The sequence below is a fragment of the Microcoleus sp. AT3-A2 genome (assembly GCF_036705685.1).
Lineage (GTDB): Bacteria > Cyanobacteriota > Cyanobacteriia > Cyanobacteriales > Microcoleaceae > Microcoleus.
This window is the reverse complement of sequence record NZ_JAUBVF010000036.1, coordinates 1-57671: the sequence shown is the minus strand read 5'-3', so window position 1 is coordinate 57671 and position 57671 is coordinate 1. Positions and strand designations below refer to the sequence as shown.

41 protein-coding genes, 1 other RNA gene and 4 pseudogenes are annotated in these 57671 nt (G+C 45.9%); 27 read left to right on the top strand and 19 right to left on the bottom strand.

The genetic code is table 11. The features are described from left to right. Window positions 1-78 precede the first annotated feature (78 nt). The 5 genes from QUB37_RS19355 (at window position 79) to moeB (ending at window position 4346) form a co-directional block, all read left to right on the top strand. The gene (locus QUB37_RS19355; RefSeq protein WP_333165036.1) at window positions 79-1314 is read left to right on the top strand and encodes an ATP phosphoribosyltransferase regulatory subunit; all 1236 of its coding nucleotides are present in this window, start codon (window positions 79-81) and stop codon (window positions 1312-1314) included. Window positions 1315-1458: 144 nt separating this feature from the next. After that, complete coding sequence (locus tag QUB37_RS19350) at window positions 1459-1686, top strand: indolepyruvate ferredoxin oxidoreductase subunit alpha (protein WP_015174956.1); 228 nt, start codon at window positions 1459-1461, stop codon at window positions 1684-1686. A 180-nt stretch (window positions 1687-1866) separates the two neighbouring features. Beyond that, on the top strand, window positions 1867-2478 hold the full coding sequence (locus QUB37_RS19345) for a Uma2 family endonuclease (RefSeq protein ID WP_333165034.1): 612 nt from the start codon (window positions 1867-1869) through the stop codon (window positions 2476-2478). Window positions 2479-2614: 136 nt separating this feature from the next. After that, the gene (locus tag QUB37_RS19340; protein WP_333165032.1) at window positions 2615-3094 is read left to right on the top strand and encodes a M67 family metallopeptidase; all 480 of its coding nucleotides are present in this window, start codon (window positions 2615-2617) and stop codon (window positions 3092-3094) included. A gap of 79 nt (window positions 3095-3173) precedes the next feature. Next, window positions 3174-4346 (top strand): molybdopterin-synthase adenylyltransferase MoeB, encoded by a 1173-nt coding sequence (gene moeB / locus QUB37_RS19335; protein WP_333165029.1) that lies wholly within the window; start codon window positions 3174-3176, stop codon window positions 4344-4346. A gap of 163 nt (window positions 4347-4509) precedes the next feature. On the opposite strand, the gene QUB37_RS19330 is transcribed toward moeB, so the two are convergent. The 4 genes from QUB37_RS19330 to alaS all read right to left on the bottom strand — a co-directional run bounded on the left by QUB37_RS19330 (window position 4510) and on the right by alaS (window position 13123). Further along, window positions 4510-6108: a hypothetical protein gene (locus tag QUB37_RS19330; protein ID WP_333165026.1), complete on the bottom strand. Its 1599-nt coding sequence runs from the start codon at window positions 6106-6108 to the stop codon at window positions 4510-4512. Continuing rightward, entirely contained in the window at window positions 6095-6487 is a 393-nt protein-coding gene (locus QUB37_RS19325; protein WP_333165024.1) for a hypothetical protein, read from the bottom strand. Before QUB37_RS19325 ends, QUB37_RS19330 begins: the two co-directional genes overlap by 14 nt. 198 nt (window positions 6488-6685) lie before the next feature. Continuing rightward, window positions 6686-10153: a CHAT domain-containing tetratricopeptide repeat protein gene (locus QUB37_RS19320; protein WP_333165021.1), complete on the bottom strand. Its 3468-nt coding sequence runs from the start codon at window positions 10151-10153 to the stop codon at window positions 6686-6688. Between the two features lie 318 nt (window positions 10154-10471). Continuing rightward, complete coding sequence (gene alaS / locus QUB37_RS19315; RefSeq protein WP_333165018.1) at window positions 10472-13123, bottom strand: alanine--tRNA ligase; 2652 nt, start codon at window positions 13121-13123, stop codon at window positions 10472-10474. A 751-nt stretch (window positions 13124-13874) separates the two neighbouring features. On the opposite strand from alaS, the gene QUB37_RS19310 reads away from it, so the two are divergent. The 8 genes from QUB37_RS19310 to QUB37_RS19275 all read left to right on the top strand — a co-directional run bounded on the left by QUB37_RS19310 (window position 13875) and on the right by QUB37_RS19275 (window position 27434). Next, window positions 13875-14087 carry a hypothetical protein gene (locus tag QUB37_RS19310; RefSeq protein ID WP_333165016.1) on the top strand — a complete coding sequence of 71 codons (213 nt, stop codon included), beginning with the start codon at window positions 13875-13877 and terminating at the stop codon, window positions 14085-14087. A 170-nt stretch (window positions 14088-14257) separates the two neighbouring features. Then, window positions 14258-14866, top strand: a complete 609-nt coding sequence (locus QUB37_RS19305; RefSeq protein WP_333165013.1) for a hypothetical protein — start codon at window positions 14258-14260, stop codon at window positions 14864-14866. Between the two features lie 6 nt (window positions 14867-14872). Continuing rightward, the gene (locus tag QUB37_RS19300) at window positions 14873-17572 is read left to right on the top strand and encodes an OmpA family protein (RefSeq protein ID WP_333165010.1); all 2700 of its coding nucleotides are present in this window, start codon (window positions 14873-14875) and stop codon (window positions 17570-17572) included. A 2-nt stretch (window positions 17573-17574) separates the two neighbouring features. Next, on the top strand, window positions 17575-18111 hold the full coding sequence (locus tag QUB37_RS19295) for a Rab family GTPase (RefSeq protein WP_333165008.1): 537 nt from the start codon (window positions 17575-17577) through the stop codon (window positions 18109-18111). Next, window positions 18108-19673: a PAS domain-containing sensor histidine kinase gene (locus tag QUB37_RS19290; RefSeq protein WP_333165006.1), complete on the top strand. Its 1566-nt coding sequence runs from the start codon at window positions 18108-18110 to the stop codon at window positions 19671-19673. The genes QUB37_RS19295 and QUB37_RS19290 overlap by 4 nt, the downstream gene beginning before the upstream one ends. Window positions 19674-19733: 60 nt before the next feature. Then, window positions 19734-22559 carry an adenylate/guanylate cyclase domain-containing protein gene (locus tag QUB37_RS19285; protein ID WP_333165004.1) on the top strand — a complete coding sequence of 942 codons (2826 nt, stop codon included), beginning with the start codon at window positions 19734-19736 and terminating at the stop codon, window positions 22557-22559. A 44-nt stretch (window positions 22560-22603) separates the two neighbouring features. Next, a complete protein-coding gene (locus tag QUB37_RS19280) occupies window positions 22604-26311 on the top strand; it encodes a PAS domain S-box protein (RefSeq protein WP_333165001.1) in 3708 nt (1235 codons plus the stop codon). Between the two features lie 4 nt (window positions 26312-26315). Further along, window positions 26316-27434, top strand: a complete 1119-nt coding sequence (locus QUB37_RS19275; protein WP_333164999.1) for an ATP-binding protein — start codon at window positions 26316-26318, stop codon at window positions 27432-27434. Window positions 27435-27483: 49 nt separating this feature from the next. Here the strand turns inward: QUB37_RS19275 and QUB37_RS19270 are convergent, their stop codons facing one another. Next, on the bottom strand, window positions 27484-28779 hold the full coding sequence (locus QUB37_RS19270) for an FAD-binding oxidoreductase (protein ID WP_333164997.1): 1296 nt from the start codon (window positions 28777-28779) through the stop codon (window positions 27484-27486). Between the two features lie 216 nt (window positions 28780-28995). Between QUB37_RS19270 and QUB37_RS19265 the strand changes: the two genes are divergently transcribed. Both QUB37_RS19265 and QUB37_RS19260 read left to right on the top strand, forming a co-directional pair. After that, window positions 28996-29280 (top strand): hypothetical protein, encoded by a 285-nt coding sequence (locus tag QUB37_RS19265; RefSeq protein WP_333164995.1) that lies wholly within the window; start codon window positions 28996-28998, stop codon window positions 29278-29280. 51 nt (window positions 29281-29331) lie between these two features. Beyond that, window positions 29332-29871: a DUF2231 domain-containing protein gene (locus QUB37_RS19260; RefSeq protein WP_333164992.1), complete on the top strand. Its 540-nt coding sequence runs from the start codon at window positions 29332-29334 to the stop codon at window positions 29869-29871. A gap of 67 nt (window positions 29872-29938) precedes the next feature. Here the strand turns inward: QUB37_RS19260 and cutA are convergent, their stop codons facing one another. From cutA to rpmI, 8 genes and pseudogenes are all read right to left on the bottom strand, one after another. Continuing rightward, window positions 29939-30199, bottom strand: a complete 261-nt coding sequence (gene cutA, locus QUB37_RS19255) for a divalent-cation tolerance protein CutA (protein WP_333165043.1) — start codon at window positions 30197-30199, stop codon at window positions 29939-29941. 58 nt (window positions 30200-30257) lie between these two features. Further along, a pseudogene (locus QUB37_RS19250) lies at window positions 30258-31705 on the bottom strand (IS5 family transposase). Window positions 31706-32104: 399 nt separating this feature from the next. Then, entirely contained in the window at window positions 32105-34300 is a 2196-nt protein-coding gene (locus QUB37_RS19245; protein ID WP_333164989.1) for a diguanylate cyclase domain-containing protein, read from the bottom strand. After that, window positions 34297-34905 (bottom strand): chemotaxis protein CheC, encoded by a 609-nt coding sequence (locus QUB37_RS19240; protein ID WP_333164986.1) that lies wholly within the window; start codon window positions 34903-34905, stop codon window positions 34297-34299. The genes QUB37_RS19245 and QUB37_RS19240 overlap by 4 nt, the downstream gene beginning before the upstream one ends. Beyond that, window positions 34902-35279, bottom strand: coding sequence for a response regulator (locus QUB37_RS19235; protein ID WP_333164983.1), 378 nt, complete (start codon window positions 35277-35279; stop codon window positions 34902-34904). The genes QUB37_RS19240 and QUB37_RS19235 overlap by 4 nt, the downstream gene beginning before the upstream one ends. 237 nt (window positions 35280-35516) lie before the next feature. Next, entirely contained in the window at window positions 35517-36047 is a 531-nt protein-coding gene (locus tag QUB37_RS19230; RefSeq protein ID WP_333164980.1) for a tetratricopeptide repeat protein, read from the bottom strand. A 272-nt stretch (window positions 36048-36319) separates the two neighbouring features. Beyond that, complete coding sequence (gene rplT / locus QUB37_RS19225; protein ID WP_006634165.1) at window positions 36320-36676, bottom strand: 50S ribosomal protein L20; 357 nt, start codon at window positions 36674-36676, stop codon at window positions 36320-36322. A 19-nt stretch (window positions 36677-36695) separates the two neighbouring features. After that, window positions 36696-36893 (bottom strand): 50S ribosomal protein L35, encoded by a 198-nt coding sequence (rpmI, locus tag QUB37_RS19220; RefSeq protein WP_006634164.1) that lies wholly within the window; start codon window positions 36891-36893, stop codon window positions 36696-36698. Between the two features lie 365 nt (window positions 36894-37258). On the opposite strand from rpmI, the gene QUB37_RS29875 reads away from it, so the two are divergent. Next, window positions 37259-37540, top strand: a complete 282-nt coding sequence (locus QUB37_RS29875; RefSeq protein ID WP_445300041.1) for an MrcB family domain-containing protein — start codon at window positions 37259-37261, stop codon at window positions 37538-37540. A 73-nt stretch (window positions 37541-37613) separates the two neighbouring features. Here the strand turns inward: QUB37_RS29875 and QUB37_RS19215 are convergent, their stop codons facing one another. Beyond that, a complete protein-coding gene (locus QUB37_RS19215; RefSeq protein ID WP_333164977.1) occupies window positions 37614-37886 on the bottom strand; it encodes a hypothetical protein in 273 nt (90 codons plus the stop codon). Window positions 37887-38103: 217 nt separating this feature from the next. After that, window positions 38104-39141, bottom strand: a complete 1038-nt coding sequence (pdhA, locus tag QUB37_RS19210) for a pyruvate dehydrogenase (acetyl-transferring) E1 component subunit alpha (protein WP_333063130.1) — start codon at window positions 39139-39141, stop codon at window positions 38104-38106. 838 nt (window positions 39142-39979) lie between these two features. Here pdhA and QUB37_RS19205 point away from each other — a divergent pair. The 6 genes from QUB37_RS19205 (at window position 39980) to QUB37_RS19180 (ending at window position 48853) form a co-directional block, all read left to right on the top strand. Continuing rightward, window positions 39980-42301 carry an IMS domain-containing protein gene (locus QUB37_RS19205; RefSeq protein ID WP_333164973.1) on the top strand — a complete coding sequence of 774 codons (2322 nt, stop codon included), beginning with the start codon at window positions 39980-39982 and terminating at the stop codon, window positions 42299-42301. A 255-nt stretch (window positions 42302-42556) separates the two neighbouring features. Beyond that, window positions 42557-43759 (top strand): glycosyltransferase family 4 protein, encoded by a 1203-nt coding sequence (locus QUB37_RS19200; protein WP_333164971.1) that lies wholly within the window; start codon window positions 42557-42559, stop codon window positions 43757-43759. 142 nt (window positions 43760-43901) lie between these two features. Further along, entirely contained in the window at window positions 43902-44888 is a 987-nt protein-coding gene (locus QUB37_RS19195) for a leucine-rich repeat protein (protein ID WP_333164969.1), read from the top strand. 170 nt (window positions 44889-45058) lie between these two features. Next, entirely contained in the window at window positions 45059-46348 is a 1290-nt protein-coding gene (locus QUB37_RS19190) for a leucine-rich repeat protein (protein ID WP_333164967.1), read from the top strand. A gap of 751 nt (window positions 46349-47099) precedes the next feature. Then, window positions 47100-47846, top strand: coding sequence for a dienelactone hydrolase family protein (locus QUB37_RS19185; protein ID WP_333164965.1), 747 nt, complete (start codon window positions 47100-47102; stop codon window positions 47844-47846). Window positions 47847-47953: 107 nt separating this feature from the next. Further along, on the top strand, window positions 47954-48853 hold the full coding sequence (locus QUB37_RS19180; protein WP_333164962.1) for a S1 RNA-binding domain-containing protein: 900 nt from the start codon (window positions 47954-47956) through the stop codon (window positions 48851-48853). 202 nt (window positions 48854-49055) lie between these two features. On the opposite strand, the gene QUB37_RS19175 is transcribed toward QUB37_RS19180, so the two are convergent. Then, entirely contained in the window at window positions 49056-51242 is a 2187-nt protein-coding gene (locus QUB37_RS19175) for an ATP-binding protein (RefSeq protein WP_333164960.1), read from the bottom strand. Between the two features lie 170 nt (window positions 51243-51412). Continuing rightward, window positions 51413-52693: a phosphoribosylamine--glycine ligase gene (gene purD / locus QUB37_RS19170; protein WP_333164958.1), complete on the bottom strand. Its 1281-nt coding sequence runs from the start codon at window positions 52691-52693 to the stop codon at window positions 51413-51415. A gap of 338 nt (window positions 52694-53031) precedes the next feature. Here purD and QUB37_RS19165 point away from each other — a divergent pair, with 338 nt between their 5' ends. Together QUB37_RS19165 and ssrS are read left to right on the top strand one after the other, a co-directional pair. Continuing rightward, complete coding sequence (locus QUB37_RS19165) at window positions 53032-54294, top strand: 5-(carboxyamino)imidazole ribonucleotide synthase (RefSeq protein WP_333164955.1); 1263 nt, start codon at window positions 53032-53034, stop codon at window positions 54292-54294. Between the two features lie 50 nt (window positions 54295-54344). Continuing rightward, window positions 54345-54532, top strand: a non-coding RNA gene (ssrS, locus tag QUB37_RS19160) — 6S RNA. A 100-nt stretch (window positions 54533-54632) separates the two neighbouring features. Here the strand turns inward: ssrS and QUB37_RS19155 are convergent. Further along, window positions 54633-54791, bottom strand: a pseudogene (locus tag QUB37_RS19155) (IS630 family transposase); the annotation flags it as partial. Between the two features lie 14 nt (window positions 54792-54805). On the opposite strand from QUB37_RS19155, the pseudogene QUB37_RS19150 reads away from it, so the two are divergent. The 3 genes and pseudogenes from QUB37_RS19150 to QUB37_RS19140 all read left to right on the top strand — a co-directional run. Then, a pseudogene (locus QUB37_RS19150) lies at window positions 54806-55788 on the top strand (transposase); the annotation flags it as partial. A gap of 279 nt (window positions 55789-56067) precedes the next feature. Then, entirely contained in the window at window positions 56068-56292 is a 225-nt protein-coding gene (locus QUB37_RS19145; protein WP_333164953.1) for a type II toxin-antitoxin system HicA family toxin, read from the top strand. After that, window positions 56289-56507: a type II toxin-antitoxin system HicB family antitoxin gene (locus QUB37_RS19140; RefSeq protein WP_333164951.1), complete on the top strand. Its 219-nt coding sequence runs from the start codon at window positions 56289-56291 to the stop codon at window positions 56505-56507. The genes QUB37_RS19145 and QUB37_RS19140 overlap by 4 nt, the downstream gene beginning before the upstream one ends. Window positions 56508-56567: 60 nt before the next feature. Here QUB37_RS19140 and QUB37_RS19135 read toward each other — a convergent pair. After that, window positions 56568-57452, bottom strand: a pseudogene (locus tag QUB37_RS19135) (hypothetical protein); the annotation flags it as partial. Window positions 57453-57671 lie beyond the last annotated feature (219 nt).

Here is a 57671-nt window from a genome sequence, read left to right as displayed (position 1 = left end):
GGTTAGACTTTAACACCGTCCATAAAGCTAAGCTTTTAAGCCCCATCTAAAATCTAAAGTCTAAAATCTAAAATTGATATGGTTCACCAACCCCCATCGGGTGCAAGAGATTTATTGCCCCTTGACGTTGCTCAAAAAATTTCGATCGAACGGCGCTTGCAGCAGGTTTTTCACCGCTGGGGCTATCACCGGATTATTACCTCTACTCTAGAAAGGCTGGAAACTTTGATGGCTGGGGGCGCGATCGACCGATCGACCTTAATTCAATTGCAAGACGCCGAGGATGGAGAACTTGGTTTGCGGCCGGAATTGACAGCATCGATCGCCCGCGCGGCTGCAATGCGGATGGCCGGGACTCGCTGGCAGCCTCAGCGCCTCTACTACAACGCTAACGTGTTCCGCAAAGGCCCAGATACTGGCTCAGGCGGGCAACAGGAGTTCTATCAAGCTGGGGTAGAGCTCCTCGGCGCGGGGGGGGCGGTTGCGGATGCGGAAGTGCTGCTGCTGCTGTCTGAGTGCTTGCAAAGCTTGGAAATTGATGAGTGGCATTTGGTTTTGGGAGAAGCGGGCCTGACTGCAACATTGCTAGAACCGTTTCCGCCAAACGTGCGCCAAAAAGTGCGGGGGGCGATCGCCAATCTCGATCGAATTGCCTTGGAGACTTTGCCGCTGTCAACGGAATTGCGAGAAAGAGCTCTGCTATTATTTGACTTGCGCGGCCGCCCAGAAGAGGTGTTGCCAATTGTTGCCAAGCTGGATTTAGATTTGCCGCAGCAAGCGGCGTTAAATAATCTCAAATCTGCGATCGAATTGCTGCACCAATGCCAATCAAAAATTCCCAATCTCAAATCCCACATTCACCTCGATTTGAGTTTAATTCAAACATTTGACTATTACACTGGAATTGTGTTTGAAGTTGTCAGCAGCAGTAAGACTGGACAGCGAGTTCTAGGACAAGGGGGACGTTACGACCAACTGTTGGGACTGTTTGATCCGCAAGGGCAAAATTCCCCCGGCATCGGGTTTTGTCTGAATATTGAAGAATTGCACCAAGTGTTGCTGACAGAGGGGCAATTGCCCAGCCAGACGCCCGCTAGCGACTGGTTGGTTGTGGCTCAAACTCCTGAAGCTAGTGCCGCCGCGTTTGCTTACGCTCGCAAACTCCGAGACTCTACTCACCTAGTTCGGGTAGAAATAGATTTGGAGAGTCGGGAGACAGCAGAGTCGGCACGGGAATACGCGCGCGATCGACGAATTGCTCAAATTGCTTGGGTAAATGCCGAAGGATTGCCAACAATTGAAACGGTAAATTAGCCTAATTGGTAATTGGTAATTGGTAGTTGGTAATTGGCTAAAAATCACCCGATATGATATTATGTATCCTGCTGATTGAGAGAAGGTTTTGCCAATTGCTAATTGCTAATTCCCTATCTAACTAAAATCTTTTGAGAGAACACTATGGCACACACTATTGTTACGAATATTTGCGAGGGAGTTGCTGATTGCGTTGGCGCTTGTCCGGTTGCTTGTATTCACCCCGGCCCCGGCAAAAATGTCAAGGGTACTGATTGGTTTTGGATTGATTTTGATACCTGTATTGACTGCGGTATTTGTTTGCAGGTGTGTCCTGTCGAAGGTGCGATCGTTCCAGATGAGCGACCTGAGTTGCAGCAAACTCCCTCTTAATTGCAACTGGATTGCAATTGAGGGCTAGATAGCTACATTAACTAAGGGGTAAGGTGCGCGACCGGGCGCACCCTAAATTAACTTTTTTATGAACCGCAGAGGGCGCAGAGGACACAGAGAAGAAGGGTGAGAAATATTGAAAAACTCTAACGTTTAGATATCTAAGTGAGGTAATTAATTATGTTACTTTTAGATCCAAAAACTCTCGTTCCAGCGACTGAACAGCGCATAATTCTCTATGAGGTGACTTGGGAGCAATACGAGCAACTTTCTGATATGTTTGTCGATGAATTCCCCAGGATGACTTACTTGGAAGGAACGTTAGAAATTATTATGACGACTTCGCCAGAACATGAAAGGCTTAAAACAATTATTGCCCGGTTGATAGAAACTTATGCGGTTGAAAGACTAATTAATCTCAACGGTTACGGAAATACTACATTTCGCCGCGAAGCTGTGAGACGGGGTGCGGAACCAGATGAGTGTTACTGTTTAGGTTTACTTGCAGAAGTCCCGGATATTGTGATAGAAATTGCTCTGACTAGCGGCGGTGTTGACAAGCTGGAGGTGTATCGCGGTTTGCAGGTTCCTGAAGTCTGGTTTTGGGCTAACGATCAATTTTCTCTTTACCACTTGCGGGAGTCTGGTTATGAGTTAATTTCCAGCAGTGAATTTTTGCCTGAGTTAGACTTTTCTGTATTGAGTCAATATGTAGGATATGTTAACCAAACAGAAGCTGTTATTGCTTATAGAAGTGTTTTGCAAACAGCTACAGGAATGTCAAATCAATAGACATCTCCAGAAAATCCATTATTGAACAGGCAAGATGCCTGTTCCACAATTAAAAAAAAGCCCGTGAAGCGTAGCTATCCCCCAGGGAGTCGCACTTTACAAAAAAAATCTACACTAAAATCTACAATAAAATCTTATGCAGCCGATCGCACTTTCCGACTCTCACATTTTATCCATGCGAACCCACGCCGAAAGCGCTTATCCTGAAGAATGCTGCGGTTTGTTGCTCGGTCGAGTTACTGGCGATGTTAAAACTTTAGTGGAAGTTTGGCCGACTGAAAATGCTTGGAGTGCGGAAGCTGAGGAGAATTGGCCGGAAGAAAAAGGATTGACAGAACGACGCAGATATGCTATTAAGCCCGAAGATATGTTGCGGGCGATGAAACATGGGCGCGATCGCACTCTGGATATTATCGGTATATATCATTCTCACACGGATTGTCCCGCAGTGCCCTCAGAGTGCGATCGGGCACTGGCGTGGGCCGAATACTCTTATATTATTGTGTCCGTCCGACAAGGCTGTTCAGAAGACGTTCGCAGTTGGAGTCTTGACGGAGAGGGGAACTTTCAAGCAGAGGAAATTCGCCTAGTGGAACAGACTCAGATTAAGAAATAATTAGTAAAAATAACAAACTCGTAAAAATGCGAAAGATTTAGATAGGATATAATTCAAAATCTGCGCTACACACAATATCATGCTAAATCCTAATCTGGACGAGATCCAGCTCAACAAACAAGAATACGAACGCTACTCTCGCCACCTCATCCTCCCAGAAGTTGGATTGGAAGGGCAGAAGCGTCTCAAAGCTGCCAGCGTGCTCTGCATCGGTACGGGAGGCCTCGGTTCGCCGCTGCTGCTGTATTTAGCAGCCGCAGGTGTTGGCCGCATTGGGATTGTAGACTTTGATATTGTTGACCATTCCAACTTGCAGCGGCAAGTAATTCATGGCACTTCTTGGGTTGGGAAACCGAAGATTGAGTCGGCTAAAAATCGGATTTTAGAAATTAATCCTTTTTGCCAAGTTGATTTGTACGAAACTCGCGTTAGTTCCGAAAATGCGATCGACATTGCCACTCCTTACGATATCATTATCGACGGTACGGACAACTTCCCGACTCGCTATTTGATGAACGACGTTTGCGTGCTTTTAAACAAGCCCAACGTCTACGGTTCCATCTTCCGATTTGAAGGGCAAGCAACTGTTTTCAACTACGAAGGCGGCCCGAATTACCGCGACTTGTACCCGGAACCCCCGCCTCCTGGCATGGTTCCTTCTTGTGCAGAAGGCGGCGTTTTAGGGGTTTTGTGCGGAGTTGTCGGTTCTATCCAAGCAACGGAAGCTATCAAGATTATCTTGGGTCAAGGCACTACTTTGAGCGGCAGACTGTTGCTTTACAATGCCTTAGATATGACGTTCCGGCAATTGAAACTGCGGCCTAATCCAGTGCGCCCGGTAATTGAAAAGTTAATCGATTACGAACAATTCTGCGGCATTCCTCAAGCAAAAGCGCAGGAAGCAAGTCAGCAAACGCAAATTCCTGAGATGACTGTCACGGAACTCAAGGAGTTAATGGACAGCGGTGCGAAGGATTTTGTATTGTTAGATGTTCGCAATCCCAATGAGTATCAAATTTGTCAAATTCCTGGGTCGGTTTTGGTTCCTTTGCCGGATATCGAACACGGCGCAGGTGTCGCTAAGGTCAAGGAATTGTTGAACGGCCACCGCTTGATTGCACACTGCAAAATGGGCGGGCGTTCTGCGAAGGCTTTGGGGATTTTGAAAGAAGCTGGAATTGAGGGGATTAATGTTAAGGGCGGAATTACTGCTTGGAGTGAAGAAGTAGACCCGTCTGTACCTCAATATTAAGGCTAATCTTTTTCTGGGGCGGGCGATTTGCCCGCCCGGAACCGGGATGATTACACTTCTTGCACTCATTTCCCAACAATCTCAAAATTATCTGCGTTAATCTGTGTTTATCTGCCTTGAATCTGCGGTTTCCGTATTAATCAAAGATTTATGCAATTCAACTCTATTGCGGCGGCAACTGCTTATTTTTACCGAGTAGATTCTTGAACTTACCTAATAGATTCTTGGAATTTGCACTCAACATAACCATACCCCAAACCACAACCCCCGCACCGATACTAATCAACAATACCAACGCAAAAGAATTAATTTCCCCCTTCAAGAAAGGCAAAGCAACCACCTGATTCGGCGGGTCTTGTTTAATCAAATAAGGAGAACTTCCAGCCACCACCCCGGCTACTCCCAAACCAAAGCCGACAGCTTGAATCGTTACCTCTAGTTTGGCATTCCGATAAGCTTCTTCGATCGCCACAATAGCTCTAATTGCCTCGGTTGCTTGGTCTAGCAAGCCCGAACCGTGTTTGAAATAGCCTAAATCTGCTTGAATCTGCCTTTGAAACTGCGGGCAAGTTTCTTTGCTGAATGTTTCGAGGAAACTTAAATCGGCATCACTATCATTGTACTTTTTAGCTGCTTTGATGTCAAGACTTATTTGATTTAATTTATCTTGGTAATTTTGGGCGTTAATTGCGATCGTATTTTGGCGAAATTCCAAATCAATCAGCATTCGGGCATATTTCACAGCGCGGGGCGGCATCTCAATCATCTGAGTTTCCAGATATTGTAATTCCTCCTCCTTTAAACCCGCACCTTTCGATTGCCTCTGCTGAGCTTTATCTCGCTGCAAATACTTAAAAGTCTTGTCAATATCCAGTTCAATTTTTTCATATTCCTCGCGAATTTTGCGGTAATAGGCGCGACTTTCCCAAAAAGCACGAAGAATTTTATTTCTGTACAAAAACAGCTCGATAAAATCGCTGTACCGGGCTGCATCCCAGATTTCATCTGTTGCCGGACTGTTTAAAAACCAGATCAGAATGTGGCAGTAGGAAGCCTGCTGATTCGGATTGCCATATTCCAAAATTGGACTGCCGAACAACTCGCTTTGACGGTAAAAAGTCGGCAAATTTTGACCGGAAATAAACTTTTCCAGACACTGTTGAGCCAAGCTTTTGAGAAAATGCTCATCTTGCCGCATTTCTTGGTTTTGTTCCGCACTCAGCCAAGCTGTAAGCAGCAGAGTTTGACCAAAATAACTGTTAATAGAATTCGGCAGCAAGCAGTTATCTGGATTCAACTCCTGAAAAATGCTAACATCGACATTAGATGTTTTAAGACCCTCAATTCTTTCGGGAATGCTAATGTTAAATCCCAAAGCAAAACTGTCATCAATCCGCTGCGGTTGAGCAAATCCTTGGAGAAAAGTCGGCTGGCCGTGATGCTCAATATTCTTCTCGAAAGGCAGAAAAGCCAGGTCATTTACAGAATTTTCAACAATCAGGTTGACGCGCCATCCCGGAGGTGCTGTTTTCGCGCTGTATAAATTGCTAGAATTTAATTCCGCATCGACTTTGAGATTATTTTTCAATATCTCGTTGCACTTTTGCCACAAATGTTCGGGATTGACAGGGGAATTTGAGCTTGAAGTTAGGGCTGGCTGTTGAGAATTGACAGGGGAATTTGAGTCAGAACCTAGGGCATCCCAGAGGTGAAAGGCAAATAAATGAACGTTGGGAGCATAGATTTTGCTATTTTGGTTCATTATCGGTATCCGAACTATTTTCTTGGTTGGGATTTTGTTGTAGATTGTACGCAGTTAGAATGCTGTCGCGCAGAATTTTAGTGATATTAGTTGTTGACCGCCCTGTCATTAAAGTCGGTTTCGTGGGACGGATATCTTGCCGTGCATCACTTACATTATCAACCAAGTTTTGTTCCTCAATAGCATCTCTCAAAGTCTTTCCCAGTTCGTGTTTGCTACACCACTTGCTGATAGTCATGGCAATCGGGAATAATTCATCATCGGCAGATTCAGCTATTTGTGTTTCTAATTCAGGTAAATCACGCCATGCAGAGATAAAGATACTCGGTTTTTCGTTCAGCCAGTTCAGGAAAGTATTGATAATTTGTTCAGGTTCCATAGGACAATTCCCCTTTGATAAAAATTTAGGTTTCGTAACTCATCTCACAGATTTTGCAATTACTTCTGGCTTGTTTTTTTCTGGCAATCACGCTCGCCTTCACATTATACCAAATCTGTTTTAAATCGCAATGCTTTCTCTTAGCCCGCTAGGAGTAGACTTCGTTTGTGTGGTAGCGATTTCAAGATGCGATTCCTCTTAATATCCAGTAGCGCAGAAGGCAGCCCAATATTGTGGGTCGGAAAATAGTGATTCATCTGGTGTGAAGGACGTTAACCGCAATTGGACTTTTTGACTCAATTTTTTATCTAAACCTAACGATTGCATCCAAACACGAAAATCTTTTTCCGTGACTCCGCGCATCCAGTTTTGCGCCGCATTCAAAGCGAGGGCTACTGAATCTGCATCCGGCAATTTCTGATAAAATTTAATCATTAAAATTGCCGTGGCAAAATCATCGACAGCCCACAGACTGCTGACAACATTCATGCTACCCGCATACAAAAAACCGCTGGGTAAACCAATGTATTCATCCGTCATTGCGGTTGAGGTTGTTAACCCGGTTTCGCAGGCGGAAAGTGTGACGAGACTGCACTGCGGTAACTGCAATTCGGCAAATATTTCTCGCAGGGTGAGGCATTTTTCTGGGATGGCTTTTCTGCCGCTGCGTAGGGTGACATAGCGCTGTTTTTCCTCGGGCTGATTTGACTCTGGGGGCGCGGGTGAGGTTTGCGGTTCCAGGGAATCGGCTAAGACTAGGGATGACAGCAGCGGATTGTCAAAGTTGAATACGCCGTGACAAGAAAAGTGCAGGTAGTTGGCGTTTGAGAGGTTTTCTTGGTTTTCGTTGAGGGCGGTTTTTGTGGCTTGTTTTTTGAGTAAAATTTGATGGGGATTGAATCGGGTTTTGATGGTTTCTACTTCCATGTCGGCGTTGAATAAGTCTTCGGTGGGATTCTGGAGGGCGAATAGTTGTTGCTGATTTGGTAAGGGGGAGTTTCTGGTGGTGATGCGATTTTTTACGAGTTGCAGCAGTTGCAAGCTGGGGGCGTATTTCACGCCTGCGGGGAAGCAGTCGAGTAGGTAGCCGCGAAAGTTGGTTTTTTCTTGAAATCGGGTTTCTGAGGTGAATTGTAGGGCGTGGAGGGGGAATAGGTGGAGGTAGCGGTGGGGTACTAGGATTAGTTGTTTGCAGTTAGGGGGGATGTGGGCGATTATCTCGTTTAGCCGCAGGATTTCTGAGAGTGTTTCGAGTTTTTGGGATAGGGTTTTTTGCCAGGTTGTGTTGGTGTTTTTGTTGCGGTATTCCTCGAGATAGTTGTTTTTCCAGGTTTCTAATTCGGCTATTTCGGTTGTGGTATATGTGACTGGTTTTATGCTGTCGCGGGTGATTATAAATGCAGATCCCCCCCAGCCTCCCTTAGCAACGGGGGAGTTAGAATTGCCGATGTACCATTCTATGATTGCTGTTTCGGTGTCTAAGGTTTGTTGGAATTTGGTGATGTCGATGGGTTGGACTTTTTGAGTTAGGGAGAATTCTGGTTCTCGCTGTTTTATTTGTTCGAGCAGTTGTGCTAGTTGCTGTGATGTTGTTTCTAATTTGGCTTTTTGTTGTTGGAAAAATTCGGGACTGAGGCTGCGGGTTTGGGTTGTGCGTTGTGAGGGAGAGTCTTCGGGAACCCCCCCCGGCCCCCCCTTGGTAAGGGGGGGAGAAAGAGGGGGAGGAGATGGGGTTTCTGTTTCTAGAAATTGTTGGGAGGCGGCGATTTGGCGGCGCAGGTTTTGGAGTTGCTGTTTCTCGGTTTCGGTGGCTGTTTTGGGGTAAATTTCGCTGTTGGTGAAGAGTTCGACTAGGTAGCGGGATTTGCTGCGTTCGATTGTTTGCAGGGCTTTGTCATATTGTTGGTGATTGATGCAGGATTGCATCATTTTTTCGTAGACGTTGAGATTTTCTTCGATGATTTCTCGTTTGCGGTTGTCGGAGGTTATCCACTCGCGGCTTTGTTCGACTGCTTCGATGGCTTTTTCGTAGCCGAATATGGCTGTTTCCCACAAACTTTCTGCAAATCCTAAATTGCCTAGATTTCGCGCTGTTTGCAGACAGTCAATTGGCAAAGTTGTGGGAGTACGAACTTCTAAAGCGGCTTCATAAAATGCAATCGCCTTTTCGATATTCTCACCCCGTTCTCCTTTGATTCTGTTACGGTAAGCATTTGCCAAATTATTTTGAGTCATCGCCCAATCTTGGGGAAAAGCATCGCGGGTGTAAACTTGTAAAGCAGCTTCATAAAATGCGATCGCCTTTTCGATATTCTCACCCCGTTCTCCTTTGATTCTGTTACTGTAAGCATTTGCCAAATTATTTTGAGTCATCGCCCAATCTTGCGGAAAAGCATCGCGGGTGTAAACTTGTAAAGCAGCTTCATAAAATGCAATCGCCTTTTCGATATTCTCACCCCGTTCTCCTTTGATTCTATCTTTGTAAGCATTTGCCAAATTATTTTGAGTCCTCGCCCAATCTTGCGGGAAAGCAGGGCGGGTACGAACTTGTAAAGCTGCTTCATAAAAGGCGATCGCTTTTTCGATATTCTCACCCCGTCCTCCCTTGATTCTCTCTTGGTAAGCACTTGCCAAATTATGTTGAGTCATCGCCCATTGTTGAGGGAAAGCAGGGCGGGTGCAAACTTGTAAAGCTGCTTCATAAAAGGCGATCGCTTTTTCGATATTCTCACCCCGTTCTCCCTTGATTCTATTTTTGTAAGCAATTGCCAAATTATTTTGAGTCTCAGCCCATTGTTGGGGAAAAGCATCGCGGGTGCGAACTTGTAAAGCTGCTTCATAAAATGCGATCGCCTTTTCGATATTCTCACCCCGTCCTCCCTTGATTCTCTCTTGGTAAGCATTTGCCAAATTATCTTGAATCATCGCCCATTGTTGAGGGAAAGCAGGGCGGGTGCAAACTTGTAAAGCTGCTTCATAAAAGGCGATCGCCCTTTCGATATTCTCACCCCGTTCTCCTATGATTCTATTTTTGTAAGCAGCAGCCAAATTATGTTGAGTCATCGCCCAATCTTGCGGGAAAGCAGGGCGGGTACGAACTTGTAAAGCTGCTTCATAAAATGCGATCGCCCTTTCGATATTCTCACCCCGTTCTCCCTTGATTCTCTGTTGGTAAGCATTTGCAAAACTATGTTGAATCATCGCCCATTGTTCGGGGAAAGCAGGGCGGGTGTAAACTTGTAAAGCTGCTTCACAAAGTGCGATCGCCCTTTCGATATTCTCACCCCGTTCTCCTTTGATTCTCTCACTGTAAGCAACTGCCAAATTATTTTGAATAGCTGCCCAATTTTCGACATAAGTATCTCGCTTAAAAATTTGCAGTCCCACCTTGTAGCCTGTAATGGCAATTTCCATATTGCTGCTTTTACTACCCAGTGGAAACTGTTGAATCAAGTTACTGAAACTATAAATATTTGAGGCAAATGTGTATGCTTCCTCAGACTCCATTTCTGCGAGAGTTTGAGTTGCCCACTCTCGCAGATATCGGGCAAAATCATCGTCTAATAATTCGAGATTGGCTTGCAGGATGGCGGTTTGTTCGTCGGTGTCCCAGGTGAGGAGAGATTGAATCAGGGTGAGATAGGCTTGGTGGCGTTCTTCGTTCATTTTTTACTACTCATGTTTGAGATATTTTACATTTTTTGCGGTGGCAAATCAAGGGAGCTTTTAACCGCAGATATTGGCGGATGGACGCGGAAAAACGCAGATGTAAGGGGCAAAATATGCGGTAGCAGCCTGCGAAGATTCAGGCAGACGGAAGCGATCGAACTGACGATTAGGCCTCGATCCCCCCTAGCCCCCCTTAAAGAAGGGGGGGACAAGATTCCGATCAAAGTCCCCCTTCTTAAGGGGGATTTAGGGGGATCTAGCCTCCGCTATAAACGAGAGATAAAAAGAGTTTTAGTCTCCTACAAAAAACCCAGATTAACCCAACCCTTCAACTAACAGATTGCGAGCACTTTCCAACGCTTCCTGCAACTTACTTGCATCGCGTCCCCCAGCTTGCGCCAAATTCGGCCGCCCGCCGCCTTTCCCGCCGCAAATTTGAGCAATTCCCCCGATAAACTTGCCAGCTTGCAATCCTTTCTTATTGACTTCAGGACCAAAAGCAGCCACCAAACTTACCTTGTCCGGTTCAGGAATTGATGCCAAAACAACCGCAGCATTTCCTAACTTTTGCTGCAATCTTTCCGCCGCAGTTTTCAGCGCTTCTGTATCCACATCTCCCAATTGAGCTACAATGATTTTGAATTCGCCGATATCCTCAGCCGCACTCAGCAACTGGTCGGATTTTGCGATCGCCAATTCCGACTTCACAGCAGCCAAATGTTTCTGAGTATCCTTCAACTCATTCTGCAAATTAGTAATCCGGTTCGGCAATTCTTCAGGCTTCGCCTTAAATCGATCGCCCAAATCGCGCACCACCTTATCCCGCACGTTCAAATAGTCCAAAACAGCTTGACCGGAAACCGCTTCAATCCTGCGAGTTCCCGCCGCTACCCCCGCTTCGGAAACAATCTTAAACAGCCCGATTTCTGCCGTATTGCTGACGTGAGTTCCCCCGCACAATTCCATCGAAACGCCGGGAAAATCGATAACCCGCACCACGTCGCCGTACTTCTCGCCAAACATCGCAGTTGCGCCTTTTTCTCTCGCTTGGGCGATCGGCATTTCTGCAACGACCGCAGCGTGCGCCTCAGCAATCCAACTATTAACTAAATCCTCAATTTTCTGCAACTCTTCTGCTGTGACAGCGCGCGGAGAATTGAAATCAAACCGCAATCTTTCTGACGATACCAGCGAACCAGCTTGCGAAATCGAATCGTCCACAATTTTTCGCAAAGCTGATTGTAATAAGTGAGTTGCTGTGTGGTTGGCCTGAATTCGGCGGCGACCGCTGTTGTCAATTTTCGCAGTAATACTATCGCCAACTCTCAGCGTTCCCCGTTCCACAAAGCCGAAATGCACGAAGAAATCCGATTCCTTCTTCACATCATCAACTCTTACAAACAAACCATCACCATTATCTCCGCTTTTCAAATAACCTTTATCCCCAATTTGTCCGCCGGATTCAGCATAAAACGGCGTTTGGTTCAAAACAACTTGTACCTCGGTACCCGCCGCTGCTTCCTCCACAGATTTGCCGTCAACCAAGATAACTTCCACCTCAGCTAAACTAGACAATTCAGCATAACCGACAAACTCAGTTCCCTGGATTGTTTCAGCCAACTTATCCAAAGAACCCTGCACAGTCAAATCGATTGTTTGGCGAGCATCTTTAGCGCGAATTTGCTGTTCCTTCATCGCCGCTTCAAAGCCGTCCAAATCCACAGAAATTCCCTGTTCCTCAGCAATTTCTTGAGTCAGTTCTAAGGGGAAACCATAGGTATCGTAAAGAGTGAAAGCATCTTTACCGCTGATTTGTTGGTTGGTTTGCTGTTTTGTGCGATCGACAATTTCCTCCAGCAGCTTCTCTCCGCGTTCCAAAGTCTTGAGAAACTGCGCCTCTTCCCTTGCCAATTCCGCCTTAATTTGAGCTTCCCGCAGCCGCACGTTCGGATAAGCAGCTTCCGAAAGGCCGATCGCACTTTCAGCCACCCGCACCGTAAATTCGCCCTGAATTCCAATCAGCCGCCCGTGGCGCACCACCCGGCGAATCAACCGACGCAAAATGTAACCCCGACCAACATTCGACGCGCGAATTTCGTCCGCAATCATGTGCACCACAGCCCGAATGTGATCGCCAATTACTTTCAGCGAAACCTTGATTTTTTCATCGCTATTGTGGTAATCAATCCCGGCGATTTCTGCCGCCGATTGAACGATCGGAAAAATCAAATCTGTTTCGTAATTATTGGGGACTTTCTGGAGGATTTGCGCCATCCGTTCCAGTCCCATGCCAGTATCAATATTTTGATTTTGCAGCGGTGTTAAATTGCCCTCTGCATCTTTATTGTACTGCATGAAAACCAGGTTGTAGAATTCAATAAACCTGCTATCATCTTCGAGGTCAATATTGTCACCTCTTTCTGGGTGGAAATCATAGTAAATCTCCGAACACGGGCCGCAGGGGCCAGTCGGGCCGGATTGCCAGAAATTGTCATCTTCTCCCATGCGCTGAATCCGATCGCCCGGAATGCCAATTTCATCGCGCCAAATCGCAAAAGCTTCGTCATCTTCTCGGAAAACACTAACAACCAAATTCGACGCTGGTAAACCGAAAACTTCCGTGGAAAGTTCCCACGCCCAGGCGATCGCCTGTTTCTTGAAATAATCCCCGAAACTGAAATTACCCAACATTTCAAAAAACGTGTGGTGGCGGGCGGTGCGGCCGACGTTTTCGATGTCGTTGGTGCGGATGCACTTTTGAGAAGTCGTGGCGCGCGGTGATTCGGCGGTACGCTGTCCAAGAAATATCGGCTTGAATTGTAGCATTCCGGCGATAGTCAGCAATACTGTCGGATCTTCGGGCACCAAAGAAGCACTCGGCAAGATTTTATGTCCCCGCTGGGCATAAAAGTCGAGGAATGTTTGGCGGATTTGGCTACCACTGAGAAACTTAGGAGAAATAGTCATGACAAGAACTGTTAAGAATGTAAAGATGTAGCAACAATAGAATTTATAGGACTTACGCACGGGTGTCCAGAAACCCGCTTTTTTAACCAAAATAGTTGCTTAAAATCCTCAATCTCGGTGAAAAAACCCGGTTTCTTTGTTCGGAGTGCGTGAGTGCTAACTTACATCTATTTGGATATTCATATCATTATACTTAGTAATGTAAAGACCTATCAAGTTTTGCAAATAGTGCTTTACTCCTCCGAAAGGCCATGCTAACTTAATAATAGACACCGGGACAGAAAGAGAAAGGAGGTCGCTATATTTAGAAAGAAAGTTCGAGGATATAGACATGGTGTCTCCGGTCTAGATTCCCAGGCGCAGCAGAAATTAACCGAACACAACTTGGAATAGTGGCGAACTGCCGATCGAGCAGTCAAGCCAAACCGCAGTCGAGTCAGACGTAGTTGTAGTTGCGGATTAAAAGTAAAGCTGCACAAGTTGTAAACCCTAGTAAGTCACAGTTCTCAACCGGAAACACATCTCGTTTGTTAGAAAAAACAAAGTTCTCATATTATTGGGTCTGATCGCTGTCGATCGGGCCCTATGAATTTTTATAGGACGATCGCATCAGGAGATGGTTCGAGGGGGAGTGAGAGAGAGGGGCACAGTTCGACTGTATAAGTGCTTTCAGGCCAAACGCAACATCCCTCGGAGCCGATCGGCGAGCGATCTGTGCAGCTTTTGAGTTATATATTATATATAATGGGACGTGTGCGCCCGCGCCCGCCCGCTTTTTGCCGGGAAGCAAGCGCTGTGGTATGAGGCACTGTCAAGATGCGATATGATGGAGGATGTCAGTCAAGACATTAAAACCTACCCCGCTGTGCTGTATAGCAGCAAAATCTACGCTTCTATGAGCTTGCTGCAAGCCAAGGATAGCAAACCGCCATTTTTGGTGGCAAGACCAGGCTCAAAAATTTGAATCTCAGGATATTTAGAGTCAAAACTCTAAAAAATCCCATCCCCGACGCAGGGGTGAGAGTTCAAAAAATAAAAGCCCCCCCACTCAAAAAAGCTAGTGCCACCAACAACGGTAGTAAATCACTAGCACACTTCTTAAACTCACAATCTCGGGAGATTCTAGGTACAAGCATGGCCGAAATAACTAAAGAAGAAATGCGCGAACGGCTGGGAAATATCGACCAGATTCGCGATATAATTTTTGGAGCGCAGCTTAGAGAATACGATAATCGCTTCGATAAAATAGATTCCGACTTGTCGATGATGCAGCAAGATATGCAAACTCGCATCGAACAAGTGAAAACAGTTCTGTCTTCAGAAATAAAGGTGGCAGTTGATTCGTTAGAGAAGAAAGTTAAATCGCTCACCTCAAACAGCCAAGAAGAAAGCGCCGATATCCGACAGCAAGTCGATCGCATTAACCGCAAATTCTCCAGCAGCGTGGAAGCCCTCGACGAGGCGATAGACAATCAAACAAGTTCCCTTCGCGACGAACTATCCAAAACCAGAGATCGACTATCTGAAGAAAGCCGCACTTTGAAAACACAAGTTTTTGAAGAACTCGATCGTCGCTTTTCTATGCTCAGAGATGTTAAAGTTTCTAGAGACGACATGGCAGAAATTCTGTTTGAACTCGGCATGAGGCTCAAAGGAACAGAATTTGTACCCGAACTTAAAGGCGTTGCGGATAATAAGTTAAATACCGAATTTCTGTTGCCGGAGCGCCACCATAACGGATAATAACGCATGGCTTTACCGAAAGAAAATCCGGCTGACGAAAATGAGTTAGAGGGTTTTGTTTCTCAACCTGACGAGTCTGCTGCCGATGCAGCAACCCAGCTAGAACCCTTGCTGAATCTGTTACTCGATCTCAAAATTATTGCTGGTTCCAACCAGCAAAATGCAGATCCCGAAGGTGACAGCAGCGACGAAAAAAATCAAGCTGGGGATCTCGGCGGGTTGATGGATTTGTTAGGTATTTCTGAGCAAGCGCCAGAGGAAGCTGCAGCGAGTGTACCCGAAACTGGCGATCGCAAACCGGAGTCGGGCGATTCCCTGGCTGTTGCAGACGAGATCAAAAGTTTGCTATTCGCTACTCAAAAACTCAACACTTCAGAACTCGAAAGAAACTATTCCTCCGCTAAAACTATAGATGTTTCAGCGATCGCCCAGCCGGATTTGGATGAGGAATCAAAGCCTGTCGAAGAATTGTCTAACTTGACAATGAAAGATTCTCTACAGTACGTACAGGCTCAAAAATCCCACGGATTCGATCGGCATTTACAGGATGTTTCCGCTCCCGAAACCGAGTCAAAACCCTCGGAAATTCCCGATCATCCCATAGTTTCCACAGTCTCAGAGCCACCAGAAACTGGATATTTAGATGCTGTGGTGGCTTCGGATCTAGAAATTCCCAACTTACGAGAACAGCCGACAGAAATATTAGGCCAAATTAAACAGGATTTAAATGAAGCCGACAGCGCGATGGAAAGGCTGCAAAATCTGATGTTCGGCTCAAAAATGTCGGATATCGAGCAAGTCAAAAATCTTCTGGCAGAAAACGACTTGCCGGGGGTGCGCCACCTGATGGCAACAATCGACGATAAATTAGGAAAATTGGAGCACCAAATCTACGAGCCCCAAGAGTTGATTGAGTTGATGCTGCCTTGGATCGCAGAAATTCTCAGCCGCAAAATTGCCGATTCCAGAGAAGAAGTTGTCAAGGCGATCGGGCCAATTATTGACGAAGTGATTAGGGCAAAAACTGTCGAAAACAAGTCGGCAATGAGTGCGGCAATAGCTGAGCTGCTTCCCGACGCACTGGCTCAACAAATAGTGAATTCGCCAGCGGATATTGCTAAGGCGATCGCCCCAGAAATTGGTCTGGCAATTAAAGAGCAAATTCGCCTTGACCAAGAGTCGATCGCTCAAGCCCTCGCCCCCGAAATGGGCAAAGCGATTACAGCCCAAATAAAACTCGAACGCGACTCTATGGTGGATGCGCTCTATCCCGTAATTGGCAGTACAATTTCCCGATACATGGCAGAAGCTATCAAGACAATCAATGAAAAAGTGTCCAATGCCATCAGCGTCGAAGGATTCAAGAGAAAAATTAGCTCCAAAGTACAAGGAGTCTCCGAAGCTGAATTAATCCTCCAAGAATCAGTACCCTTTACCGTCCAAGCAGCATTCTTAATTCACAAAGCATCAGGCTTGATAATTTCCGAATTTCAAAACTCAGAAAGCTACCAGTTAGAATCCGAAATGGTAGCAGGAATGCTCACAGCTATTCGCAGCTTTGTTAACGAGTGCATCGTGCAGCCGGGAGAATCTTCCGAACTCAATCAAATTGAATACGGCGACTCAAAAATTCTGCTAGAAGTAGCGGGATATTGCTACATGGCCGTCGTGATTAAAGGAGAACCGCCAAACTTGTTCATCCAAAAAATACGACAAACCGTTAGTAATCTCATCCTTAATTATGCTGAAGAAATTCACGCGTTTAACGGCGACCCCGGTACTATACCGGAGTCGCTGCACCCGTGGATAAAAACTTTATTCGACCCGCTACAAACGGAAAAATCAACAAAACCCCCGCTCGCCCTTGCGGCGATCAGTTTAGCCGCCCTGAGCTTAATCTTAGTACCTTGGGGAATTTATCAGTACCGCAGCAGCGTTGAGCGCGGCCTCGAAGCAAATGCCGTCGCAGCTTTAGCCTCGACTCCCCAATTAGCAGTTTACCGATTAGATGTTGCAGTTGATGGCAAAACTTTAAAGCTAACCGGAAAGTTGCCCAATCAAGAATTGCGGGCACAAGCCGCAAAAATAGCCGCATCAACTGCCCCCAAATTGCAATTAGATAATAGAATTCTAGCTGTAGATGTCCCCCCTGATCCAGTTTTGACGGCGGCCGAGGTGCAGCGGATTACCGCCGTTTTGAACCAGAGAGAGGGCGTTTCTATTTTTACGCGGTATGGCGATCGTAAAGTGACTGTAGAGGGTACAGTTAGAGACGGTGCAGACGCACAGAAAATAGCTCAGTCCCTGAAGCAAATTCCCGGTGTTCAATCGGTGATTAGCACAATTAAATTAGATCCGCTGAAAATTACAACCCGCATCTACTTCCAGCAAGGAACGGCAACATTAGACTCAACATACGGAGAAATGATCGCCAGTGTCAAAAATTTCATGGATCAATATCCTCAAAAACAGATTAAGATAATTGGACACAGCGATCAAACTGGGGAACTTGCTACAAATCAACAGTTGTCGCTGAGGCGTGCCGCAGCAGTGCGAGATGCTTTAGTGCGGCAAGGTGCTGACCCAAAGCGCCTCCAAACGGTTGGCATCCCCCATCCTCCTGCCGACGTGGAACCCAATCAACCACGACTTTTAAGCAGATGCGTGGTATTTGAACCAATAACTAAGACCATAAACAGTAAATAATTATGTCAGTTACTATATCTAAAAAAATGTGTATGATCGGCGATTTTGGCGTGGGCAAAACCAGCCTGATCCGCCGTTTTGTCGATCGGCAATTCAGCGACCAATACCTCTCCACCGTGGGAGTAAAAATTTCTCGCAAAAACGTAGAATTAGAAGGCGTAAAACAGCGGGAAAACGTGACTGCACAGTTACTAATTTGGGACTTAGAAGGGCATACAAAATTCAAAGGAATAGCACCGACTTACTTGCAGGGAGCTAGCGGCGTTTTAATCGTTGCCGATGTCAGCCGCTCGGAAACTGTTGAGCGAATCTCCGAACACATTCAGCTTTATTCTTCAGTCAATCCTAAAGGATCAATTATCGTCGCTTTGAACAAAGTAGACTTGATTGATGAGGAAAAATTGGCGCTGCTAGTGGAAATGTCCCATTCCATAGGTCAAGACAAAGTAATAGCAGTTTGCACGACATCTGCTAAAACAGGCAAAGACGTTGACGAAATTTTCTACAAACTAGCTTACACAATGGTAGAACAAGCATGAACCCCCTGTTAAGAAAGCTGTTGGGCCCGCGACAAACACAGTATTTTGTAGTCAATCACCATTTTATCATTCAGGCAACCTCCGCCGAAGTGCAGCATTACGCCGATACTCCGGGCGAGGCTATACCAGGTGTAGATGCTCGCCTGAGTTTTCCCGAACTGATTGGCATTGAAAATATCCTCATGTCTATCATTATGGGACGGCTGCCAGGTTTTGAAGTCAAAGGTATCGCTCGGTTTGCCGACCCTAACCGCCCTTTATACTTTGATATGTTGGCTATCAAATATGAAGAAGAACAAGAAGATGTGCCGAGTAAATTGCTAATTTTGATTGAAGATACCACCGAAAAGATGGTGATGAAGCAATCGTTGATTCAGAGCGCGAATGAAGCTAATCTTTTGGTGAGCGCCTTAGCGGCTTCTAAAGATTATATAGATAAAGTTATTCGTTCGATGGGCGATGCTTTATTGGTGACAACAACACTAGGAACTATCAAAACAATTAATCAATCGGCCCAATGGTTATTTGGGTATAGCGAAGCAGAATTGATCGGCAACCCCCTGTCTTTAATATTAGTCGAAGAAACATTAATTTACCAAGCTCGCCACCGCTATATTCTGTCTCAGAAAGAGCTGCGTAGAGAACTAGAAATAGTCTGCACTACTAAAGCAGGAGAAAAACTTTGGGTAGAATTTTCCTGTTCGGCAATTCAGACAGAATTAGAGGGACTTTACGATTTCATTTATATAGGCAGGGACATCACAGAACGCAAACAACAAGAAATAGAAATTCGCGGCTCTTTGGCAAAAGAGCAAGAACTCAGACAGGTAAAATCTCGTTTTTTCTCGATGATTGCTCACGAATTCGGCAATCCTTTAAGTACAGTATTATTTGCTACTAAAATTCTCCAAGACTACGGCGACGAAATCACGAACGCGGAAAAACAACAATACCTCGCGCACGTTAAATCAGCATCTCAACAAATGGCTCAGCTATTAGAGGACGTGCGGTTGCTCAGCAGCGCCGAAGCAGGAAAACTCGAATTCTATCCCGCACCAGTTGACTTAAAAAAATTTTGCAGCGAGTTAGTAGAATCAATTAAAATTAGTTATGGAAAAAATCATACAATTAACTTTATTTATCAAGAATTAGTTACGCCCGCGAAACAAAATGATAATGAGTCGCAGGAAACGCAACAGTTGCCCGCACTCGATCCAAAATTGCTGCGGCACATTTTGACAAATTTGCTGTCAAATGCTGTCAAATATTCACCCCTCGACAGCCATATTTATTTTGAATTAAATTGTCAGAATAATCAAGAAGTTACATTTAAAATTAAAGACGCAGGCATTGGCATTCCTCTCGAAGACCAAGAAGAACTCTTTGAATCTTATTATCGAGCCAAAAATGTCGGAAAAATACCCGGTACAGGACTGGGTTTATCCATAGTCAAACAGTGTGTAGAATTGCACAGGGGTCAAATCGAATTTTCCAGCGAGATAGGGCTAGGCACTACCTTTATAGTCAGAATTCCATTTGATAAACCGAGATTAATTAATTAATTAATTAATTTAATTTTAGATAATTAATCCAGAGGGCGCCTTCAATACTAAAAACCTCACATGAAAACCTTGTTTAAAAAACTGTTAGTTCCTCACCACTTGGAGTACCTAGCACTGGATAAAAACTTTTTAATCCAAGAAATCTCTCTGAAAGTGCAGCGGTTTGCCGACTGTCCCGAGGAAGTAGTCGCTGGCAAGGATGTCCGCATTCCCTTTCCCGAATTGGTGGGAACTGAAGAAATTTTAATCGATATTTTTGAAAAACGTTTGCCAAATTTTGAATTAAAAGCAATGACGCGACTATTAGAAAATGGTTCGCAGCTTTATTTTGATATGTATATCGTGGAGTTCACAAATGACGATAATTATCAGAGATTAATTATATTTTTTCAAGACGTAAGCGACAGGATGGCGTTAGAACAAACTCTAGTGCAAGCTACCAATGAAATGGATATTTTATTGAGTACCTTAGCGGCTACTAATAATTATGTTGAAAAAATTATTACTTCAATGGCCGAAGTTTTGTTGGTAACAACAGCCTCGGGAAAGATTAAAAAAGTCAATCAAGCGGCTCAAGATTTGTTCGGTTACAGCGAATCAGAATTAGTAGGCCAGCAAATAGATGCTCTTGCTGCTTTTGGCTCCTCTTTGCAAGCAGTCAGCCAAGAGGAACCTCAACAATTGCAAACTAACGCCGAAGTAATTTGCACGGCAAAAAGCGGAGAAAAGCTCACAGTTTCGTTTTCCTGTACGGCCATTTCGACTGACATTAAAGGTTTTTCTGGCTCTGGGCGGGCCGTTCAAGATTTCGTTTACATCGGCCGCGATGTCACAGATAGACAGCGGGCCCGCAAACGACAAATAACTCAGTACGTCACCACTCGTATCCTGTCGGCATCCGAAACAATCAAAAAAGCTATAGCAGCAATTCTCCCCGTAATTTGTGACAGCTTGGGATGGGATACTGCCGAACTTTGGATGCCAGAATCTGGGGAAAAACTGCTGTCAGAAACTACGAGAATAACTGGGGTTTCTGACCCCAATTTGCTTCGGTGCGTCGCCAGTTGGACAAAACGCTCAGTTTCTATCCCCAAATTTGCCGAATTTACCGAACAAATGACTTGTGCGTTTGGCGAAGGATTACCCGGTTTCGTTTGGGCTAGCGGTTCCTCTCAGTGGATTGCCGATGTCACAAAAAGCGACAGTTGTTTGCGCCGCGAAATCGCTGCTGAAGAAGGGCTGCACGGAGCTTTTGGTTTTCCAATTTCGGGCGACTACGACCCTGAAAATTCTGCAAAGTCTGTGTTAGGGGTGATGATTTTCTTCAGCCGCGAAGTGCAGTGTTTTGATGAAGAATTACTCCAAATAATGGCAACCATAGGCAGCCAACTCGGTCAATTTATCAAGCGCAAACAAGCTGAAATAGCTTTGCGGGAAAGCGAAGAACAACTGCGAGACTTATTTGAAAATGCTACTGACTTAATTCAAAGTATAGGAGCGGACGGTCATTTTTTGTATGTAAATCGGGCTTGGCGGGAAACTCTGGGCTACAGCGAAGCAGAAATTGCTCAAATGACTGTTTTTGATATCATTCATCCGAACAGTTCCCCAGAGTCTATGGATATATTATATCAAGCTATTACCCAAAAAACTGTAAATGAAAATACATTATATCCAGCCTCGATCGAAATAATATTTATAACTAAAAATCATGAAAAAATCTTGCTAGAAGGCAGCATAAGCTGTAAATTTTCGGCAGGCTTCCTAGTAGCGATTCGCGCTATTTTGCGAGACATTACTGCTAGAAAAATGGCAGAAGACGCCCTCGGTAAATCTGTGTCCCTGCTGCTAGCAACTTTTGATTCTACTGCAGACGGTATTTTAGCTATTGACAGGAACGGAAAAATAGTCACTTTCAATCGACAATTTGTGGAAATGTGGGGCATACCTAATGAAGTGATGGCACTGCGAGACGACGCCACACTGAACGCTTTTCTCCTGAACCAACTCAAAGACCCCCAAGCATTCCAAGAGAGAAGAGAATTGCTTTACGAGCAGCCAGAAGCCGAAAGTTACGATTTGTTGGAATTTCAAGACGGCAGATTTTTTGAACGCTATTCGCAACCGCAGCGGCTGGGAGATAAAATTATCGGCAGAGTCTGGAGTTACCAGGACATAACGGAACGCAAGCAAGCAGAAGATGCCTTGCGAGAAGAGCAAGAAAAATCCGAAAAGCTGCTGTTAAATATCTTGCCCAAGGCAATAGCAGAACGTCTCAAGCAAAACGAAACTACTATTGCCGAATACTTTCCTGAAGTGACTGTTTTGTTCGCAGATATTGTGGGATTCACTGCTTTGTCTGCTGTCATGAATCCGATCGAACTTGTGGATCTCCTAAATAAGATTTTCTCAGGATTCGACGTTTTGTGCGAACAGCACGGTTTAGAAAAAATTAAGACCATCGGCGACGCATACATGGCAGTAGGAGGACTGCCTGAACCCAGGGCCGACCACGCAGATGCGATCGCCCAAATTGCCCTAGATATGCAAGCCGAAATAGCCCGATTTAATGCTAAAAATAATAAGTTTTTTAGCATCCGCATCGGCATTCACAGCGGCCCGGTTGTTGCCGGAGTAATTGGTATAAAGAAGTTTATTTATGATTTATGGGGCGACACGGTAAATATTGCTTCCCGCATGGAATCTCAGGGTTTACCTTGGCGGATTCAAGTGAGCGAAACTACTTATAAATTTTTGGAAAACAAATATTTGTTTCAGGAGCGAGGAATGATTGAAGTTAAAGGCAAAGGTGTAATGAAAACTTATATTCTCATTGGTCGAAAATCAGGCAGCTCATCAGTCATCAGTCATCTGGCTGATGACTAAAAGTATTGCTAAAGTTAATTAGCAATACTTTTTGACCAATACTAATGGAACTAGCTAATTTGTCGGCAAATTTACGATCGCCCGACGAAGCTGTCGATCGCCACCCTGCCACGGTTGCGCCATCAACTTCGCTCGCAGAGGCGATCGCCCTGATGCGTCGGGCGAGCCACCCTTGCCCACTGCCTAATTCACCTGCATTTCCCGACTCAAACGAAAGTGTAAAAGCATCGATTAATTGCGTCTTAGTTGTCGATGAAAATCAGCTAGTCGGACTGCTAAGCCCGGAAGATGTGCTGAACTTAGCCGCGGCCGAATACGGATGGCAAGACATGAAAGTTGGCGACGCAATGACGCGGAATTTAATTGTCTTACAAGAATCAGAATTTACAGATATTACTACCGCATTCAAGCTATTTTGTCAATACTCGATCGATTGCTTGCCAATTGTAGATGAACGGGGTCAGCCAGTAGGTATAGTCAGCGAAAAAAGCATTCGCCCAGCAATGTATAGCTGGCTCGATGCACTGCATCAAGAAGTGGCAAAACTCCAGGAACAATGCGAACTGTTAGAGGGCAATTGTGAACTAGAAAAAGCCAGCGATCGCCAAAATGCCGAAAATGCCATGCGACAGAGCGAGGCGCGCTACCTGGCGATTGTGGAAGACCAAACCGAACTGATTTGCCGCTACCTCCCAGACGGTAAAATAACTTTTGTCAATCAAGCTTACTGCCGTTATTTCGGCCTGCAACCGTTCGACTTACTCGGCAAATGCTTCATGTCGCTGCTGCCAGAAGCAGACCGAGAAATTTTTCAACAGCAATATACTTCTGTGTCTCCCGAAAACCCTATTTTTACCTGCGAACATCGAGTAATTTTGCCGAGCGGGGACATTCGCTGGCAGCAGTGGATCGATCGGGCGATATTCGACAACAGCGGACAAATCGTCGAGTATCAAGCTGCGGGCCGGGATGTCACGGATCGCAAACAAGCAGAAATCGCTTTGCAGCAGCTCAATGCAGAGTTAGAACTGCGAGTGCAGCAGCGGACACAATGGTACGAAATGGCCGTCTCGGCCGGCAAAGTGGGGGTTTGGGACTGGAATTTGGAAACCGACGAAATCTATATTGCTCCGTCTTTGAAAGCTTTGTTGGGGTATCAGGACGCAGAGATTCCTAACCGCATGGAAAATTGGGCGTCTCATGTTCATCCCGACGATCGAGTTGCAGTCGCCGAAGCAGTAAATGCTTATCTAGAGGGTTTGACAGAAATTTATCAAATAGAACACCGGATGCTGCGTAAAGACGGCAGCACCTGCTGGATACTTGCCCGCGGCAGCGCGATCCGATCGGCTTCTGGCAAGGCCTTCCGCCTGACTGGCACGGACACCGACATTACCGATCGCAAATTGACCGAAGAAAAACTCCAAAACTCCGAAGCCGAACTGCTAGCGCTGTTTAACGCCATGACGGATATCGTCCTAGTTTTCGATGCAAAAGGCCGCTACCTCAAAATTGCCCCTACTGCTCCCGAACTGCTGTACAAACCGGCTCCTGAAGTGCTGGGCAAAACCCTCGCCGAAATCTTCCCAGAAGCGGAAGCTAATTTTGCCCTAGCCCACATTCGCCAAACATTGGCATCTGGGCAAACCCACAGAGTTGAATACAGTATGGAAATCGGCTGCAAATTATTTTGGTTTGATGCCAGTATTTCGCCGCTGGAGATTGATCGGGTGATGTGGGTCGCCCGAGACATTACCGCTCGCAAACACGCAGAAGCTGCACTGCAAAAGAGCGAGGAAAAGTTTCGTAACTTATTTGACGATGCTCCGATCGCGCTTGGTTTGGCAAGCGTGCGCGACTACCGCACGATCAAAGTGAATGAAGCTCACCGCCAGATGTTGGGCTACAGCGATTCGGAGTTGGCTAGCATGACTTTTACTGAACTCACACATCCAGAAGATTTACAAGCAGATGTGGAGCAAGTCAAGCAGTTGATCGGCGGCAATATTTCTCGTTTCCAAAGGGAAAAACGGTTAATTAAGAAAAATGGCGAGCTGATGTGGGCAAACTTGACGGTGACGCTGATCCGCGATCGCGAGGGCATTCCTCTCTACAGCATGGGGGCGATCGAAGATATCAGTTATCGTAAGCGAGCAGAAATGGAATTTCAGCAGTTAAAAGAACGCCTGCAATTTTTACTGGGTTCTAATCCGGCGGTAATTTTTACAGCCGCACCGATGGGGGACTTTTGTACTACTTACATCAGCGACAACGTTCAGACAATCTTTGGCTACGCTCCCCAAGAATTGTTAGCAGATTGTAAATTTTGGTCTAGTAGGATTCACCCTGAAGATCGGCCACAATTTCTAGTAAACTTTTCGGATTTGTCTGCAGAAAAAAATTGCATTTCCGAGTATCGTTTTCTACACCAAGACGGAATTTACCGCTGGCTAAGGACGGAACTAAAACTATTGGTTGACAGCAGGGGCATTCCGATCGAAATTATTGGTTACGCCGCTGATATCAGCAATTCTAAATACGCCGAACTCGCTAGGGGGCAGCAGTTCGAGCAAGAACGGCTTGTGGAGGCGATCGCCCGTCGTGTCCGCCAGTCTTTGCAATTAGCGGAAATTCTCAACACCACGGTTGCGGAACTCCAGCAAGTATTATTAGCCGATCGAGTTTTGGTTTATCAACTTTTACCCGAAGGTGGCGGGCGAGTCATTGCTGAAGCCGTGGCAGAAGGATGCAGCCAACTCGTAGATAGATGTTTTGGCGAAGAGGTTTTTCCCCCTGATAGTTATCAGCTTTATTTGCAAGGGCGAATTTCTGCGATCTCCGAACTAGATTCTCCCTTCCTTACAGCTTGTGTGGCGGAGTTTATGAAACAAATTCAAGTTAGGGCAAAGTTAGTAGTGCCGATTATTCAGCACAGCCAACTTTGGGGATTGCTGATTGCCCACCAATGTGATGGCCCTCGCGATTGGGCAGAATGGGAAATCAATTTATTTCAGCAGTTAGTGAATCAATTGGCGATCGCCATTCAGCAATCTCTACTTTACCAGCAACTGCAAGCTGAACTTAGCGACCGCAAACAAGCGGAAGCAAATTTAAAAAACTCCCTCAAAGAAAAAGAAATTTTGCTTAAAGAAATTCACCACCGCGTCAAAAACAACCTCTGCGTGGTTGCCAGTCTGTTAGAATTGCAATCGAACACAGTTGCCGACCCACAAGTAAGCAAAATGTTGGAAGAAAGTCAGAATCGCCTTTATTCTATGGCTCTGATTCACGAAAAACTGTATCGCTCGACTAACCTAGCGCAAATTAATTTTGGCGAATATCTCGAAGATTTGGTAAGTAACTTGTTTCACTCTTACAATATTAGCAACAACCAAATTCAGTTGCAGGTATTAGCTGAGCCAATTTCCCTAAATCTTGAAACTGCTACTCCCTGCGGTTTAATTGCCAATGAATTGGTTTCCAATACCCTGAAACACGCTTTTCCTGATGGCACAACTGGTACAGTTAGTGTAGAATGCTATCAAACGGGCGATCAAGAAATCAACCTCTTAGTTAAGGACAACGGCATTGGCTTTCCTCAAAACTTAGATTTTCGGAAAACTCACTCAATGGGGTTTCAAGTTGTCTGCACTTTAACCGAGCAGTTAGAAGGAACAATTGAAATATCCAGAGAATTTGGTACATCCTTTCACTTAAAATTTAATGAGTTAAACTACTTTCAAAGATTGTAACAATATGAGTTTGGCCGAAAAACCAATTAATATTTTGATTGTCGAAGACGAACTGTTAATTGCTAAAAATTTATCTCCTAAATTAGAAAAATTGGGATATCAAATCGCCGATATCGTTTCTTCAGGAGCGGATGCTATTCAGCGCGCCCGCGAACTAAGACCCGATTTAATTTTAATGGATATAGTTATCAAAGGCGACATTGACGGCATAGAAACAGCAGCAATAATTAATCAAGAATTAGATATACCAATTATCTATACAACTGCCTATGCCGATGACGAAACTTTGCAGCGAGCCGAAAATACTGGTTCTTACGGCTACCTTCTTAAACCTTTTAAAGAAAGAGAAATGCACGCCACTATCAAGATAGCACTGAGCAAACATCAAGAAGCAGTTAGTCTGAAAAAAATAATGGCATTAGCAGCAGAAAAAAGCGAAAATAGATCGCGCTTTATTTCAATGGCTTACCACGATTTAAACACTCCTTTAACTACCATACAATTATCTGCTGAAATGCTAGAAGATAGCGAATTGCAGAGAACCTCTGGAACTCCCAATAAGAATGTTGATCGGATTAAAAAAGCCGTCAGTAATATGAGTGGGTTGCTGGAAGATATTTTAATGCTTAGCAAAGCAGAATCCGGCAAAATTTCCTTAAATTTAAATCCGATCAATGCGACTGATTTATGCAATTCTATTTTAGAAGAACTGCAACCTATCGTCACCGATAAACACCTAGTACATTTTTGCAGTCACACAAATCCGCTGCACGCCAATCTCGATGCCAAACTACTGCACCACCTTCTGACTAATTTGCTTTCAAACGCCATTAAGTATTCTCCAAACGGCGGCAAGGTAAGTTTAGAATTAAGCTGCGAAAACCAACAAATAATTTTGTGCGTTCGAGATGAGGGAATTGGGATGACACCGGAATATCAAGGAAAACTATTTCAGCAGTTTGAACGGGGTGCTAATGTAGGCAAGATTAAAGGATCGGGTTTGGGACTCTGCATTGTCAAACACATAGTTGACCTGCACGGCGGTACAATAAGTGTGGAAAGTGCGATCGACAAAGGTACTACATTTATTGTCACGCTGCCTTTTATAGTTAGTAGTCAGTAGTCAGTAGTCATTAGTCAGTAGTCAGTAGTCATTAGTCATTAGTCATTAGTCATCTATCCTTCTTCCTTCTTCCTTCTTCCTTCTTCCTTCTTCCTTCTTCCTTCTTCCTTCTTCCTTCTTCCTTCTTCCTGACATCCGTTACATCCGTTACATCCGTTGCCGAACTTCCTTCTGCTATAAATCGATGGGGAGATAAAAGCTCGATCGCCCTATCTTCTTCTCCCCCCGCCGCCTTCGCAAATCGCTCAGCCAAAGCAGGTACAATCGTCAAAGGATTGCTGAGACCAGAAAAAACGTGCAATCCGGGGCGATCGGCAATCGGCCCCACTACAGGCAAATTATCAGCGCTGAAGGCCACACTACACTCGTGCCACGTTGCCGGTAAACCTGCCAAATCCGGCAAAACTTTGCCAATTCCTGCACGAATTGCCGTTTCGCTGGTTTCGCGATCGACTTTAGCATTCAAATCGCTCAAAGTGCGAGACAATTGCCCGATCCGCAAACTCCCATCATTAAACCCAATTGCACCCGAATCTAAAATCGCCGGCTGTAACTCTTTACCAGGTTCATCCCACAGAAAATCCACCTCATTTTTACTAGATTTAGCTTCCAATTCAAAACGTTTTAATACCGCAGGCATCACCAAAGTCCTGAGTTTCAAATCCACAGGTGCAGTTTCCAAAATTTCCGTGCGAGTAAAATAAACTCCCACGGAAACACCAGCCAGCTTCAGTAAACTCCGACTCCAACCTCCAGCACAAATAACCGTATTTTCGCAGGTATAACTTTCCTGTAGCGTCTGGACTCCCGAAATCCGATTTCCCTCTTCGATCAACCCAATTACTTCAGCAAATTCTATAGTGCCTCCCAACCGCAGAAACCCTTGACAATAAGCTTTATTTGTGGCAGTCGGCGAAATGTGACCGTGACGCACAGTCAGAGCTCCGGCGATCGCACTTTTATTCAACAAAGGTTCCAACTCGCCAGCTTCTGCAACACTCAAAAGCTGCGGAACGATCGCAAAATGCGCGTAATTAGCCGCCACTTTTTCGGCATCATTACCCGCATCAATTGTCAGCAACAAATCCAACTCGCGAAACTCAGTATCAGCATCTAATTGGGCAGATAAATGGCGGTGGCGTTCGATACCTTCCCGACACAATTGCCGAGTTAAATCAGTCGTTCCCGACCAATAAGCCAAGCCACCATAACTAAAACGAGTAGCATTTTGCATGGTAGCATCTCGTTCCAAAAGCAGCACAGCAAAACCTTTTTGTGCCAGTTCGTAACTCAGTGCCGCACCCGTAATTCCACCGCCGACAACAATCCAATCGTAACTTTTCATGGGCAACTCAAAGGGAAGGAAAATATCATGCTTAGATTTTAGCTTACGTTTTTTCGGCACCAATCGAAAAACCTCTTCCTGTAGGTAGAGGCTCCCTGCGATCGGCATAACTGAAACTTCCACCCCTCGGGAGATGTTCGCGTAGGCATATTTTTCGTTCAATAGTAGGAATTAGACCCAGAACCAGCAAAAAATTAGAAACACCAGAGAGGTTTTATGAGTATCGACAAACCGAACGAGAAAAAAGATATTAACCGCAGTACCAATCCGGGCGATCGCATTTCCGACGAACCGCAAACCATTGAAGAAAAAGCGCAGCAACTGGCGGTAGACAACGTACCCGACATCACGGGAGATAAAGTTACAGTTCCAACTTATGTGATCGTAGAAGAACCGGATGGGGAAAAGAAAGCTTTGCACCACGTCAAAGACGCCGACGAAATTTCTGACGTAGTTCGGCAGGCCCGCGTTGACGAAAATGGCGAACGGGTTTGGGATTAAGTTCAATCCAATAAAAACGGCTTAGTTGTACAAAAGTTATCTGTAGGAATCATGGAAACAAATCCCAGAAATAGTACGCCCTATCCCAATATTCCGCCGATTCTTGAAAGTCACGATACAGAGTATCGCGACGCCGGCATTACGAGTTCAGTTGCAATTGCAGGGCATCCGATCCACCCCGCGATCGTACTGTTTCCGATCGCCTTTTTAGTAGGAGCCGCCGCCACGGACATCGGTTATTGGCTGACAAGCGATCCGTTTTGGGCGAGAGCTTCGGTTTGGCTGATCGGTGTGGGTTTTGCTGCGGGGATTTTGGCGGCAATCACCGGCTTTTTAGAGTTTTTCAAAGTTAAAAGAGTGCGCGAGCGCAGTGCCGGTTGGTTGCACATGGGCGGCAATGTGGCGGTTATGGTACTTTCCTTGATTAACCTGCTGTTGCGACAAGGAAATCCGGCTGAGCCGATCGTGTATACAGGTTTAGCAATATCGATCGTCGTGGCAACCTTGCTGGGCATTACAGGCTGGTACGGCGGCGAACTAAGTTTTCGCCACAAAATCGGCGTCATTGGCCCTACCAGTCATAATTCCTAGGTTCGTGAGCATTTGTAGTAGGGACTTTCGTCCCTCTTCATTTGACACTTTAGGACTAAAGTCTTGACTACAAACTTAAAGATTTTCCCAGCCAATTGAGATAAGCATCACTGCCAGCGATAATAGGAATAGCAATAATTTCGGGAACTTCATAGGAATGGAGCTCCTGAACTTTTGTTTTTAAAGCCTCAAATTTAGCCAAATCAGTTTTAATCAGCAACTGCCACTCTGACTCGGCATGAATCTCGCCTTGCCAAGTATAAATAGAGTGAATTGGCGACAAACTCACACAAGCAGCCAGCTTGTGTTCAACTAGGGCTTGCTGAATAAGTTAGGAAAAATCGCGTAGGCGTAGCCAGCCGTAGGCATCGCACTTGATGGGCAATTCAAGCTCGGCGAAACATGACTTTTTGTTGACTATAACTTGCCCAGTTATAGCTTTTAATAATCATTGAATCGTAAATAGGTGTGATTTTCGGTTTTTGACATAAAAACACACAAAAAACCCGTCTTAACCAGGTAGAAAGGTTCATCACTAAAAAAGTAATAGCAATGGCTGTTTCCGAAGTATTATCAAGTTTTGTCATCACTCGGTTCAAGCTAAATCTTCTTTTTCCTTGTCCAAACTTGCCCTCAATTGCATTTCTAATTCTTTCATCTTAAGCAGGCTTGTTTCTTTGTTTCCTTACTAACATTTGCTGGTGGCCTTCCTCAAGGGGGGCCACTAATTCTAATTCCTCTTTCTTTACACGCCCGCTCGGTTTTATCTTGTTCGATAAATGCGCTCCGCATGGACTGATTCTGGGTAGTATCATGTGTAACTTTTAAATGCTTCAAATGAGTGCTTTTAAGTCTCCTGATTCGTTAAAGTTATCCCAACTTATCCGGTCTAAAAATACATATCCTTTAATGCAACTCGCGCTCCTGTTTGGCTCCAAAATCTACGGGTTTCCCTGCTTTTCCTCTGACAATAGGACGGATGTGCGGTTGGCTTAAACTTACCCCAACTGTCCTGCTCTGTTTCTTATTTTCAAATAACCACAGTTGTTGCTGATATACTTCTGTGAGGACTAGCAAGGTCTTATACTGCTTTTGGATCAGACTTTGTAGGGTGGCATCTGACTCGATTAGTTGTTCAATATGAGCGAGGTTTCTTTTGATATATTGCAGTTGTTTTTTAATTGCTTGGTTTTTTTTGTTTCGTTTAGGTCGTCGTTGTTTGGCTACTGCTAAATAGTTTTTTCTGGCAATATTACTGTAGGTTCTGGGTTTTTTAGGAATTTTTACTTTGAGAGCATTATAGAGAATGTCGATGGTTTTTTCGGTGTGAACTCTGGCTCGGTTTAATAGTCCTAAGTCCGTCGGATAGCTAATGTCTCCTGGAACACAGGTCGCATCTACGATTAATTTTCCTAGATTTGCTGACTCATTTTTTACCTCCGAATCCTTTTTTTTTCGGGTGGCTTTGAGGTGGATTCCCGTATTTTATTGACCATTCCTTCATTGACTTTATTGATTAAATTCCCACTAATCCGCTGCCGAAAGTGGACTAATAGTGATGGGTCAAATGGGGGTTCATTATGCTCTGGCTAATTGACCGATAAAGTATTGCAGGTATGGGTTTTCTCGGATCTGTTCTACTATTTCTATGTCGCTGATTCCCAGCTTCTCTTTAATAATTAATGCCCCTAATGCCATCCTAAATGATTTGGCTGGTGCTCCCATTTCGGTGGGGAAATTTTCAGCATATTCTGATTCAAACTCTGACGCCCGGGATTAGTTGCGCCATTTTCACCCAACGGTTATCTTCTGACAATCTTCCTTCAAAGGGGATTTCAAAGTCGGATGGGGGGCTTAGGGCAAGCTCAGCTTTTCTATAGACGCTCGCAGGTGGTGATGCACGGGTTTTGAGTTATTATACCTGTTTTTCTTGCACCCTTACTACTTTTTTGGTCGGAAAATCCCTACACTGTTTACTTTTCTCACTGATTCAGCAAGCCCTAGATAGAAGGTTGAAAATTTCTTTCTTTTCAATGGTTGAAAAAAAATGTCAATCAAATGCTAAAACTTCGTTGTGCTTACCTCAACGACCTCTTGGCCATTTGAGGCTTTTGCAAAACCGGGATGCTCCCAATGACAGAAGAGGGATATCAGGGTTTGGATCACGGGCTTACAGTGGCATTTTTTTTGCGGACTGATATAACTACTCTGAATTCACAAATATGGCAATTCGTCAAGCGTTGGTGGGAGAGGGTAAATTAGTGTTGGGTAGAGAAAAATCTACAGGAAGTATCGAAGTGCCTGTCCCATTCGGCTTGCCAGCAGCAGGATCAGGCTGGTAAAGTTGGATACGATCGCGCCCAAGTCGTTTAGCTTGATACAGGGCTTGGTCGGCTGCGGCAATCAGAATTTCGGCTCCCGATTCAGATCCAGGAACAATACTCGCTACGCCCAGGCTGAGAGTGACGTACTCGCTCACCTGAGAACCAGCGTGGGGAAGCTGCAAAGCTGCGATTGTAAGCTGTATTTGTTCGGCTACGATCACTGCGCCTTGAATCGAGGTATTTGGCAGAATAACGGCAAATTCTTCGCCTCCGTAGCGAGCTACTAAATCGGCGGGGCGATTGACTGCATCGGCGATCGCCGCGGCGACTTGTCGCAAACATTCGTCCCCGCCTTGATGCCCGTAAGTATCGTTGTAACTTTTAAAAGAATCAATATCGCAGAGAATCAGGGACATGGGCATTTGTTCCCGCGCTTGTCTACGCCACTCCATTTCTAAATACTGATCGAACCGTCGGCGGTTTGCTAGCTGCGTGAGTGCGTCCGAAGTAGCCAAGCGCTCTAACTTGAGGTTGGCTGCTTGCAACTGCTGGTATAGTTCTGCTTGCTTGATGGCGATCGCCAACTGGGTGGCTAGAGAAGACAGCAACTCTACTTCCAACTGCATCCACTGCCGGGGGCTGCACTGGTGGGCCATCAGCAGCCCCCACAACTCGTCTCCTTGCACTAAAGGCACAACCAAATAAGCTCTCACCGCGAATTGTGCGAGCAAATCAATTTGATATTGCGGCAAATCGGCGGCCAAGACATCGGCGATCGGTCGGATCGCCCGATGTTGGTAGGCTTCGAGATAGAACTCGTCAAAACAGAATTTTTCCAGGGTTTCCCCCAACATCGGCTTGCAGTTGGCAGCTACAGATTCCACTGTTACCGCCCCCCTCGCCGGGGCGGCGCAGACACTGCCGGTACAGGGGTTGAAGCGGACGATCATCACTCGATCGGCCTGAAGGAACTGACGCACTTCTGTCACTGTCGTGCTGAGCACTTCACCCAAATCCAGAGACTGGCGGATATGCTGAGTAATCGTCGCCATCAGCAGTTCTCGTTCGTTCTGCTGCCGCAGCGCCTCTTGTGCCCGTTTGTACTCGGTGATATCTTGAGCGGTGCCGAAAATTTGTTTGGGGCAGCCGTCGGCTGTGCGGGCGAAAACTTGGTCGCGGCAGCGAAACCAGCGCCATTCGCCCGATCGATGTTTGAGCCGATACTCCAACTCCAAAATATGCCCGTCTTGAGTCGAGGGAAATTTTTTCTGGTGGGCTTTGAGCCTCGGCAAATCTTCTGGGTACACCAAACTCGAGTACAAAGCAGTTTGCATCTGTAAAATTTCTTGGGGAGTGTAGCCCAGCAATTTAGAAGCTTGACCGTTGACGTAGACGTTGCGCTGTTCGGTCAAATCGTAGATGTAGAGCAAATAAGGCGCCGCGTCAGCAATTTGCTGGATGAAATGCTGGCTCGATCGCAATTCTTCCTCCACCCGCTGACGCACTTGCACTTCTTCCACAGCTTGATCCCGCATTGTGCGGTAAGCTTGGATGCGATGGGTGAGGTCGGTCACGTCTTGAATCACCAGCAGCGCGTAGAACGATGGGGCATTGACCCCCGGCCATATTGATGACGAAGCTGAGGGTGCAGATTCCCTAGACAAAAAAGCACTTCTTGATGAGCCGACTCCGACACTACCCTCTGATTCCAACTCAAGAGTATGGAGAACCCAGTCTCTAATCTCCTGTTCTTCTATGCCAGCCTCTAGGGCCGGCACAGCAGTCACAGTAGTTTGCTGAATTCGCTGCTGGCCGTCTTGCCAAGTTGCCGGAATCAGGTGTTTGTGAATTTGAGAAGAAAAAATTGTTGGCGGGCCTCCTGCAAAGATTTGCTTGAAGCGAGTGGCGTACTTTAACTGACTCAGGTGAGGAAAATGGGTTGTGATCTTTGTTCCCAATATTTGGCTGCGGGGAATTTTAGTCCACTCTTCCAGACAAGCGTTCCAAAACAGCACCACAAAATCATCTTGCAGCAAGCAGGCGCCGACTGGTACGCTGTCGAGAACCCCAAACTTTTCCTTAATACTTTTGCTCTCCTCAATCATAGACCCCCGGCAAGTTGATTGATAGCAGTCAACAAGGTGTCAAAGGAATTAACATTGAAAATAAGAATGATATCTCCTTCAATGTGAAGCCTTTCAATCATGAAACTGGTCTGGGCTAATAAAACAACTGTATCAGTAGCTAAACCGCCAGATATCAGCAAACTAGCAATCGTCCCTTCGCTATAAGTGGGAATTGAATAGTTCAGGCGCTGCTGAAGTACGTTGCTGATTGCACCCATGACCCCATTAATTACAATATTTCCCACTTCACTCAGCGTACCAATTTTGACTGAATCGAGATCCTGAGTTCCAACTTCTTCCCCTGTAAGCATTGTCACCAGCAGGGCAGCGCTGTTTGTGGGAAAAACTAGCTGGGCAATGCCTCCAAAGGAGCCTGTGAATTTGAGCTGGACAGCGGCGATTTGCTCGCCGTTGAGGTGTTGCTCTAACTCCTCTTCCACGTCAATGGGAGTCAGGATTTGAAGGTAGGGGATTTGCAAGCGAATCGGGGAGTCAATCATGTCGTTCAAAACCCCTGCGGCTTGACCGATCCCGATGTTGACGAGTTCCTGCAAAGCATCGAGCTGTCGAGTGCTTAATTTCATTGGGTGCTCTCCTCGCTGACACTGAGAGCTTTTTTGATCCATCCGATTAGTTCGTCTGAGTTGGGCATTTTGTGAATGACTGCCAGGGCTCCGAGTTCCATGCACTCGGAGCGGGTGCTTGCTTGGATGTCTGCGGTAATGACGATCACTGGAATTTTATATCCTCGATCGCGCATGGCTTGCAGGACTTCCCGACCTTCCATTTCTGGCATCAGCAGGTCTAAGAGCATACAGTTTGGGGTTTTAGTGCCCAGCAGTTCTAGAGCTTCTGGGCCGCTGGATGCTTCCCAAGTCTCGTATCCTTCTGCTCGCAGGATTTTGCAGATTACCCTGCGAGTCAACCACGAATCTTCGACAACGAGAATTGATGTCACTACGTTCTCCTCCTTCTATTGTTTAGGACTGACCGGCGTTGCAGGTACTGCTTTTATCTTGACAGTAATTTAAAGTGTTGGGACGGTGTGTGATCGAGCTTCACTCGGAATTCCTGTTCTTAAAAACTAACGCATTAATGTGTTGGATAGTTTAGTATCTTGGACTATGTTAAGAAAAAACCCGGTTTCTGAATGAAACCAGGTTTGCGGGATCTCTATTGCTCCTCACAAGGGCGCTCAATTATAGATTACCAAACGCTTCCGAAGGGACTCTACTCGCTGTTTGGCAGTGGTATTGTCTGGCTCGCAGGCGAGAGCTTGTTCGTACATTTCCAAGGCTTGAGCGGTTAATTTCTTGCGCTCGTAGGCGTGACCCAGGTTGTTGAGACAGGTAACGTATTCTGGCTGCAACTTCAGGGCTTCTTTGTACTGGCGGATCGCGATGTCGTACTGTTCTTGGCCGAAGTGTGCAAAACCGAGGGCGTTGTAAATAACAGCTTGATTTTCTTCGCCTTCTAAGTCTTTGGCTTTCAGGGCTTTTTGAAACAGTACGATCGCCTGGGAGTAAAGCTTCTTATCTAGATAGATACTTCCTAATTCGTAGTATTCCTGTGCTGTTCCTTTTTCTACTGTCAGCTTATTTTCTAAGCGTTCCAGAGACATTTCCAGCTTCCGAGTTTTGAGAATCTGGCGCACCACAAACCAGGAACTGCTGCCGAGTATAGCGAGCAGGACTGTCAGGTAAACAATCAGTAAATTACTATCCATGTTTTTCTTAAATTTAGGTAGGTCTGTGGAAGGTTTTATTTATTTTAAGGCGCTAGCAATCTCTGAGATTTGCCTCTGCAACTGTATAAAAAACAAGGAAATAGCGATCGACTGGCCCGATCGCGATTTCTGAAAAAGCCAGAGTCCAGAAGTAAGAACAAAGAAGGAAAGTTTGTCTCAACATCCTAAATTTATCAGGAGTTTTCCTTCTCTGGCAGACCGTTAAATCTTTCTTACTTCTGCTTTGTGCTTTCTGAGAATCAAGGGAACTTTCAGGCTCCGGCTCGATTAGCCATTTCCACGACTTTACCGAATGTTGCCGGGTCAATGATCGCCATTTGTGCCAGCATTTTGCGGTTGATTTCGATGTTGGCTTTTTTCATGTTGCCGATCAGTCTGCTGTAGCTCGTGCCGTGCTGGCGCGATGCGGCATTGATCCGAGCAATCCACAGGCGGCGGAAATCGCGTTTGCGTTTTTTGCGATCGCGATAACCGTTACGCAGGGCCTGCATCACCCGTTGGTTAGCTGTGCGGAACTGTTTCGACTGTGCGCCTCGGAAACCCTTGGCTAATTTGAGAATTTTTTTGCGGCGCGCTCTGGCGACATTACCGCGTTTTACCCGTGTCATCTTTAATTTCCGTTAAACTTTACAAGTATGGAAGCATTAACCGCACGTTAGCATCGTTGGTCTCGTCGATGACGACCAGCTTAGATAGACGGCTTTTGCGAGCTGAACTTTTGTGCTGTAGCAAGTGGCTTTTGTAAGCTTTACGGCGCACAATTTTACCGCTGCCGGTCGCTCTAAAGCGCTTTGCGGCTGCTTTGCGAGTTTTGAGTTTTGGCATGAACTGGTGTTATTTGGACACAAGCTTATACCGTATCACGTTTGTGCTACTTTCTGCAAGGGAGATTTGCGGGTTGGGGGTGGCGCTGCATTTGCGGCGATATACAGGATGGGCGATCGGCTAATCTTGCGGTAGTTTGCGGTAGTTGACACCTGGTATAAAATGTTATACCGCAGTTGCGGTATAATTAATGGTTATACCTCTGGGTTATCCGCAGGGTTAATATTTGAAAGCTGCTGGTGAGGCACTATATAAATTAAATTGAAGATGCAACATTAATTATTGGTTATGGCGCTTAGAGACTCCCTTGAAAAAATCCTTTGGAAATATCCATTGGTCAGTAACGACAACATCAAAGGACATTCATTTGCTACTTATGTCAGAAATGTAGTAATGTAGTGCCGAAATCAATAATTGCTTCATTGGAATTACCAGAAATCTATAGCGTAAAAGCTTCCGCAGGGAATGGTTCTTGGGCTAAAGTTCCTTGGATAGCAATATTTAACAAGCTTGTAACTGAGAGTGTCCAGTCGGGCTTTTACTGTGTTTATTTATTTCGCGCTGAGTTCTCTGGCGTTTATCTTTCTCTCAATCAAGGAATAGCAGATAAAAGAAATAAGTTCGGACTTGGGAGAGGGACATGGTAAGGGTTCAAGCACAACTATTTAAAAATAAGCTTGGTTCTGACAAGCTCAGAGAATTTTCCGATCCTCTCGATCTTCAGCTTGATTCGATATATTTTACTATTTCTTGACTCCGAATTCTTAAGCCGAGGTGTTCGTAGACTTCTACAGGAATAGCTGTGCGTACTGCACCAGTATCTATCAGTGCTTCTGCTTCGTACACGCGCAACAGATTTGGATTGAGCAATCCTCTCTTGACTAACTCTTCATCAATGGCATTCGTTAGCTTGACTTTGACTCGAACTGCACCCTTATTTTTGCTGGCTTGAATTAGATTGCGATCGAGATTTATCATATCGCCTCTTTTCATCTAGAAAGTCTACCTTTGATTCTAGCCACAATTTATGGTATTAAGGTTCGCAGTGCCAACGCTACAAGTCGAGTTTTTACGTAAGTCTTACAGCGTATTCCAGGTTGAGGAAGTGCAGTAGGGACAAAGGCTTTCGCCCCGTCCCTACAGGGATATATCACTCTTGTGGATTGGGCATCCTGACCGCCCTAAACATACAAGTTAAATGCACAACAGCTTACTCATCTTCTGCATAGATAAACCGATACAATTCGCTAGGATCTGGCTCGGCGCTTTTCTCAGCAAAATCCACTGCATCGTCAATTACTGCTTGAATTTTATTATCGATCTCTTTCAATTCTTCAGCAGTTGCCAAAGTTCGATCGATCAAATCAGCAGCCAACTTCTTAATCGGATCGCGGGGGAACCAATATTCCTTCTCTTCCTTAGAACGCAACTCATCAGGATCGGCCAAAGAATGGCCGCGAAAGCGATAAGTCAAAGCCTCAATCAAAGTCGGCCCCTCGCCGGCCCGCGCCCGCGCCACAGCTTCCTTCGCCACTTCCCGCACTGCCAAAACATCCATCCCGTCAACCTCAAAACCAGCCATGCCAAAAGCATGAGCCTTCTTGTAAATCAGCGGGTCAGAAGTAGCTCGCTCGTGGGCCATCCCGATCGCCCATTTGTTGTTTTCCACAACATAAATAATCGGCAACTTCCACAAAGCCGCCATATTCAAACATTCAAAAAACTGCCCGTTATTTGCAGCACCATCGCCAAAAAAACAAGCAGTCACGCCATCGGAACTCTCATCCCCCAAAGCTTCGCGGCGGTACTTCGATTGAAAGGCAGCCCCCGTAGCTACAGGAATCCCCTCAGCCACAAAAGCATAACCTCCCAACAGTCGGTGTTCGGCCGAAAACATATGCATCGAACCGCCGCGGCCCTTCGAGCAACCAGTTTCCTTCCCGAACAACTCCGCCATTACCTCCCGCGCCGGCACGCCCGCGCTCAAAGCGTGAACGTGATCGCGGTAGGTGCTGCTGACGTAATCGGTGTCATCCCGGCGCATCGATCGAATCACGCCAGTAGAGACAGCTTCCTGACCGTTGTACAAGTGGACAAAACCAAACATTTTGCCCCGGTAGTACATCTCAGCACACTTGTCCTCAAAGTAGCGCCCCAAGACCATATCCTCGTAGAGCATCAAGCCCTCATCCCGAGAAATGGTTACGCTTTGCGCGTCAAAAACTGGTAAAGTCCGTTCCTGAACCATAAATAATTAATACCCGACGATCGGCTTCCTAGACATCTAAATTTAAACCGAGATGGGACACAACCGCAGCAGAAAACGATCGCACCTTTTCTGTGCAGCACTTCACCAATTGTTAAAATGAGTTTGGCCCTCGGGGCGGATTGCCGGGACTCGGAGAACCAACTCCCATCTAAACCCCATGCACACCAATGATATAATTCCATTACTCTCAAACCCGAAAATGCTCAAGAGTCAAACGACTCATTTAGCTGACGGGCAATCAGTAACTCAGGGCTAAAGCCACTGAGCTTGTGAGAGAAATCTCTCCCAAGCTGTACTGACCAGCCTAAGCCTTAACTGGCTACGTTTTTTGAGTCACGACACCCTGGAATGCGTAGCTAGTTCCTTGCTCTGTCGCTGAAGGTTAAACAGTTCTAAAGTCACTGGAACAGTGCTTTCAGCCTAACAAGCTCACTAAACATTGACCGACAAGCTAACTTTACCCCAGAAATGGGAGATTGAGGGCAACCATACCCTCACGCCTTGGGGCAACCACACCCCTCCGCCCCGCGAGGGGCATTCAAGGCGATTGAAATCGCCGGGTCGTTTTCCTCTCAGGACTAAAGTCTCGCTCGTTTCCCACTTACCGAGTATTTCTTGTGAGCCTTTGCATTTTCCTCACTGTAAAACGCCCTAGAGGGAAAAAAATCAGAGTATCTCTACGGCAAGTCCAACATACCGTGAATGGGGCGGTTGGAAGCCAACACCAGAATTTTTGATTTGGTTTGCGGGAGTATGTCACTTAAGATAGGCTAATTCAGTTGCTAGCGCTTTGGGGAAGTGGACAGTTCTTTAACTTATGTTAATTCCACTAGATTACTACCGGATTTTGGGTCTACCGATTCAAGCTACTGCCGAACAGTTGCAGCAGGCTCACCGCGATCGAACTTTACAGCTTCCGCGCAGGGAGTATTCCGAAGTTGCGATCGTCGCCCGCAAACAACTGCTCGATGAAGCCTGCGCCGTTCTGTCAGACTCAGAGGGGCGCAAAGCTTACGATGCCAGTTTTTTAGCCAAAACTTACGATCGAGAGTCGGAAGCCGCACAGGAAGCCAAGCACCAGAGGTCAAAAACCTTAGCAGGCACTGCCACCGTCCTGCAAGACGCAGGAGAAACCGCTCCGGCAGAGTCCAAGGCTTTAGAGGCTGCTCCCGACCCCCACACTCCAAGTATTGAAATCGATGACAACCAATTCGTAGGAGCCCTGCTCATACTGCAAGAACTGGGGGAATACGAACTCGTACAGAAGCTGGGTCGCCCGTATCTTAACAATGGCAGCATCGCGATCGCAGAAGGTCGTTTCGGCGACCCTCAGCTCGTGAGGCCAGATATAGTTTTAACCGTCAGCCTTGCCTGTCTAGAACTCGGCCGCGAACAGTGGCAGCAAGGTCAGTACGAAAATGCCGCAAAATCATTAGAAGCAGGTCAAGAATTGCTGCTGCGCGAAAGCCTATTTGCAAGCGTGAGGGGTGAAATGCAAGCCGACATATACAAACTCCGTCCGTACAACATTTTAGAGCTATTATCACTCCCCGAAGAAAAAGTCGCCGAGCGTCGCCGGGGGCTGGAAATCCTGCGAGAAATGCTTCAAGAACGAGGCGGTATCGACGGTTCGGGAGACGATCGATCGGGTTTAGGAATAGAAGACTTCCTCCGGTTCGTGCAGCAAATGCGTAAACACCTAACCAGCAGCGAGCAGCAGGCGCTATTTGAAGCCGAAGCCGGCCGCCCCTCCGCAGTCGCCACTTACCTCTCGGTCTACACCCTGTTAGCCCAAGGATTTGCCGCCAGACAGCCATCGATGATCCGTCGGGCAAAGCTGATGCTGATGCAGCTCGGTCGCCGCCAAGACGTTCACCTGGAAAAAGCCGTTTGTTCGCTGCTGCTGGGCCAGACAGAAGAAGCCAGCAGAGCCCTCGAACTCAGTTCGGAAAAAGAACCCCTGGCCTTCATTCGCGAACATTCCCAAGATTCACCCGACTTGTTGCCCGGACTGTGCTTGTACGCCGAACATTGGCTACAAGAAGAAGTGTTTCCCCACTTCCGCGACTTGGCCAACGAGTCAGTGTCCTTGAAAGACTACTTTGCCGACCCGAAAGTACAAGCTTACCTAGAAGCTTTGCCACAGGACGCAGAAACCGCCAACGAATGGGTCGTCGTGCAGCCCCGCGCCGGCAAGCTCCCAGGGCGACTGCAACCGGCAGCAGGCCGATCGCCCGCTGCCATACCCGCACAGCCACCCACAGCCAAGCAGGGAGCCAGTACCGTCACCTTGACCCCCGTACCGGGCGACGCTTCCACCGCAGCTTCGGGCGCGAAATCCCAGGCAGCAGTGGCCGCGCCAAGCGCTGTTGCCCCGGTCTCTCTCCCGATAGCTACAGTGCCACACCCTGCAGACTCGACTTCCAAACAACGCAGACGCCAACATTCAGGGCGCAGCGGAGCAAGTGGCAATGGGCTAAAGGGCGATTTTGCCGATCGGGCGCGCACCAAGGCAGCAGAAATTACCGCCCAAGTCAAGTCCATGCCTCCAAACAGGTTGGCTTTGTTTCTAGTCGCAGGTGTCCTGAGCCTGTTATTCCTGTGGTTAATACTCAGTCTGTTGGCTAGCGCGATGCAAGCCCTATCGGGCCCATCTCTCCGAGGAGAGCAAGCCCTGGTTCGCCTGGAAGAACCGCCGCTGGAAATCCCTGCCGTGGCCCCGGCCCCAGAGCCGAGCGCCGCAGGCCCAGTGTCGGGAGAAATCACTGAGCAATCAGCAAAAGACTTAGTTCAAAGCTGGCTATCGGCGAAAGCAGCGGCTTTGGGCCCTAATCACGCTGTCGAAGAATTAAAGCAAGTTCTGACAGAACCGGCTTTGTCTCGCTGGCAATTAATGGCAGAAGCTCAACAGCGTAACAACGCTCACCAGCGTTATGTACACAAGCTGCAAGTTAATGGAGTTACCACAAATCCGACTAATCCCGATCGCGCCCAAGTAGAAGCCCAAGTCTCGGAAAAAGCCGAAGTGTTCGATCGTTCTCAGCTCGTTTCTTCCCGCAATGAAAACCTGCGGGTGCGCTACGACTTGATCCGTCAAGATGGACAGTGGCGGATTATGGATTGGCAAGTGATTAAGTAAGGAATTGTTCAGTTGACAGTTGACTGTTGACTGTTGGCAGTTGGCAGTTGACAGTTGACCTGGGATACCGACATCTACCTGGAACGAAGAGGATTGGAGTAATGAACAGTCTTCTTTTAATTTCTCCTGATCGGGGTTCTGGCTGTAAACCTATTCTTTCTGGTAATTGGTAATTGGTAATTTTTGCTGGCTAATTACTAATTACCAGTTTCTGATTATTAGGTGAATTTTTAATTTCAAAAGCGGGAGTTTGAATTGCAGATTATTGTTGAAGGCTGGCGTTTTATTTATCATTCCTATTGCGTAGCCAATCAATTTCAACTGCTGGAAATGCTCGATCGTCCGCGAGGACAAATTGAGCTTTTCCACCGCGATATGCCATACATTGACGCAGCTTGGGAGACGAAAATTAGTTTGTTCGATCGCCCAAATGAAACATTACTTCGCAGCATTAAGAACCCTGCGGTAAATCAGTCAGCCGATGTTACCCTGCGAATTTACTGCCCGTGGGACTTCTCGGCATCCAGTAGCGCTCAAACTTGGGTATTTGCAGCGACAGAATGGGGGATTATTACCAGTTCAGTATTACAGGCGATGGGTGTTAAGTCGATCGCCCAAACCCCGGTTAATTCAGAAACGAAAATTATTACACCTTCAGCTTGGTCAAAAGCCGGCTTAATTCGCAGCGGTGTTGAGGCCGATCGCATTGCCGTCGTACCTTTGGGAGTCGATCCTAAGATTTATTATCCTGCTGCGGGCGATCGGCGTCAATCGCTGCGCGAAAGCTTGGGCTGGTCAAACTATTTTATATTTTTAAACATCGGCGGACAAACCGATCGCAAAGGTATTCGCCCTTTATTAAAAGCCTTCGCTGCGGTAGTTGACAAATATCCAGATGCGAGATTAGTTTTAAAAGGTTCTGAACTGCTTTATCCGTCGAGAGACGAGATTGCTGAAGCCTGCCAAGTTGTGCTCAACGATGCGGAAAGAGCGAGGGTTTTACCAAAATTAATTTATACTGGTAGCCAGCTATCTTTTGCTCAAATAGCAGAGTTTTACCAAGCAGCAGATGTTTATGTTTCTCCCTATTTGGCAGAAGGTTTTAATCTGCCGGTGTTGGAAGCTGCAGCTTGTGGTTTGCCGGTTATTTGCACTGCAGGCGGCCCTACGGATGATTTTACGCGATCGAACTTTGCACTGCGGATTGAGAGTAAATTTACGGCAGTGGTGAGTGACGGGGAAACCTTATTTATCTTAGCTCCTGAGTGGGAACACTTGACTGATTTGATGCAAGGGGCGATCGAACAGCCTGGAATCGCTGCGAAAGCGAGGGTTGCGGGCCCGGCTTTTGTGGCTGAAAATTTTACTTGGAGGCGCGTAGTCGATCGATTGCTTGAGGTTATGGGAGGAGATAAAAAGAGAGAGGAGAGGTCTATTTTTGAGCCAATAATTTTGTAGTTTGGGCGTTTCAAGCCCTAGATGGGGAAATAGCGGTATCCTGACCGAGCCGTAACAGTTTCGAGTCATAGTTGGGAAATGGATTTTCCAACAGGCTAAATTGTTGCCACAATAAAATGAATACTACCGAGAAACAAAGGACATGACCCAAGAGGAAGCACTACGACGAATTGAGCGACTTATCAATAAAAAAGTGACGGGACTGAATTTGTCGGGGCTGGATTTGAAAGAATTGCCACCGGAAATTTTTAAGTATACGCATCTGACACACCTTTTACTCGATACGAACCAGATTACCTTTATCCCAGATGCTATGTCGCAACTGTCGAATCTGAAATTGCTTGACCTTAGTAATAATCATATTACTTCCATCCCAGAAGCGCTCGGACAACTGTCAAATCTGACACGGCTTAACTTCAGTAGGAATCAGATTAGCTCCATCCCAGAGGCGTTCGGGCAACTATCGAATCTGACAAGCCTTGACCTCAGTTATAATAAGATTACCTCCATCCCAGAAGCGCTAGGGCAACTGTCAAATATGACACGGCTTGACCTCAGTGACAATGAGATTACTTCCATTCCAGAGACGCTCGGACAACTGTCAAATCTGACACGGCTTGGTCTCAATAACAATAAGATTACCTCCATCCCAGAGGCACTCGGGCAACTGTCGAATCTGAGGTGGCTTGAACTCAATAGCAATGATATTACCTCCATCCCAGAGGCACTCGGGCAACTGTCGAATTTGACAGGACTTTGCCTCAATAGCAATCAAATTACCTCCATTCCAGAGGCGCTTGGGCAACTGTTAAATCTGAAATATCTTTACCTCAGTAGCAATGATATTACTTCTATTCCAGAGGCGATCGGGCAACTGTCGAATTTGGACTTGCTTGGTCTCAATAACAATAAGATTACCTACATCCCAGAGGCGCTTGGGCAACTGCCGAATCTGACAGGGCTTTGCCTCAATAACAATAAAATTACCTCCATCCCAGAAACGCTCAAACAACTGTCAAATCTGGAATGGCTTGACGTCCGTAACAATAAAATTACCTCCATCTCAGAAGCGCTCCGTGATTGGGTTGAAGACATCCCAGAAGCGATTTATGATTGGGTTGAAAAGTGATTTCACGTCAAACCTTTGCCCTGTATGCTTTTACCTGGTTTGACTATAATGTTTATAGTTTAATGCTTATAGTTAAGTCTGCTGTGTCAACCTTTGACACTACACTCTTACATCCAACAATGTAGCTTTTGTATCAAAGCTACATTGTTGGGTCTGAGGTGGTTGTCAAGATGCCTATTGCATCGTTTTCTCAAGATGATACCCCGCTTCTAAAAGCTAGAGAGTCAAATAAAAACCAGAAATATTCTGAATTTCGGGAAAATAAATACTACGGAGAAACAAAGAGCATGACGCGAGACGAAGCAGCTCGACGAATTGACCAAGCAGCCAAGAAAAATTTGACGGAACTGGATTTGTCGGGGTTGGAGCTGGAAGAATTGCCACCAGAAATTGCCAAGTGTACGCATCTGACACGGCTTTTATTCAATAGAAATCAGATTACCTCCATCCCAGATACAATCGGGCAATTGTCGAACCTGACACGGCTTGACCTCCGTGAGAACCAGATTACCTCCATCCCAGATGCAATCGGGCAACTGTTAAATCTGACAGAGCTTGACCTCTATAAAAATAAAATTACTTCCATCCCAGAGGTGCTTCGGCAACTGTCCAAGCTGACATACCTTGACCTCAGTAGCAATCAGATAACCAAAATCCCAGAAGCGCTCGGCCAACTGTCCAATCTGAAAGAGCTTGACCTCAGTAACAACGAGATTACCTCCCTCCCAAGCGCGCTCGGAAAACTGTCGAATCTGACACGGCTTGACTTCAGTAGGAATCAGCTTACCTCCATCCCAGAGGTGTTCGGGCAACTATCGAATCTGACATGGTTTGACCTCCGTAGAAATCAGATTACTTCCATCCCAAAGGCGCTCGGGCAATTGTCGAATCTGACAGAGCTTTACCTTAGTGACAATCAGATTACTTCCATACCAGAGACGTTCGGGCAACTGTCGAATCTGACCAAGCTTTACCTCGGTGATAATCAGATTACCTCCATTCCAGAGGCACTGGGGCAATTGTCGAATCTGAGAGGGTTTTACCTCAGTAACAATCAGATTACGTCCATCCCAGAGGCGCTGGGGCAACTGTCCAAGCTGACAAAGCTTTACCTCAGTAGAAATCAGATTACCTCCATCCCAGAGGCGCTGGGGCAACTGTCGAATCTGACCCAGCTTTACCTCGGTGAGAATCAGATTGCCTCCATCCCAGAGGCGTTGGGGCAATTGTCGAATCTGATGTGGCTTTACATCGGTGAGAATCAGATTGCCTCCATCCCAGAGGCGCTAGGGCAACTGTCGAATCTGGTAGGGCTTGGACTCAGTGGCAATCAGATTACCTCCATCCCAGAGGTGCTAGGGCAACTGCCCAAGCTGGAATACCTTGACCTCAGTGGCAATCATATAACCAAAATCCCAGAGGCGCTCGGCCAACTGCCGAAGCTGAAAATAGATGAATAGGCTGAGTGAGCTTTAATAGTTTCCAGCTTTAAATGGGGAAATTTGATATCCTGACCGAGCTGTCGCACTTCCAAGCCCTAGGCTGGGAAAATATAGTATCCCCGCCTAGAACAAGGTTTTGGAGCGAGCTGGAAAATGGGGTTTTTTCCGGCGAAGAGTGTCTGTCATTTTAGATATCCTATTTTTGGTTATGTTTCAATCCCTGATAGGGTTTTAGGTTTTTTCCGTTATCGGGCGCGCGTTCGAGAGTGATGGAACCAAAACTGCCTATAAAGGGAAGCTCAAGGAAAAACCAATAACCTACCGCAATATAGCCATAAAAGACTACTTAAAATTAGCAAAAAAAACACAACTATTCCGCCAACCAAAAAGCAAAGTGATTAAAAAACAACTCCGACATATCACAAAAAATAGCTCATATTTAACAGCTAATCGAGTTATACACTTCTCTAGGAAATCTTACGAAAAAGTCAGATAAAAGCTTCCCAATGGTAGGCTTCTCAAAATCTATGCTTTAGCCAATCACTGATTGCAATTTATATTTTATGGGAGCAAATCTTAATTAATTGTTAGAAGTGATTGATCCAGACTTATTCACAAAAACCTAAACCTTCAATAATTAGCGAATTTTTACCTGCCATATTTGCAGTATTTGCGCTTCGCGGTTGCGAAAAATATTATTGGCAAATTGCATACAAAATCCCCAAATTAACTTAAAATCAGTAGAGTGGCATTTACCTTAAAACTACCTATGACAAAAGCCGAAATTAGCACCAAAAACATCACAGTTCCTAACGGGGATTTGCAAATAGCTGCATACCTAGCCCAGCCAGCCTCCCCAGGGCAATTTCCCGCAGTTATCGTGATTCAAGAAATCTTTGGCGTCAACGCGCACATCCGCGAAGTTACGGAAAGAATAGCAAAAGAAGGATATGTGGCGATCGCCCCAGCCATTTACCAGCGTCAAGCCCCCGGCTTTGAAACCGGCTACACACCCGAAGCCATCCAAATCGGCAGAGAATACAAAGAAAAAACCACCGCTTCCGAACTTCTCGGCGATATCCAAGCCACCATCGATTACCTCAAAACTCTACCCTCTGTCAAACCAGAAGGTTTTGGCTGCATTGGTTTCTGCTTTGGAGGGCACGTCGCCTACCTCGCCGCTACTTTGCCCGAAATCAAGGCTACAGCGTCGTTCTACGGCGCCGGTATTGCCACCCAAACCCCCGGCGGCGGCACCCCCACGATCGCCCGCACAGCAGACATTAAAGGCACTCTCTACGCCTTTTTTGGCACTCAAGACCCCAGCATTCCCTTAGAACAAGTTGACCAAATCGCCGCAGAATTGCAAAAACACAGTATTTCTCACCAAATTTTCCGCTACAATGCCGATCACGGCTTCTTCTGCGACCACCGCGGCAGTTACGACGCTACGGCAGCAGCCGACTCGTGGGTGCAGGTGAAGCAGCTATTTCATCAGCAACTTCAACCAGCTTAGAGAGTGGGAGATGGGGAGATAGGGAGATAGGGAGATGGGGAGAGTGGGAAAATTTTTTCTACTGACGACTGCCAACTAAATTACTGACAACTGACAACTAAACTGACATGAATTCCAAATCTACAGGTTCTCAAAGCGCAAAACCATCCTTTTCAATGGATGATTTTGCTAAAGCCCTCGAACAGCACAATTATGAGTTCCAGAAGGGACAAGTAGTGCGCGGCAAAGTGTTCGAGTACGACTCAAACGGTGCGTATGTTGATATCGGCGGCAAGTCTTCGGCTTTTTTGCCGATCGAAGAGGCTGCTTTGAGAACAGTAACGGATTTGTCGGAAGTGGTTCCGCTGGACGAGGAACGGGACTTTTTGATTATCCGCGAACAAGATGCAGATGGCCAAGTTACTTTGTCTCTGCGGCAGTTACAAATTCAGCAAGCTTGGGAAGATTTAATTGAATTGCAAGAAACCGGTAAAGTTCTTCAGGTGCGGGTTTCTGGGGCGAATAAGGGCGGCGTGACTGTAGATGTTCAGGGAATGCGGGGTTTTATTCCCCGATCGCACTTAGTCGATCGCGATAACCTAGAATCGCTGATTGGTCAATCTTTGAGCGTTAATTTTTTGGAGGTCGATCGCGAACGGGAAAAACTCGTACTTTCCCAGCGGATGGCCACTCAATCCAATGCCTTCAAGGATTTGCAAATTGGTCAGTTGGTGGAAGGAAAAGTCAGCAGCATCAAGCCTTTTGGCGTGTTCGTGGACTTGGAAGGAGTTAGCGGTTTGCTGCACATCAAGCAAGTCAGCCAAAAATATATTGATAACCTTGGCAAGGTGTTTGCTCCCGGTCAACCCCTAAAAGCGATCGTGCTTGACCTCGATGAAAGTCGTGGCCGAATTTCACTTTCTACGCGGGTACTAGAAAATTACCCAGGGGAAATGGTGGATAAAATGGCGGATGTTATGGATACCGCAGAAGAGCGATCGGAACGTGCTCGAAAGACTCTTTCTTAAGTCTTGACGTAATTAGAACCCCATCTACCGGAAACAATAGGAATCTAGGTTTAACCGCAGATAAACGCCGATAAACACAGATAAAATCGAATCGTCCTTCATCTGCGTCCCTCGGCTGCTATCTGCAGTTAAAAAATCCCCATCTAACTAATCTGCTTTCTTCTTGATTCCTAATCAACAGTCAACAGTCAAAAGTCAACAATCATTCCGGTGCAACCGGAATCGATCTAAGATGACTCGCAATTGTTTCACTCTCCACCGTTGCTTCCACTGGCCAAGAATTTTCCATCTCTACTGTTTGTTTCGGCTGATAAACTGCCAAGTCGAACCAGAAAGTTGTACCCACATTAACTTCGCTAACTAAATTAATTTTAGTGTGGTGCTTATCAATAATGTTTCTGACAATAGAAAGACCTAATCCCGTTCCTTCTAAAGTATGTACTCGGTTTTCTACCCGGAAAAAGCGATCGAAGATTGCTTGTTGGTCTTCAGGATCTATGCCAATTCCAGTATCAGAAATTTCGATCCGCACTACCGGAAAATGTTTGGCATCCGGTGACAAGTTGTGGTTGACGGATTGACCATCTTTGTTGGTGGGGGCCTCCGGCTCTAGCAAATACGCTCGAATTGCCACCTTGCCGCCGGACTGAGTAAATTTTAAGGCATTTCCTACTAAATTTGCAAATACTTGCAGCAGCAAATCGTAATGACCTAAAGCAGGCGGCAAATACGGGTCAACTTCTTGCTCTAATTCAATGCCTTTATCCTTAGCATTTAACTGATAAGTCCGCAGGGTTTGTTCCACAGCTTGCGGGAGGTCAACCGCCTCCAAATGATAAACTCGGCAGGATTCCAGTCGCGACAAGTCTAACACGTCGTTAACTAAACGAGTTAGTCGATCGGTTTCTCGATTGGCAATTTCTAGGAATTCCCTGCGCTCACTTTCTAGAAGGTCTTCCCCGTACTCGTGGAGAGTCTCGATAAAAGATTTGATATTAAATAAAGGTGTTCTCAATTCGTGAGAAACATTGCTGATAAAATTGCTTTTAGCCTCATTGAGTTCTACTTCGCGAGTAATGTCCTGCACTGTCATTGCAATGCCTTTGAGACTTTCTCGGTAATTTCCTGAACCTTGATGCTTGGAGGTTTGCTCGTAGAAAGTACACTCTACAGCTACCGGGCGTTGTGGTTCGGTACAGGTATCTTCCTCATGGCGGATGCAGCTTCTGCACAGCGGTTCGGCACCGGGCGCTTTGTGCAGAATGACAGTAGTTAAAACAATCCGAATTGTACGGTTAACTGGTTCGCTCATAGAGATGCGAAATTCGCTGCCGTCGCGATCGCCCGCAGCTATTTCCTGCAAAGGTCTCGCCAACTCCTGCTGCACTTCCGAAGGCAAAATGTTCAGAACATTTACTCCGAGCGCATTTTTGCCTTCCCATCCAAAAATCCGCATCCCCGTCGGATTAACTAAAATTACCTGCAAATTTGCATCCAACAACAGCGCCCCGTCAGCAATAGTTGAAACCAAAGTTTCTAACTTAGCTTTTTCCGCTGTCAGCTCTTCAATATTTTGTTCTTCATAACTTTCGAGTTTCTGAGCCATTTCATTAAAACTGCCGATTAACTCGCCCAATTCTCCCCCTAAAGGCAGGTCAACTCGCTGCTTAAAATTCCCGGTGGCAATATTTTTTACCCCGAAGACTAATTGTTTGATCGGCTGAGTAATTGTCAAAGCATTAAATACAGCTCCCAAAATTACCATTACCCAAATTGTCACAAATACTGCTAAAGTGACATCCCTAGTCAGATTTGAAGAGATAACTGCTGCGGGATTTGGGTTAATGCCGATCGCCAAAACTCCCAAATATTTGTCTTCATGAATTAACGGCACAAATACATCGGTAACTTCTCCATCTGGCGTCAAATGCTGCCGTACCAAAGGCAAAGAAGTTAAATTTCTCGCCTCAATATCGGCGAGAAAATTATCGGGAAGTTTGATCTGGCGGCGCAGCGTCAGAGAAGTTTGTACCTCTGATTCCGAAAAGGGTATCCCCAGGAAAATATCCCCAGCTTCGTCTGCATAAAGCATATAGCGGACGCTGGAGGTGCTGCTATAAAATTGGCGAGAAAAGCGGGCGACTTCGGAGCGATCGTTTTTGGCAATCAGCGGCGCCACATTTGCCGCCAACAGCAGGCCCAGGTCGCGGCCGTAACGAGTATCGTTAAGTCGGGCGTCTTGCTGGATAGTATTCACGGCCCAGAATGTCAGGCCACTCATAATTAACGAAACTACGAGGGTAGCAGCAGCCATCAGGCGGGTCTGGAGGGTAAAATCCGACCACCAGCGGGCAATAATTTCTCCGATTTTGTTTAGTATGGCCAGCATTTCACCAGTTCACCCGTTCAATATTAAAAGCAAGATCAATTCAGTTGGCTCCCGATTAAATTTTCTGCTGCGACTTGTCCGCTACGGCCACCGCAGAGATACCAAACTTCATTGTTACATTTCTACATTGACATTGCTTGGCTTTCGGATGGCGGCCGATGTCGAAATTCCTAATTTTTACCGCCCAGTGCTCGGCGACCGATGTCCCGGCGGCAGTAGACGCCTTCAAATTGGATGCAATCAACTGCTGCATAAGCTGTGGAGATAGCTTGTTCCAAAGTTTCTCCCGCTGCGGTGACGCCCAAGACCCGGCCGCCGTCGCTCACCAACTGCTGGTGCTTCAACTGGGTGCCGGCGTGAAACACTTCTGCCCCTTTGGCTTCAGCTTCCTCGATACCTGTAATAACTTTGCCTTTTTGATAACTTCCAGGATAGCCCCCAGAAGCCAAAACTACGCAAACAGATGCCCCCGACTTCCAGCGAATAGAATATTCACCGAGACGCTGCTGACAGCAGGCCAGCACCAAATCTTCTAAAGGAGTTTCCAGCAGTGACAAAACCGCTTGAGTTTCGGGGTCTCCGAAACGGCAGTTGAATTCTAAGACTTTTGGTTCTCCGTCGGGGGTAATCATTAAACCTGCGTAGAGTACACCCCGGTAGTCGATTTTGCGTTTTTGCAGTGCTGCGAGGGTGGGTTCGAGAATTTCTTCTTGAATCCTTTCCATGAGTTCCGGGGTGACAATGGGCGCTGGGGCGTAGGCTCCCATACCGCCAGTGTTGGCTCCCTTGTCGCCTTCGCCGATAGCTTTGTGGTCTTGGGCCGGCAGCAACGGTTCCACTGTGATGCCGTCGGTGAGGGCGAGAATCGAGACTTCTTGACCTGTTAAGAATTCTTCGACGACGACTCGGATGTTGTCTGTGCCGAATTCGCCTCGGAAAATGGTGTTGATGGCGCTGTGAGCCATTTTGACGGTGGTGGCAACGGTGACTCCTTTGCCTGATGCGAGTCCGTCTGCTTTGATGACTATTGGGGTTCCTTGTTCCAGAACGTATGCTTTTGCTGCTTCTGCGTCTGTAAATACGGCAGCTTTGGGTGTGGGGATGCCTGCTTCGAGCATCAATTCTTTCGCCCAGGATTTGCTGGATTCAATTTGGGCGCCGGCTTTTGTGGGGCCGAAAATCATCATTTTTCGCTGGTGGAAATAGTCGGCGATGCCTAGCGATAGAGGCAATTCGGGGCCGACGATGACTAATCCGATGTTGTTGACCATCACAAAGCGTTCGATGCCTTGGAAGTCGTCGATGTTGAGCGACAGATTTTGACAGCCTGGGGTGGTAGCTGTGCCGCCGTTGCCCGGTACGCAGAATACTTGTTTAATCCGCGTAGATTCTAGCAGTTTTTTTGCGATCGCGTGTTCGCGACCTCCGTTTCCCACAACTAAAACTTTCACAGTATCCTCACCTATAAATTTTGTTCCCTGAATGTCTGATTTTCAGTGTTGGCATCTGTCTATCTGCTTTTTGCAGTGCTGTCAATTATGCCATGCTTGGCGCTAGGGAATTGCTAGATGTGGCACTTTTCTGGAGGAGTCGGGTTCGACGCCTGTTTCTCAATGGCTGGGAGCGTGCAATAATTAAAGACTTTAGCCTCCCAATTTTTCTAGGTTCTGCCTCGATTTAATCCTGCAATTAAAACTATTTTTTGGCTTTCAACTCTGCAATTACTGTAATTGAGCCAGGGCCAAATAGCGATAAGATAGGCAGGTTGACTTTGCGGAATTTTACTCACATGAAATCAAATCCAACCGCTGCGAGTTCATCTGCCAAATTTAAGCGGGTGGGCGTTGTCGGCGGCGGCCAGCTAGCTTCGATGATGGGGGATGCTGCTAGGGCGCTAGATATTGAATTGGTAGTGCAAACTCCTAATGATACCGATCCGGCAGTTTCTGTTGCTGCTGGTGCTGTTTTGGCTGCTGTTGATGATGTTTTGGCTACGGCTCAATTGGCGGCTGGCTGCGATGTTATTACTTTTGAAAATGAGTTTGTGGATTTGGATGGTTTGCGGCCACTAGAGCGGCAAGGTGTGTTATTCCAGCCGAGTTTGTCGTCGCTTTCTCCTTTGTTGGATAAGTACGTTCAACGCTGTTATTTACAAAGTTTGGGTTTGCCAACTCCGAGGTTTTGGGAATGGGATTGCAGTGCGGATTTGCCCCCGGAATTGTTTAAGGCGGTGGCGATCGACTTTCCGGCAATTTCTATTTCTGACAGCGTGCAGATTGCAGGAGATTCGGGTGCTGGATCGATCGACTTTCCCTTTGTCGTCAAAGTTCGCCGCCACGGTTATGACGGCCAAGGTACTTTTATTGTTAAGGATCGAGGGAGTTTTGAGTCAATTCGTGCTACACTCCAAGGTCAGTCTTTGCTAGTGGAAGAGTTTGTGCCGTTCGATCGCGAATTGGCTGTGATTGCAGCTCGATCGGCAACTGGGGAAATTGCGATTTATCCGATAGTGGAAACTCAGCAGCAAAATCAGGTTTGTCATCTCGTGATTGCGCCCGCTGATATTAGCTTAGATGTGAAAACTGAAGCTTGTGCGATCGCCCGCACTCTCCTCAACAGTTTGCAAGCTGTCGGCATATTCGGCATTGAATTATTTTTAACCGCCGACAATAAGCTGTTAGTCAATGAAATTGCACCCCGCACCCACAATTCGGGACATTTTACGATCGATGCTTGCGAAACTTCACAATTTGAACAGCATTTGCGCGCAGTTTGTCAACTGCCTTTAGGGAATTCCGATTTAAAATGTGCAGGCGCTGTCATGGTAAATTTGCTAGGTTACGAGTCTGCCCAGTCCGATTATTTAGCAAAAAGAAAACAACTGGCACAAATTAGCGGTGCTTTTGTCCATTGGTATGGTAAGAAAGTATCGCGTCCCGGTCGCAAACTCGGTCACGTTACAGTTGTGCTCGACGCGGACTTGGTGGCTCAGGGGCGATCGTCAGCTGAGGATCTGGCTCAAACCGTTGAATCTATCTGGTATGCAAGTTAAATTGCTCGAAGCTTGCCAAAATCGGGTTAGTTGGTATATATTAAATAAAGGTTCTACTGCGACGTTGGTGACTGCCAATAATGTTTTTTTGATCTATAACTCTTAACTCTCGGGAATCAAGATGTTTGGACAGCAGTAAACTGGGCTTGTACCCAGAAACTTTAAGTCCGAGCCAACGGTACCCACCTGGTAAAATACCAGGTCAAAAGCTGAGGTAAGACGGCGTTGCGGGGAGCCATTAAAATTTTGATTGGGATAGGCGCTGTGAAATATAGCTAGCCTATTTTTTTTTGAGATAAACGCTTTTACTCATACTTGGAGTTTAAGCTGTTGCACATTTAAACTGTGAGACAAGCATTACCCTTGTTTGTGATTTTGCGCCCCCATTTAATTATTAATTGTCCTTCATTTAAGAGGATCTGCAATAAATACTCTAGCTCTTCAATAGATGTAAAAAGTCGATTGACAATATGTTATTTTGCCGAATGCCATACTAATTAAATTAAGTTATATTAGTTATCCGACCGACTTAGGACTATTAAACGGAGCCAGAGTTCATACAGAAAAAATTATAGATACCCTGTATAAACAAATCAAAGAAAACACCCATAAAAAACCAAGAACCTACCGTAATCTAGCAAGAAAAGACTACTTAGCAGTAGCGAAACAAAGACGAATCACACGCAACAAAAGAAAACAGGAAATTAAAAAACCACTCCAATATATCACAAGAAACCGGGATTATATTGAACAGCTAATCGATTTAGGTGCGACCCTAGAAGGTCTGAATAAAAAGCAATATAAAACCTTGCTAGTCCTCACAGAAGTCGCTCGCCAACAGCAATGGTTATTTGACAATAATAAACAAAGTGTTGAGGATAGAATAGTAAGTTTAAGCCAACCCCACATCCGTCCCATAGTCAGGGGAAAAGCTGGGAAAAGCGTAGAATTTGGAGCCAAGCTATCAGCCAGTTCTTTTGAAGGATATGTATTTTTAGACCGGATGAGCTGGGATAACTTTAACGAATCAGGTGACTTAAAAGCCCAATTAGAAGCATATCATAGGTTCACGGGATATTATCCAGATTCAGTTCATGCTGATCGGATTTATCGCACACTCTTAGAACCGAGCGGGCGTGCAAAGAAAGAGGAATTAGAATTAGTGGGCCGCCCCTAGGAAGACCGCCAGCAAATGTGAGTAAATCAAAAAAGAGGCAAGCGTTGAAAGATGAGAGAATTTGCAATGCGATTGAGGGCAAGTTCAGGCAAGGTAAACGAAGATTCGGTCAGAATCGAGTGATGGCTAAACTCGATAATACATCTGGTACAGTTATTGCAATTACTTTTTTAGTTATGAACCTTGCTACCTGGTGGCGCCGGGTTTTTTGTGTGTTTTTATGTCTATTTGGAAAAAAAACACCTGTTTTTAAATTGAAAATAATCTACAATTATTGTTGGGTGGACTCGATGCAGAAAAGACTTATCTTTAGTTGAGTTTGAATATATCGATCGCTCCTGTTCATAGTTTGCGATCGATTATTCAGCAAGCCCTATATAGGAGTTGGTCGGATTTTCACTCCTTAACACTGTCGGCTTTAAGGGACGATTGAGCGATCGCGCTTTTTCTTATTTGTTAAGGGCGATCGGGCTTCAAAAACCTTTAAAGCAGGCGATGGGAGAAGGTTGTAGAAAGGTGAGGGTGATGAGGTGCGATCGTATTTGGAGGGGTGGAAAAAAAGTGATAAAATAGAGTAGAGCAGTAGACAAAAATCCATGCCAAGGAAAATTAGAGAGTTGAAAGGTCAAATTGCGCGTGAAGGTTTTGTTTATCTACCCAAGCGCGGCAAAGGTAGCCATGAACGTTGGCGACATCCAATGCTGAGAAAAACATTGACAATTCCCGGCAAAGATGGAGATGATGTGCCACTCTACCTAGAAAAGCAGTTAGCACAGTTATTAACTGAAATGAATGAGTTAAGGGAGGGCGAGGGTTTATGAGTCGATATAGTATGATTGTTCAATGGTCTGATGAAGATGGACTTTTTCTAGTTACTATTCCAGAGTTTTCTGATCGCGTGGTGATGCCTTGCACTCACGGTCAAACTCGTGAGGAAGCAATTCATAACGGCGAAGAAGTGATAGAAATGTATTTGGAAGCTTGGGAAGCAGAAGGTGAATCTATCCCTGAACCTAGTACGCTTCAAATTGCTTGATTGGTATTGTAAAACTATTTTTGTGTGGTATGCGATTGCCTTCAAATCTACATCGTCACACTAAGCAACCTGAGCATTCACCATAGAGTCACTCTCCAAAACATCCGGTGCTGTCAAAATGTTTTGAAGTTGCTGCACAACTTGAGTTTCATTTTGGTATAACATAACTAGGTGATCTTTTGCTCTTGTTATTGCTGTATAAAGTCCTGCTTTTTCTTGAAAATCTTTATCGGGATCGGGCAAGTCTTCCACTCGGTCAACGCCAGCAATAATAACGGCATCAAACTCAACTCCTTTCAGCGCGTTCCAAGAATCTACAATTACGAAAGGTCGGTTTACAACGTTATAATCTCGGTCTTGAGGACGCATGGGAGCGTGATGCTTAACACCCAATTTATGCAGGCATTCACTAATTTCTGATTTAAAGGATTTTGGCTCTTGTGGATGCAATAAAACTCCGATTGAAGAAACTGGATGACTGCTCAATGCCAGTTTAACCTGTTTAGCTATATTGTCTGGAGACATATCATTTTTTACAAGCATTGGCTTAATAGATGAACTGCGAGAAGACTTTTTGAGTGGTTCGACAATATGACCGATTTTACCACCAGCTTCTGAGCGTTTAGCTATCTTCATATTAGCACTAGCTAAATAAGGATATATAAACTGCCAAGCTAATTCTATAATTTCTGGCGCGTTTCTATAGTTTAAATCAAATATTTGCGAACGACCCGTGACTTCAAATCCAAGATTCTTCCAAGTCCATTTTTCCTTTGTTCGATGTTGCTGACCTTCGTACACTGACTGAGTATTGTCATAGACAAAAAACATAGAGTTTGTATCGGGACTTACAGCACCTAACATGGCCACAAACCATTCATCATAAAAATCTTGAGCTTCATCAATTAAAATGGCTTGATAACGCTCTTTGGCGTTTTTTTGAACTAAATGGCTCTCCTGAGTTTGTGGTGTAAAATGTACCTACTAATACATTTACCGTTATGAGCTTCCATCTAGACTATCTATTAGCCTTGCCTGGAGTCAGGGTTGAAACTTGTACTCAAGTTGAGGGAAAAATTTTCTTGGGACTGAGCATTTTATCAGAAGGAATTGTTTGTCATCATTGTAACAATCCTACCGAAAAACTGCATCAAAATCGACCAA

Bases quoted from the DNA above. Each gene is read 5' to 3' on its own strand.
- QUB37_RS19345 (WP_333165034.1), top strand. From the start codon at position 1,867: ATGTTACTTTTAGATCCAAAAACTCTCGTTCCAGCGACTGAACAGCGC.
- QUB37_RS19195 (WP_333164969.1), top strand. From the start codon at position 43,902: ATGACCCAAGAGGAAGCACTACGACGAATTGAGCGACTTATCAATAAA.
- QUB37_RS19240 (WP_333164986.1), bottom strand. From the start codon at position 34,905: ATGAAATTAAGCACTCGACAGCTCGATGCTTTGCAGGAACTCGTCAAC.
- QUB37_RS19290 (WP_333165006.1), top strand. From the start codon at position 18,108: ATGAACCCCCTGTTAAGAAAGCTGTTGGGCCCGCGACAAACACAGTAT.
- QUB37_RS19355 (WP_333165036.1), top strand. From the start codon at position 79: ATGGTTCACCAACCCCCATCGGGTGCAAGAGATTTATTGCCCCTTGAC.
- QUB37_RS19180 (WP_333164962.1), top strand. From the start codon at position 47,954: ATGAATTCCAAATCTACAGGTTCTCAAAGCGCAAAACCATCCTTTTCA.
- QUB37_RS19215 (WP_333164977.1), bottom strand. From the start codon at position 37,886: ATGAAAAGAGGCGATATGATAAATCTCGATCGCAATCTAATTCAAGCC.
- QUB37_RS19185 (WP_333164965.1), top strand. From the start codon at position 47,100: ATGACAAAAGCCGAAATTAGCACCAAAAACATCACAGTTCCTAACGGG.
- QUB37_RS19280 (WP_333165001.1), top strand. From the start codon at position 22,604: ATGGAACTAGCTAATTTGTCGGCAAATTTACGATCGCCCGACGAAGCT.
- QUB37_RS19205 (WP_333164973.1), top strand. From the start codon at position 39,980: ATGTTAATTCCACTAGATTACTACCGGATTTTGGGTCTACCGATTCAA.
- moeB (WP_333165029.1), top strand. From the start codon at position 3,174: ATGCTAAATCCTAATCTGGACGAGATCCAGCTCAACAAACAAGAATAC.
- QUB37_RS19320 (WP_333165021.1), bottom strand. From the start codon at position 10,153: ATGAACGAAGAACGCCACCAAGCCTATCTCACCCTGATTCAATCTCTC.
- QUB37_RS19325 (WP_333165024.1), bottom strand. From the start codon at position 6,487: ATGGAACCTGAACAAATTATCAATACTTTCCTGAACTGGCTGAACGAA.
- QUB37_RS19285 (WP_333165004.1), top strand. From the start codon at position 19,734: ATGAAAACCTTGTTTAAAAAACTGTTAGTTCCTCACCACTTGGAGTAC.
- rpmI (WP_006634164.1), bottom strand. From the start codon at position 36,893: ATGCCAAAACTCAAAACTCGCAAAGCAGCCGCAAAGCGCTTTAGAGCG.
- QUB37_RS19300 (WP_333165010.1), top strand. From the start codon at position 14,873: ATGGCTTTACCGAAAGAAAATCCGGCTGACGAAAATGAGTTAGAGGGT.
- QUB37_RS19340 (WP_333165032.1), top strand. From the start codon at position 2,615: ATGCAGCCGATCGCACTTTCCGACTCTCACATTTTATCCATGCGAACC.
- QUB37_RS19275 (WP_333164999.1), top strand. From the start codon at position 26,316: ATGAGTTTGGCCGAAAAACCAATTAATATTTTGATTGTCGAAGACGAA.
- QUB37_RS19165 (WP_333164955.1), top strand. From the start codon at position 53,032: ATGAAATCAAATCCAACCGCTGCGAGTTCATCTGCCAAATTTAAGCGG.
- QUB37_RS19190 (WP_333164967.1), top strand. From the start codon at position 45,059: ATGCCTATTGCATCGTTTTCTCAAGATGATACCCCGCTTCTAAAAGCT.
- QUB37_RS19230 (WP_333164980.1), bottom strand. From the start codon at position 36,047: ATGGATAGTAATTTACTGATTGTTTACCTGACAGTCCTGCTCGCTATA.
- QUB37_RS19305 (WP_333165013.1), top strand. From the start codon at position 14,258: ATGGCCGAAATAACTAAAGAAGAAATGCGCGAACGGCTGGGAAATATC.
- QUB37_RS19350 (WP_015174956.1), top strand. From the start codon at position 1,459: ATGGCACACACTATTGTTACGAATATTTGCGAGGGAGTTGCTGATTGC.
- QUB37_RS19265 (WP_333164995.1), top strand. From the start codon at position 28,996: ATGAGTATCGACAAACCGAACGAGAAAAAAGATATTAACCGCAGTACC.
- rplT (WP_006634165.1), bottom strand. From the start codon at position 36,676: ATGACACGGGTAAAACGCGGTAATGTCGCCAGAGCGCGCCGCAAAAAA.
- pdhA (WP_333063130.1), bottom strand. From the start codon at position 39,141: ATGGTTCAGGAACGGACTTTACCAGTTTTTGACGCGCAAAGCGTAACC.
- QUB37_RS19245 (WP_333164989.1), bottom strand. From the start codon at position 34,300: ATGATTGAGGAGAGCAAAAGTATTAAGGAAAAGTTTGGGGTTCTCGAC.
- QUB37_RS19175 (WP_333164960.1), bottom strand. From the start codon at position 51,242: ATGCTGGCCATACTAAACAAAATCGGAGAAATTATTGCCCGCTGGTGG.
- QUB37_RS19140 (WP_333164951.1), top strand. From the start codon at position 56,289: ATGAGTCGATATAGTATGATTGTTCAATGGTCTGATGAAGATGGACTT.
- QUB37_RS19145 (WP_333164953.1), top strand. From the start codon at position 56,068: ATGCCAAGGAAAATTAGAGAGTTGAAAGGTCAAATTGCGCGTGAAGGT.
- QUB37_RS19295 (WP_333165008.1), top strand. From the start codon at position 17,575: ATGTCAGTTACTATATCTAAAAAAATGTGTATGATCGGCGATTTTGGC.
- alaS (WP_333165018.1), bottom strand. From the start codon at position 13,123: ATGACTATTTCTCCTAAGTTTCTCAGTGGTAGCCAAATCCGCCAAACA.
- QUB37_RS19330 (WP_333165026.1), bottom strand. From the start codon at position 6,108: ATGAACCAAAATAGCAAAATCTATGCTCCCAACGTTCATTTATTTGCC.
- QUB37_RS19260 (WP_333164992.1), top strand. From the start codon at position 29,332: ATGGAAACAAATCCCAGAAATAGTACGCCCTATCCCAATATTCCGCCG.
- QUB37_RS19270 (WP_333164997.1), bottom strand. From the start codon at position 28,779: ATGAAAAGTTACGATTGGATTGTTGTCGGCGGTGGAATTACGGGTGCG.